At 68.6% G+C, this 54,885-nt stretch carries 57 protein-coding genes (2 of these 57 cut by a window edge); 22 read left to right on the top strand and 35 right to left on the bottom strand.

Going from position 1 to position 54,885, the window contains the following annotated elements:
- The 4 genes from dtd to DQG15_RS04565 all read right to left on the bottom strand — a co-directional run.
- Positions 1-318 carry the 5' portion of a D-aminoacyl-tRNA deacylase gene (gene dtd / locus DQG15_RS04580; protein ID WP_116083096.1) on the bottom strand. Its footprint begins 129 nt before the window's first position, so 318 of the gene's 447 nt are visible here — the first part of the coding sequence; it begins with the start codon at positions 316-318; its stop codon lies beyond the left edge, outside the window.
- Positions 315-1,244 carry a carbohydrate kinase gene (locus tag DQG15_RS04575; protein ID WP_116083095.1) on the bottom strand — a complete coding sequence of 310 codons (930 nt, stop codon included), beginning with the start codon at positions 1,242-1,244 and terminating at the stop codon, positions 315-317. The genes dtd and DQG15_RS04575 overlap by 4 nt, the downstream gene beginning before the upstream one ends.
- 51 nt (positions 1,245-1,295) lie before the next feature.
- A complete protein-coding gene (locus tag DQG15_RS04570; RefSeq protein WP_116083093.1) occupies positions 1,296-1,973 on the bottom strand; it encodes a hypothetical protein in 678 nt (225 codons plus the stop codon).
- 137 nt (positions 1,974-2,110) lie between these two features.
- Positions 2,111-3,241, bottom strand: a complete 1,131-nt coding sequence (locus DQG15_RS04565; RefSeq protein WP_370454168.1) for a primosomal protein N' (replication factor Y) - superfamily II helicase — start codon at positions 3,239-3,241, stop codon at positions 2,111-2,113.
- Between the two features lie 240 nt (positions 3,242-3,481).
- Here DQG15_RS04565 and DQG15_RS04560 point away from each other — a divergent pair, with 240 nt between their 5' ends.
- Complete coding sequence (locus tag DQG15_RS04560; RefSeq protein WP_116083091.1) at positions 3,482-4,030, top strand: hypothetical protein; 549 nt, start codon at positions 3,482-3,484, stop codon at positions 4,028-4,030.
- 24 nt (positions 4,031-4,054) lie between these two features.
- Here DQG15_RS04560 and DQG15_RS04555 read toward each other — a convergent pair whose 3' ends face one another.
- The 7 genes from DQG15_RS04555 to DQG15_RS04525 form a co-directional block, all read right to left on the bottom strand.
- Positions 4,055-5,260: an SPFH domain-containing protein gene (locus tag DQG15_RS04555; RefSeq protein WP_116083090.1), complete on the bottom strand. Its 1,206-nt coding sequence runs from the start codon at positions 5,258-5,260 to the stop codon at positions 4,055-4,057.
- 164 nt (positions 5,261-5,424) lie between these two features.
- Positions 5,425-6,399, bottom strand: coding sequence for a DUF2927 domain-containing protein (locus tag DQG15_RS04550; RefSeq protein ID WP_116083088.1), 975 nt, complete (start codon positions 6,397-6,399; stop codon positions 5,425-5,427).
- A 7-nt stretch (positions 6,400-6,406) separates the two neighbouring features.
- Positions 6,407-7,603, bottom strand: coding sequence for a toxic anion resistance protein (locus DQG15_RS04545; RefSeq protein ID WP_116083087.1), 1,197 nt, complete (start codon positions 7,601-7,603; stop codon positions 6,407-6,409).
- A 50-nt stretch (positions 7,604-7,653) separates the two neighbouring features.
- The gene (locus DQG15_RS04540) at positions 7,654-8,487 is read right to left on the bottom strand and encodes a 5-bromo-4-chloroindolyl phosphate hydrolysis family protein (protein ID WP_370454159.1); all 834 of its coding nucleotides are present in this window, start codon (positions 8,485-8,487) and stop codon (positions 7,654-7,656) included.
- 77 nt (positions 8,488-8,564) lie between these two features.
- Positions 8,565-8,774 carry a hypothetical protein gene (locus DQG15_RS04535; protein WP_116083083.1) on the bottom strand — a complete coding sequence of 70 codons (210 nt, stop codon included), beginning with the start codon at positions 8,772-8,774 and terminating at the stop codon, positions 8,565-8,567.
- 137 nt (positions 8,775-8,911) lie between these two features.
- On the bottom strand, positions 8,912-9,769 hold the full coding sequence (locus DQG15_RS04530) for a TerC family protein (RefSeq protein ID WP_116083743.1): 858 nt from the start codon (positions 9,767-9,769) through the stop codon (positions 8,912-8,914).
- A gap of 165 nt (positions 9,770-9,934) precedes the next feature.
- Entirely contained in the window at positions 9,935-10,876 is a 942-nt protein-coding gene (locus DQG15_RS04525) for a pseudouridine synthase (protein WP_116083082.1), read from the bottom strand.
- Positions 10,877-10,964: 88 nt separating this feature from the next.
- Between DQG15_RS04525 and DQG15_RS04520 the strand changes: the two genes are divergently transcribed.
- Positions 10,965-11,420: a nucleoside deaminase gene (locus tag DQG15_RS04520; RefSeq protein ID WP_116083080.1), complete on the top strand. Its 456-nt coding sequence runs from the start codon at positions 10,965-10,967 to the stop codon at positions 11,418-11,420.
- On the opposite strand, the gene DQG15_RS04515 is transcribed toward DQG15_RS04520, so the two are convergent.
- Positions 11,417-13,807: an FtsX-like permease family protein gene (locus tag DQG15_RS04515; RefSeq protein WP_116083742.1), complete on the bottom strand. Its 2,391-nt coding sequence runs from the start codon at positions 13,805-13,807 to the stop codon at positions 11,417-11,419. The genes DQG15_RS04520 and DQG15_RS04515 overlap by 4 nt on opposite strands.
- Positions 13,807-14,463: an ABC transporter ATP-binding protein gene (locus DQG15_RS04510; protein ID WP_116083078.1), complete on the bottom strand. Its 657-nt coding sequence runs from the start codon at positions 14,461-14,463 to the stop codon at positions 13,807-13,809. Before DQG15_RS04510 ends, DQG15_RS04515 begins: the two co-directional genes overlap by 1 nt.
- 142 nt (positions 14,464-14,605) lie before the next feature.
- Between DQG15_RS04510 and hrpB the strand changes: the two genes are divergently transcribed.
- The gene (hrpB, locus tag DQG15_RS04505) at positions 14,606-17,029 is read left to right on the top strand and encodes an ATP-dependent helicase HrpB (RefSeq protein ID WP_116083077.1); all 2,424 of its coding nucleotides are present in this window, start codon (positions 14,606-14,608) and stop codon (positions 17,027-17,029) included.
- 4 nt (positions 17,030-17,033) lie between these two features.
- On the opposite strand, the gene DQG15_RS04500 is transcribed toward hrpB, so the two are convergent.
- From DQG15_RS04500 to DQG15_RS04470, 7 genes are all read right to left on the bottom strand, one after another.
- Positions 17,034-17,747: a gamma-glutamyl-gamma-aminobutyrate hydrolase family protein gene (locus DQG15_RS04500; protein ID WP_116083075.1), complete on the bottom strand. Its 714-nt coding sequence runs from the start codon at positions 17,745-17,747 to the stop codon at positions 17,034-17,036.
- Positions 17,744-18,733: an amidoligase family protein gene (locus DQG15_RS04495; RefSeq protein ID WP_116083074.1), complete on the bottom strand. Its 990-nt coding sequence runs from the start codon at positions 18,731-18,733 to the stop codon at positions 17,744-17,746. The genes DQG15_RS04500 and DQG15_RS04495 overlap by 4 nt, the downstream gene beginning before the upstream one ends.
- A 67-nt stretch (positions 18,734-18,800) precedes the next feature.
- Positions 18,801-19,004, bottom strand: coding sequence for a CsbD family protein (locus tag DQG15_RS04490; protein ID WP_116083072.1), 204 nt, complete (start codon positions 19,002-19,004; stop codon positions 18,801-18,803).
- Between the two features lie 125 nt (positions 19,005-19,129).
- Positions 19,130-20,716 (bottom strand): phospholipase D-like domain-containing protein, encoded by a 1,587-nt coding sequence (locus DQG15_RS04485; protein WP_116083071.1) that lies wholly within the window; start codon positions 20,714-20,716, stop codon positions 19,130-19,132.
- A gap of 1 nt (position 20,717) precedes the next feature.
- On the bottom strand, positions 20,718-22,448 hold the full coding sequence (locus tag DQG15_RS04480; protein WP_116083069.1) for a sensor histidine kinase: 1,731 nt from the start codon (positions 22,446-22,448) through the stop codon (positions 20,718-20,720).
- Complete coding sequence (locus tag DQG15_RS04475) at positions 22,448-23,020, bottom strand: RNA polymerase sigma factor (protein ID WP_116083068.1); 573 nt, start codon at positions 23,018-23,020, stop codon at positions 22,448-22,450. The genes DQG15_RS04480 and DQG15_RS04475 overlap by 1 nt, the downstream gene beginning before the upstream one ends.
- Entirely contained in the window at positions 23,017-23,214 is a 198-nt protein-coding gene (locus DQG15_RS04470; protein ID WP_116083066.1) for a NepR family anti-sigma factor, read from the bottom strand. The genes DQG15_RS04475 and DQG15_RS04470 overlap by 4 nt, the downstream gene beginning before the upstream one ends.
- Positions 23,215-23,343: 129 nt before the next feature.
- On the opposite strand from DQG15_RS04470, the gene DQG15_RS04465 reads away from it, so the two are divergent.
- The 5 genes from DQG15_RS04465 (at position 23,344) to DQG15_RS04445 (ending at position 27,608) form a co-directional block, all read left to right on the top strand.
- On the top strand, positions 23,344-24,156 hold the full coding sequence (locus DQG15_RS04465) for a response regulator (protein WP_116083064.1): 813 nt from the start codon (positions 23,344-23,346) through the stop codon (positions 24,154-24,156).
- 154 nt (positions 24,157-24,310) lie between these two features.
- Positions 24,311-25,297, top strand: coding sequence for a methylmalonyl Co-A mutase-associated GTPase MeaB (gene meaB / locus DQG15_RS04460; protein ID WP_116083062.1), 987 nt, complete (start codon positions 24,311-24,313; stop codon positions 25,295-25,297).
- A gap of 114 nt (positions 25,298-25,411) precedes the next feature.
- On the top strand, positions 25,412-25,702 hold the full coding sequence (gene rpmB, locus DQG15_RS04455) for a 50S ribosomal protein L28 (RefSeq protein ID WP_116083060.1): 291 nt from the start codon (positions 25,412-25,414) through the stop codon (positions 25,700-25,702).
- A 10-nt stretch (positions 25,703-25,712) separates the two neighbouring features.
- A complete protein-coding gene (locus tag DQG15_RS04450; protein ID WP_116083058.1) occupies positions 25,713-26,669 on the top strand; it encodes a PfkB family carbohydrate kinase in 957 nt (318 codons plus the stop codon).
- Positions 26,670-26,696: 27 nt separating this feature from the next.
- Entirely contained in the window at positions 26,697-27,608 is a 912-nt protein-coding gene (locus tag DQG15_RS04445; RefSeq protein ID WP_116083056.1) for a pseudouridine-5'-phosphate glycosidase, read from the top strand.
- Positions 27,609-27,616: 8 nt separating this feature from the next.
- Here DQG15_RS04445 and DQG15_RS04440 read toward each other — a convergent pair whose 3' ends face one another.
- Positions 27,617-28,633, bottom strand: coding sequence for a hypothetical protein (locus tag DQG15_RS04440; protein WP_116083054.1), 1,017 nt, complete (start codon positions 28,631-28,633; stop codon positions 27,617-27,619).
- Positions 28,634-28,819: 186 nt separating this feature from the next.
- On the opposite strand from DQG15_RS04440, the gene DQG15_RS04435 reads away from it, so the two are divergent.
- A complete protein-coding gene (locus DQG15_RS04435; RefSeq protein ID WP_116083053.1) occupies positions 28,820-29,320 on the top strand; it encodes a thermonuclease family protein in 501 nt (166 codons plus the stop codon).
- Between the two features lie 176 nt (positions 29,321-29,496).
- Here the strand turns inward: DQG15_RS04435 and DQG15_RS04430 are convergent, their stop codons facing one another.
- The 7 genes from DQG15_RS04430 to DQG15_RS04400 form a co-directional block, all read right to left on the bottom strand.
- Complete coding sequence (locus tag DQG15_RS04430; RefSeq protein ID WP_116083051.1) at positions 29,497-31,695, bottom strand: 3-hydroxyacyl-CoA dehydrogenase NAD-binding domain-containing protein; 2,199 nt, start codon at positions 31,693-31,695, stop codon at positions 29,497-29,499.
- A gap of 14 nt (positions 31,696-31,709) precedes the next feature.
- Positions 31,710-32,921, bottom strand: coding sequence for an acetyl-CoA C-acetyltransferase (locus DQG15_RS04425; RefSeq protein WP_116083049.1), 1,212 nt, complete (start codon positions 32,919-32,921; stop codon positions 31,710-31,712).
- Between the two features lie 20 nt (positions 32,922-32,941).
- Positions 32,942-33,568: a glutathione S-transferase family protein gene (locus DQG15_RS04420; RefSeq protein WP_116083048.1), complete on the bottom strand. Its 627-nt coding sequence runs from the start codon at positions 33,566-33,568 to the stop codon at positions 32,942-32,944.
- A 162-nt stretch (positions 33,569-33,730) separates the two neighbouring features.
- Complete coding sequence (locus DQG15_RS04415; RefSeq protein ID WP_116083046.1) at positions 33,731-33,943, bottom strand: hypothetical protein; 213 nt, start codon at positions 33,941-33,943, stop codon at positions 33,731-33,733.
- 64 nt (positions 33,944-34,007) lie between these two features.
- A complete protein-coding gene (locus DQG15_RS04410; protein ID WP_116083044.1) occupies positions 34,008-35,786 on the bottom strand; it encodes an acyl-CoA dehydrogenase C-terminal domain-containing protein in 1,779 nt (592 codons plus the stop codon).
- 91 nt (positions 35,787-35,877) lie between these two features.
- The gene (locus tag DQG15_RS04405; protein ID WP_116083042.1) at positions 35,878-36,276 is read right to left on the bottom strand and encodes a MerR family DNA-binding transcriptional regulator; all 399 of its coding nucleotides are present in this window, start codon (positions 36,274-36,276) and stop codon (positions 35,878-35,880) included.
- 321 nt (positions 36,277-36,597) lie between these two features.
- Positions 36,598-36,984: a MerR family DNA-binding transcriptional regulator gene (locus tag DQG15_RS04400; RefSeq protein ID WP_116083041.1), complete on the bottom strand. Its 387-nt coding sequence runs from the start codon at positions 36,982-36,984 to the stop codon at positions 36,598-36,600.
- 128 nt (positions 36,985-37,112) lie between these two features.
- On the opposite strand from DQG15_RS04400, the gene DQG15_RS04395 reads away from it, so the two are divergent.
- Genes DQG15_RS04395 through DQG15_RS04385 form a run of 3 tightly spaced genes read left to right on the top strand, consistent with a single transcriptional unit; the run spans position 37,113 to position 39,428 of the window.
- Entirely contained in the window at positions 37,113-37,571 is a 459-nt protein-coding gene (locus DQG15_RS04395) for a PaaI family thioesterase (protein ID WP_116083039.1), read from the top strand.
- Complete coding sequence (locus tag DQG15_RS04390; RefSeq protein ID WP_116083038.1) at positions 37,568-38,080, top strand: PaaI family thioesterase; 513 nt, start codon at positions 37,568-37,570, stop codon at positions 38,078-38,080. The genes DQG15_RS04395 and DQG15_RS04390 overlap by 4 nt, the downstream gene beginning before the upstream one ends.
- Positions 38,073-39,428: an MATE family efflux transporter gene (locus DQG15_RS04385; protein WP_116083036.1), complete on the top strand. Its 1,356-nt coding sequence runs from the start codon at positions 38,073-38,075 to the stop codon at positions 39,426-39,428. The genes DQG15_RS04390 and DQG15_RS04385 overlap by 8 nt, the downstream gene beginning before the upstream one ends.
- Here DQG15_RS04385 and DQG15_RS04380 read toward each other — a convergent pair.
- From DQG15_RS04380 to DQG15_RS04370, 3 genes are read right to left on the bottom strand one after another with little or no spacing between them, the layout of a single operon-like run.
- Positions 39,395-40,246 (bottom strand): alpha/beta hydrolase, encoded by an 852-nt coding sequence (locus DQG15_RS04380; protein ID WP_157968888.1) that lies wholly within the window; start codon positions 40,244-40,246, stop codon positions 39,395-39,397. The genes DQG15_RS04385 and DQG15_RS04380 overlap by 34 nt on opposite strands.
- A gap of 41 nt (positions 40,247-40,287) precedes the next feature.
- Entirely contained in the window at positions 40,288-41,337 is a 1,050-nt protein-coding gene (locus DQG15_RS04375) for a quinone-dependent dihydroorotate dehydrogenase (protein ID WP_116083033.1), read from the bottom strand.
- Positions 41,334-41,672 (bottom strand): DUF952 domain-containing protein, encoded by a 339-nt coding sequence (locus DQG15_RS04370; RefSeq protein WP_116083031.1) that lies wholly within the window; start codon positions 41,670-41,672, stop codon positions 41,334-41,336. Before DQG15_RS04370 ends, DQG15_RS04375 begins: the two co-directional genes overlap by 4 nt.
- Before the next feature lie 183 nt (positions 41,673-41,855).
- On the opposite strand from DQG15_RS04370, the gene DQG15_RS04365 reads away from it, so the two are divergent.
- The gene (locus tag DQG15_RS04365; protein WP_116083029.1) at positions 41,856-43,436 is read left to right on the top strand and encodes a bifunctional UDP-sugar hydrolase/5'-nucleotidase; all 1,581 of its coding nucleotides are present in this window, start codon (positions 41,856-41,858) and stop codon (positions 43,434-43,436) included.
- 128 nt (positions 43,437-43,564) lie between these two features.
- Here DQG15_RS04365 and DQG15_RS04360 read toward each other — a convergent pair whose 3' ends face one another.
- Together DQG15_RS04360 and DQG15_RS04355 are read right to left on the bottom strand one after the other, a co-directional pair.
- Positions 43,565-44,134, bottom strand: a complete 570-nt coding sequence (locus DQG15_RS04360; RefSeq protein WP_116083028.1) for a nucleotidyltransferase family protein — start codon at positions 44,132-44,134, stop codon at positions 43,565-43,567.
- Positions 44,135-44,280: 146 nt separating this feature from the next.
- A complete protein-coding gene (locus tag DQG15_RS04355) occupies positions 44,281-45,180 on the bottom strand; it encodes a hypothetical protein (protein ID WP_116083026.1) in 900 nt (299 codons plus the stop codon).
- 99 nt (positions 45,181-45,279) lie between these two features.
- On the opposite strand from DQG15_RS04355, the gene DQG15_RS04350 reads away from it, so the two are divergent.
- The 3 genes from DQG15_RS04350 to rpsD all read left to right on the top strand — a co-directional run bounded on the left by DQG15_RS04350 (position 45,280) and on the right by rpsD (position 48,002).
- The gene (locus tag DQG15_RS04350) at positions 45,280-45,942 is read left to right on the top strand and encodes an SOS response-associated peptidase (RefSeq protein ID WP_116083740.1); all 663 of its coding nucleotides are present in this window, start codon (positions 45,280-45,282) and stop codon (positions 45,940-45,942) included.
- 122 nt (positions 45,943-46,064) lie between these two features.
- Positions 46,065-47,168, top strand: a complete 1,104-nt coding sequence (locus tag DQG15_RS04345; RefSeq protein ID WP_116083024.1) for a Hint domain-containing protein — start codon at positions 46,065-46,067, stop codon at positions 47,166-47,168.
- A 213-nt stretch (positions 47,169-47,381) separates the two neighbouring features.
- A complete protein-coding gene (rpsD, locus tag DQG15_RS04340; protein ID WP_116083022.1) occupies positions 47,382-48,002 on the top strand; it encodes a 30S ribosomal protein S4 in 621 nt (206 codons plus the stop codon).
- 81 nt (positions 48,003-48,083) lie between these two features.
- Here the strand turns inward: rpsD and DQG15_RS04335 are convergent, their stop codons facing one another.
- Entirely contained in the window at positions 48,084-48,434 is a 351-nt protein-coding gene (locus DQG15_RS04335; RefSeq protein WP_116083021.1) for a hypothetical protein, read from the bottom strand.
- A gap of 218 nt (positions 48,435-48,652) precedes the next feature.
- On the opposite strand from DQG15_RS04335, the gene DQG15_RS04330 reads away from it, so the two are divergent.
- From DQG15_RS04330 to DQG15_RS04315, 4 genes are all read left to right on the top strand, one after another.
- On the top strand, positions 48,653-50,071 hold the full coding sequence (locus DQG15_RS04330) for a homospermidine synthase (RefSeq protein WP_116083019.1): 1,419 nt from the start codon (positions 48,653-48,655) through the stop codon (positions 50,069-50,071).
- Between the two features lie 94 nt (positions 50,072-50,165).
- Positions 50,166-51,269, top strand: coding sequence for a histidinol-phosphate transaminase (hisC, locus tag DQG15_RS04325; RefSeq protein WP_116083017.1), 1,104 nt, complete (start codon positions 50,166-50,168; stop codon positions 51,267-51,269).
- Between the two features lie 10 nt (positions 51,270-51,279).
- Positions 51,280-52,215 (top strand): prephenate/arogenate dehydrogenase family protein, encoded by a 936-nt coding sequence (locus tag DQG15_RS04320; protein ID WP_116083016.1) that lies wholly within the window; start codon positions 51,280-51,282, stop codon positions 52,213-52,215.
- Complete coding sequence (locus tag DQG15_RS04315; RefSeq protein WP_232830705.1) at positions 52,212-53,030, top strand: extensin family protein; 819 nt, start codon at positions 52,212-52,214, stop codon at positions 53,028-53,030. Before DQG15_RS04320 ends, DQG15_RS04315 begins: the two co-directional genes overlap by 4 nt.
- An 8-nt stretch (positions 53,031-53,038) precedes the next feature.
- Here the strand turns inward: DQG15_RS04315 and DQG15_RS04310 are convergent, their stop codons facing one another.
- The gene (locus DQG15_RS04310; protein WP_116083014.1) at positions 53,039-54,010 is read right to left on the bottom strand and encodes a DUF2125 domain-containing protein; all 972 of its coding nucleotides are present in this window, start codon (positions 54,008-54,010) and stop codon (positions 53,039-53,041) included.
- A 114-nt stretch (positions 54,011-54,124) separates the two neighbouring features.
- Between DQG15_RS04310 and DQG15_RS04305 the strand changes: the two genes are divergently transcribed.
- Complete coding sequence (locus tag DQG15_RS04305; protein WP_116083012.1) at positions 54,125-54,712, top strand: gamma-glutamylcyclotransferase; 588 nt, start codon at positions 54,125-54,127, stop codon at positions 54,710-54,712.
- A 75-nt stretch (positions 54,713-54,787) separates the two neighbouring features.
- A protein-coding gene (locus tag DQG15_RS04300) for a biopolymer transporter ExbB (protein ID WP_116083011.1) crosses the window boundary here: on the top strand, positions 54,788-54,885 show its start. Its footprint extends 1,111 nt past the window's final position; 98 of the gene's 1,209 nt are visible here — the first part of the coding sequence; it begins with the start codon at positions 54,788-54,790; its stop codon lies beyond the right edge, outside the window.

Below are 54,885 nucleotides of genomic sequence, written 5' to 3'. Positions count from 1 at the left end.
GTAGAGCGCCTCGCCCTCCTCCGGCGGCGCGGCCGCGGAGAACCCCGGCCGATTTCCGCGACTGGTATCGGCGGCGAGCGTGAACTGCGACACGACCAACGCAGCGCCGCCTGTATCGAGGAGGGAGCGGTTCATCCGCCCGTCCTCGTCGCGGAAGATGCGCAGTTTCGCGATCTTTGCGGCGAGCGCCCGGCCGGTCTCCTCGGTATCCCCCCGCATGGCACAGATCAGGATGACGACGCCCGGCCCGATCTGTCCGATCGTCTCGCCGTCCACGGTAACCGAGCCTTCGGTGGCGCGCTGGATCAGGGCCCTCATGCCAGCTCGTCCGCCCACGGGGGATTGGCGCCTGCGCGGGAGACGGTGACGGCGGCCGCCCGCGCGCCGAGGCGCAGGGCGGACAGAAGATCGTCCGTCGGGATCCGCTTGAGCGCGCCGGGCGACAGACGCCCCGCCTTGTGAAGCCCCGCCAGCAGCCCTGCGTTGAACGTGTCACCCGCGCCCACCGTATCCACCACCTCGACCCGGTCCGCGAGGACGAGGTGTTCCTGTCCCGGAAGGTACGCCGTAACCCCTTTCGAGCCCTGGGTGACGCAGACGAGATCGGGGCCGAGCGCCAGCATCTGCTCCGCCCGCGTCGCGATGTCGCCGGGCCCGAGGATCCATTCGAGGTCCTCGTCCGAGACCTTCACCGCATCCGCCGAGGCGATCATGCGAAAGACGCGGTCCCGGAACGGGCGGTCCTCCTTGATGAAACTCTGCCGGATATTCGGATCCAGCATCACCAGTCGCTTGCCCGATTCCCGCTTCGCGAGGGCCTCGTACGCCCCGCCGCACGGCTCCGGCACGAGGGAGATGCCGCCGACGAAGACCGCATCCACGCCCTCCATCTTCCTCGCTCCCGGCAGATCCCGCTGGCGGATCTGCCGCGCGGCGGAGGCCTCGTCGTAGAAGGCGTAGCGCGCCTGTCCGTCCACGAGCTCGACGAAGGCGAGCGTCGTCGGCCGGTCCGAGCGGATGGCCGGGGCGGCGTCCACCCCGCTCGCCTCGAGGGCCGCCATGAGCCGGGTGCCGAACAGATCGCGGGAGATGCCGCAGAAGAAGCGTACCGGGATGCCGAGCCGGCCGAGCGCGATGGCGGTGTTGAAGACGGCCCCGCCCGGAACCGGCGCGAAGGCGTCCTCGCCTGCGGTGCTCGTCCGCGGCAGCATGTCGATCAGGGCCTCGCCCGCGCAGAGGATCATCGCATCACCTTTTTTGGTACCGGCGCAGTCGCGATTAGCGAAGGCGGGCCGCTACGGCAAGGCGCGCGTCTTCGGCGGAACGCGCGGGATTGCGAACGCCACCATCAGAGAGGCCACGAGAAGCTCGCCCCCGTCCTCGACGGCGGCGAGGATGATGGCCGCCGCGCTGTCGTCCATTCCCCCGCGCGCGGCCATCACATGGGCCATGTCGCCGAGGATGCCGAAGACGGCGAGAAGTCCGATAAGGCCCGTCAGGATCAGACCGAACCGGCGCCCCTCCGGCCCGTCGCGGCGCCAGCCGCGGAAGAGCAGAAGCGCCGCGATCACGCCCCAGAGCGCCCAGATCATCAACTCGCCGCTATCTTCCACCCGCAGACCCGGGAGCGCCGGAACGCCGAGGCCGGTCGCCAGCCATTCGCCGACCCGCTCGTGCAGCTCCAGCGAATCGTCGAACAGGATGATCAGGAAGATGTAGCCGAAGGATCTCGTCATCTCGCCGGCCCCGCGCTTCGCCGCGATCAGGAGCGCGACGGCCGCGGCCAGCCACTTGGCGTAGATGTAGGACGACGCGATGCTGTCCTGCTTCTCGATATCGAGGAGGTTCGGAAGGTCCCCGCCGGTGCGGAAGGCGACGATCAGGAAGACCGCGACAAGAACGATATCCCCCGCGAGGAGCAGCGCGGCCCACCTTGCGGAGAAGCGGGAACGAAAGGGGGCGGCAGGCGCCATGAAGCTCTCCGGGCGGGGCGTGTCATGAAACTGTTACACGCCTTACCTGTGCGCCTGCGGCGGGCCGGGCAAGCCCCGGCGCGGCATCCGCGGCACGGGGCGTGACCGATCCGCCCCACCTTCGTCCCTGTCCCGGCTCAGCCGTACATCCCGTAGAAATAAGCGAAGACGCCGGCGAGGATCGCGGCCACGAGGACGGCGAATGCGATCTTCCACTTCGACCACGGCCGTTCGCCTTTCACCTCTCCCGTGCGGCCGTTGACCACGAAACGGAAGGACTCCCCGCGGAACTTGTAGGCGGCGAGCCAGACGGGCAGCAGGATGTGCTTGAACGTGACCTGCCGATGCTCGGTGGACAGGCCGGAGATCCGCTGGTGGTCTCCGCCGATGTCGCGCCGGATATCGCCCCGGATCACAGTCTCCATCTTGCCCTTCGCGACACCGAACCCCTCTTCGACCGGGACCGAGTATCCCTCGGCCCGGAACCCGGCGAGATAGGCCGGAAGATAGGTCCTGAGAGCCCCCAGATCCCACGGCTCGAGCGCGTCCGTATGCTCCACCGGAAGGGACCGCGAGGCGACCACGAGCACGTCGTCGAACGCGCGGGAGACATGGCCCGAGACCGACCGCCAGCGCGTCTTGCGCACCCGAACGGTCTCCGTCTTGCCGTTGCGGACGCGCCTTTCGGTGGTCCAGTAATCGTCCCCGCGCTGGCCGGAATACCGGGTCGCGGTGGCTGCGTCGAACGTCCAGTAGGGCACGTAGATCCCCTGCATCCGGCGCCCCTTGCGGGCGTAGTCCCGCAGACCGTTCGGCGCGAACCACAGGCCGCCGAGCCAGTCGGTCATGTGCTGCCGCGCCGCCTCTTCGGTGATCTTGAAGGGCAGGACGGCGGATGGCCGGACATGTCGGTGCGCCGCGGCGCCCGCCACGAGGGGGGAGCCGCAGAACGGACATTCCCGCGCCGTCCCGGCCTCACCCAGTTCGACATTCGCCCCGCAGCTGTCGCAATGGACGGTGCGGGTCGTCTCCATCTGCGCCTCCGGCAGGCCGCCGCGCGCGGCCTCGGCGAAGTCGAGCTCGCGCAGCGCCTCGGCCAGCTGCGCCCCGCCAGGCGCCTCGATCGCTTCCTCGTGGCCGCAATGGTCACACAGAAGCTCCATCCCGCCGGGACGGAAGCGCATGTCCGAGCCGCAGGCGGGGCAGGGGAAGCGATGCTTCTCGATCTCTCCGGGGGCCGCCTGGTCTTTGGCGGTCACGGGCGGCAGGGGAGGCGGCACTTGGATTCTCCGGCGGTTCGGGTCTGCGGCATACGAGCGCGGCCCACGGGCGCGCAAGTCCGATCAGGGGCGCGGTGTGCGGCGCGGAGGAGTGTTCCCGCCAGCCGCGCGGCGCGTCAAGCCGCCCGGCGCGCATCGGCGGCAATCATCCGGCGCCGCGGGGCAATCGCTTGACGGCGCGCCTCCCTCCGGCCCATCTGACCGCCGATCCCAGACCAGGCCCTCGTCATGCTCCGTCTCTGCCTTGCGCTTCTCCTCCTGCCGATCCCAGCCGCGGCGGACATGGCTTACTGGACATTCGCCTGGGAGGGGGCCGGCGACTGGCGGCTCGAGGGCGCGATGTCCTACCCCGAGCAGGAGAGCGGGCTCGTTACGGGCGCTGACGTGTCCTGCTTCGCCATCCAGGGGTTCGCCGGGGAGGAGGAGGTCGGCCGCTGGGGCCTCGGCGATCTGACGCTGGACACGACCTGGCGCCTCACCTTTGCCCCGGGCGCCGGGGCCTTCGTCGTCGAGGGCGAGGGCATCCGGATGCCGCAGGCCTGGAACATGGACGGATACGGCACCGATTGCGGGCCGGGCGGTTTCGGCTTCAACATCGGCAATGCGGCGCAGGATCTCTGCCTCGACGGCCGTCTGGTCACCGAAAGCCAGCGTCCGCCACAGACGCCGTTTCCAGCGCTGCGCGCCGATGCTCCGATCGACTTCCCCGAGGGCGCGTGCCGCGCCGCGCCGCTTCTGTCGCTGCTGGCTCCCGCGCCCCGGTCCGCTTTGCGCTAAACATCAAGGCGCCGGCCCGACGCTTCAGCCCGCGGCGGGCGGCGGAGGCGGAGGTGGCATGACGGTGAAGAGCTGCGCCAGTTCGGCCACGTCCTCCGCCGGCATCCAGCCGTCCTGCCCGGCGGTCCAGACCAGCGTGGCACGGGTGAGGCCGCCGTCCTGCGCCATCCGCCCGAGCCGGGCCTTGCTGTAGGGGCCGTGGGTCTGCCCGTTCTCGGCGATATGCCAGACTTTCTCCACCGGGGGAGGCGGCGGCGGCGCGGCCTGCGCGGGGGGCTGATGCGCATCCGGGTGGCCATGCGCGCCGGCAGGACCGCCGGCCTGACCTTGCGACGATTGCGGTATGGCGCCCCAGGGACCGCGGGCCATGCCGCCCGGCTGCCCCATGATCATGTTCCCCATGGACATCCCCATGCCCATGCCGAGACCGGCGCCCATGCCGCCACCGCCGCCGGGATTGCGCGCGGCCTGCTCCATCGCCTCGGCGGCCTGGTACTGGGTGTAGCGACCGAGATCGCCGACGACGCCCATGGACGTCCGCTTGTCGAGCGCCTTCTCGACGGCGGGCGGAAGCGAGATGTTCTCGATGTAGAACTCGGGCAGGATCAGGCCGTATTCGGCCAGCACCTTGGACACCTCGGTGGCGATGATCTTGCCCATGTCCGAGGTGTTCGCGGCCATGTCGAGGACCGGGATGCCGGAGGCCGCCATCACCTGGCTCGCCTGCTGGACAATGATGTTGCGGATCTGGAAGCTGATCTCGTCCATGGTGAACTCGCCGTCGGTGCCGACGATCTCGCTCATGAAAAGGCCGGGGTCCGTGACCTTGATGGCGTAGGTCCCGAAGGCCCGGATCCGCGTCGGTCCGAATTCGGGATCGCGCAGCATGACCGGGTTCTTGGTGCCCCACTTCAGATCGGTGAAGCGGTTCGTCGAGACGAAGTAGACCTCCGCCTTGAACGGCGACTTGAAGCCGTGGGACCAGTGCTGAAGCGTGGTCATGATCGGCATGTTGTTGGTCTCGAGCATGTAGAGACCGGGGCTGAAGACGTCCGCAAGCTGGCCTTCGTGCACGAAGACCGCCGACTGGCCTTCGCGCACGGTGAGCTTGGCGCCGTACTTGATCTCGTGCCCCTCGCGCTCGAACCGCCAGACCAGCGTGTCGCGGGTGTCGCTGGTCCAGTGGATGACGTCGATGAACTGGCCGGACAGGAAGTCGAGAATGCCCATGGGATGCGATCCGTCTTGTGACGTGGTTGTCAGGTGCGCCCGCATTCAGGCGCGCTGCGGGAAGTATATCCTCAAAAGGAGGCCCTGCGCCACTCGCGAAGGGCACCGCCAGCGGGCCGCGGTCTTCCGGGAGGTAGGTGGTTCGGAGCGGCCAACGCGGCGGCTCAGCTGCCGGCGCCGAACAAGCCCTCGGCGATCCGCTTTACGATGGGGCGTGCCTCCGGCTCCGCCATGCCGATCCGCAGACGCGGGTCGTACAGGATCCTCAGCATGTCCTCGTCATGCCGGGTCAGCAGCGCGAATTCCTCGTCGTCGTTGAAGATCGAGGGCCGGGCGGTGGGACTGTCATTGGCAAGGCCGAGCCCCTGGGTGACCTCTTCGTGAATGCAGGACGTCCGCAGAAGATCAGGATGCTCCGCCCGGATCACGGCAACGGCGCGATTGTAGGGAGCCGACGGGCCGTCCGCGAAGGCGAACACGACGCAGTAGGTCTCCCGCGCCAGGTTCTCGATCTCCCGCGTGGTGCTGCTGGACAGGCCGGGCACGAGGCTGCGCAGGAGCGCGGCCGAGGAGCGGCGCTCGGTTTCCGTCAGGATCAGCACGTCGAAATTCGCGTCGGACCCTGTCGTGACGGAGACCGGGTGGCCGGTGGCGGCGGCCAGCCGCGGAACGAGGTCCGAGAGGGACTTGCGGTCCTGGGCCCGTTTCCGCGCCGGCACGCCGTCCCCCACCGTCAGGCGGATGCGCACGGGCGCGTCCCAGCGGTGCAGGCGGGAGGCGGTCTCCTCCGGCACGAGGCCGGTGCTGAGGAAGCGATACTCGGAATAGAGCGCGACGCGGACGAAGTCCTCCGTCAGGCGAAAGGCGCTGCGCGGCGTGTCCGGTCCGCCGCCATCGGTGCGCAGAAGCCCCTGCGACTTGAGGTTGGTCTGAACGCGATTGTAGTAGGCGACGAGGCGAAGGTCCTCCGTCGAGACGGGAAGGTCGGGCTTCGCCTCCGCCCGCGCCTCGGGACGCGGGGATGTTGCCGCGGGCGCCGTCCGCACCGCATCCTCCGGCGGCTGCGCGCAGGCGCAGAGGAGCGCCAGCGCCGCGAGGGCGCCGATCCGCTGAAGCGGAAGGAGGGTGCGCCCCGTCACGATCCTCTCAGCGGGGCGGGAGCGATGTTGCGGCGCTGTCGCCGAGACCGGTCTGGCGGGAGCGGGCGGAGGCGAGGGTCTGCCGCAGCTCGCCCTCCATCTCCACGAGATCCTTCTCCGCCGCGGCGCGCCTCGCCTTGCCCTCGTCGGCGATGGCAAGGCTTTCGTTGATCGTCGCGATGAGATCGGCATTCGCCGCCTTCACCGCCTCGATGTCGAACACGCCTCGCTCCATCTCGGTGCGTATCGCGGAATTGGCCTGCCGAAGGTTCTGCGCGTTGGAGCGCAAGAGCTCGTTCGTCAGATCGTTAGCGCCCTTCACCGCCTCGGCGGCCTCGCTGGAGCGCTGGATCGTCACCGCTTGCGCCAGCTGCGTTTCCCAAAGCGGGACTGTGTTGACCAATGTCGAGTTGATCTTGGTGACGAGGCTCTTGTCGTTCTCCTGCACGAGCCGGATCGAGGGCAGGGACTGCATCGTCACCTGCCGCGTCAGCTTCAGGTCGTGCACCCGGCGCTCGAGGTCGTCCCGCGCGGCGCGCAGGTCCCTCAGCTCCTGCGCCAGCATGACCTGGCGGTCTTCGGGAGCGGCATTCACCTCCGCTTCCTTGGCCGGGATGTCCTCGGCGTCGATGCGGGCGATCTTCTCCTCGCCGGCGGCGATGTAGAGAGCCAACTCGTCGTAGAAGGCGAGGGTCTTCTCGTAGAGCAGGTCGAGCGCCTTGATGTCCTTCAGAAGGCGGTGCTCGTGGGACAGAAGCTCATCGGTGATCCGGTCGATCTGGTCCTGCACGTCCTCGAAGCGTCCCATGAACCGGGCAAACGGCGCGGCGCGGCCCATGATGCGCTCAAGGAAGGTGCGCTTGCGGCGGGTGTCGAGCTCGGTGACGGAGAAGCCCTTGATGGCCGCGACCATGCTGCGGAGGCTGTCGCCCGCGGGGCCGACATCCTTGCTCTTCACGTCGGCGAGCATGGACTGGCTGATGCTCTGCAACTCGCCCTGCGCGCCCGCGCCGAAGGAGACGATGGAGCCGGTATCGGTCAGGTCAATCTCCGCCATCCGTCGCGAGATCTCGGCGGACACGGCGGGGTCCGCCTGCGCCATGGGAGTGACGGCGTTGGCGGGCGAGGGCTCCGGCAGCGCAACGTTAGTCACGTCGCTGGCCGCGGTCTCGGCGCCCTGGCCCTTTTCCTTGATCCTCGACATTTCCGGTCTCCTTGACTTGGCCCGCACCGCTTCAGCGCCGGACCTGCGGATCAGTTCCGCTCGGGGTCCACGCCCTCGCGGGCAAGCCTGTCCCTCAGGACGTCGATCTCGATATCGAGGCTCTGCCGGTCGCTGTCGAGAAGCTTTGTCGTTCGGGCAGCGAAATTCGCCTCGAGATCGTCGAGAAGCGAGAGGAAGTCGGCCCGCGCCCCGGGATCGGGCCGGCGGCGGGCCAGTTCTTCGTATTTCACCGCCGCATCCCGCGCGCCGACGAGGTAGACGGAGAGGTAGCGCCGCGCGGCGGCAAGGTCCCTCGGATCCTCCTCGACGGTGCGGAACATGCGCCGGGCGGCGGCGGCGAAGCTGGCCACGCGGACGACGACCTTGCGCTCGCCGATGCGGCGGGCGGCGGCTTCCATGTCCGACAGGACCGCTTCGCCTTCCTCGACGGCGCGCTGCGCCCGGTCGGCCTGAGCGCCGACCGCACCGCCCATGCCCTTGTCCCGCAGGGGGTCGAGGCCGAAGGCGGTGACGTGCAGGATCGTCGCGATGATGCCGAGGATGGCCGGGCCCAGAAGCGCCGGCGCCTCGGCGGGGAAGGCGGCAAGCGCCACGCCGGCGCCGGTGAGGACCGAGGCGAGGATCTTGCGGGGCAGGGCCGGGCGGCGGGCGATCTTGCGCGCCTGAAACGCGCGCTCCGCCTCAAGCCCCTCGGACAGCATCCAGGCCGCGAAGACGAGCACGGCGCAGGCCGCGAAATCGGCTGCCATCCCGAGAGGAGAGGACGCTAGCCCGGTCCAGAGGAGCGGCAATGGCGCGAGATAGAGAAGGTTGACCCGACCGCGCCCGCGCCGCGGGGCCATGCGCGCGGGGGTGTCCGCCATCCGGCGACCGGCGCCGCGCGGCGGCCTGTCCGTCCCGCCAGCACCCGGTGAATAGCGTCCGCCGAACCGTTCGGCCATCACTCCGCCCCGATCAGCCCGGTGGAGACGCCGGCCACGAGAAGCCACAGGATGCCGAAGGCCACCTTCTGAACGGTTCCGCTCCTGATCGGACCCTCGGCCGGCTGCGGTTCGCGCGCGCTCAGAAGGAGACGCCCCGCCGCGACGATACCGAGCAGGAGCGCCGCCCCTACGAGGGCGATGAAGCCGAGAAATATCACGAAGCGCACGCCGCACCCCTCTCGCTTGGGTTATTCATGGCCTTCAAGATGGGGCTGCCGATCCGCGCGGCCAAGGCCCCCTTCGCCTTTCCCGGAAATACCCCGGGGGAGGCCGCCCGTTTTCGGGCGGCCGGGGGCGGAGCCCCTCAGAGACGCGTTCCGCCCTGCATGCGGGCCTGCTGCTTGTGGCCGCGGACACGGGAGCGGCTCTCCGTCTCCAGCTTGCGCTTGTAGCCGGACTGCACCACCTCGACGATCACGAGGACCACCACCGAGAAGTAGAATGTCGTCTTGGACATCGGCAGCAGCTCGTATCCGAAGATCCGCAGCTGAAGGGCCTCGTCATGCGCGGCATGGGCCGCGGCGGGCCCCGCCTCGCCGATCAGCACGACGCCGACGATCAGCAGGATGAAGAGACCGAGCACCTCGTACATGCGGTTCTTCTCGAGGAACGCCGTCACCGTATCGGCCAGCAGAAGCATGGCCAGACCGGACAGCAGGATCGCGGCGGCGAGGACCGGGAAGACGGTGGTGATGGCGATCGCCGACAGCACCGAATCGAAGCTGAAGACGAGGTTCATGACCACGATCAGCATGATGACGCGCGTGGCGGACTTGCCGGACTTGTTGTCGAGATCGACATCGAGATGCTCGATCCGAAGCATGTGCCCGATCTCCTTCACAGCGGTGTACATGATGAAGATGCCGCCGATCAGGAAGACGCAGGTCGCGAAGTTCACGCCCCCGGTCAGGATCCCGTCCCAGTTGAAGACGTAGAACGGAGCGGTCAGCATGCCCAGAAGCTGGAGCATCACGAACAGCAGGACGATCCGCAGCGTCACGGCGATGATGATGCCCCAGAATCGCACCGAGCGCTGCTGCGCAAGCGGTGCGCGCTGGCTCTCGATGGAGATGTAGAGAAGGTTGTCGAAGCCAAGCACGGCCTGGAGGAAGAGCAGCATCAGAAGATTGCCGCCGTTTTGGAGCGTGAAGAGATCTGTCATCGGAAAAAGGGTCATCGCCTGATTGGGTGTGTCGGGTCCAGAAAGGCACGGCAGGCCGTCGAGGGCAACATTGCCGTGATCTCTGCGTGAGCCGGACGCCGGATCAGACGGGCGCCGAAGCGGACTCGCCGGCCCCCTCGAGGCTCACGCGGGTGATGGCGTATCTCAGCGCGAACGTGGGGGGCGACCGGGCTTGGAGCCTCCACCGGAGATCCGACGCGGCCCGCGGCCCGGCTTTTCGGGTGCATCCCGGCCCGCCGGACGGGTCTTCTTCGCGGACGCACCGGCGCTCGCCGGGCGAGTGTCCCTTGCGGAAGACGAGGCGGCGGGACGGCGTCCCTTCTTCGCAGGGGCGCCCTCAGGCACATCCTCGGGATCCATGCCAAGCTGATCGCGCAGGATCCTGCCCTTCACCTCGGACACCTCGCCGCGCTTGAGCTGGCCCAGCTGGAACGGACCGTAGCTGACCCGGATGAGGCGGTTGACGACGAGGCCGACCGCCTCGGCGGCGCGCCGGATTTCCCGGTTTCGCCCCTCGCGGAGGCCCACGGTCAGCCACGCATTGGCGCCCTGCTGCCGGTCGAGCGTCACGCTCATCGGCTGGAAGCGCTCGCCGTCCACCTCGATACCGGCGCGGAGTTCGGCCATCGCCGCCTCGCCCGGCGCGCCGTTCACCCGCACCCGGTAGCGCCTGAGCCAGCCGGTGGAGGGGAGTTCGAGCCGCCGCTTGATCGCGCCGTCATTGGTCAGAAGAAGCAGCCCCTCGGAGTTGAGATCGAGCCGGCCGATGCTCATCACCCGGGGCATGGTCTCGGGCAACGCGTCGAACACCGTCTCGCGGCCCTTTTCGTCCCGCTCCGTCGTCACGAGGCCGGCGGGCTTGTGATAGAGCCAGACACGGGGCGGCTCGGCCGCCTCGAGCGCCTTGCCCTCCACGACGATCCGGTCGGCGGAGGTCACGTTCAGCGCGGGACTGTCGATGCGTTTGCCGTTGACGGTCACGAGCCCGGCCTCGATCAGCCGTTCGGCTTCGCGGCGGCTGGCACGGCCTGAACGGGCGATCACCTTGGCGATGCGCTCGCCGGCGGGGGTGGGGCTGTCGGTCATGGCTCCGGCCATAGGGGAGGGCGCGGGACTTCGCAATCGCCATGACGCTTGCGGAGGCTGCCGCACCTCGGCTACCGCGCTTTGCGAGATGAGCCGCTTCGCTCCGCATATGGATATCGCCCTCCGGGAGGCCGAAGCCGCCGCCTCGCGCGGCGAGGTGCCCGTTGGAGCCGTGCTGCTCGATCCCGCGGGCCGCGTGGTGGCGCAGGACGGCAACCGCACCCGGGAGCGCTCCGACCCCACCGCTCATGCCGAGATCCTCGTTCTGCGCGCCGCCTGCGCCGCCGCCGGATCCGACAGGCTCCCGGGCCATGTCCTCTACGTTACGCTGGAGCCGTGCCCGATCTGCGCCGCGGCGATCTCGGCCGCGCGCATTTCCCGCCTGATCTACGGCGCCTCCGACCCCAAGTCCGGCGGCATCGCGCAAGGCCCCCGCATCTTCTCCCACCCGCAGGCGCATCACGTTCCTGAGGTGATCGACGGCGTGGGAGAGCGGGAGGCGGCCCGGCTCCTCAAGGACTTCTTCGCCGCCCGGCGGGGCTAGCGCTCGGCCGAGAATGTCGCGAGGAGCCGCGCGGGCGGCGCGGTCCAGAGCTTCCGGGCAGGGATCGCCGCGGCGATCAGCGCGGCGGCGAGCGTCGAGGCGAGAAGCCAGAGCCATTGCCCGGGGAAGATGTCCATCGGCAGCCGCCAGCCGAACGCCGCCACGTTGACCACCGCAAGCAGCGCCCAGGCGAGGGCAAGTCCGAGCGGCAGGGCGAGGACGAAGGTGATCCCGGCGAGGAGCGCCGCGCGCAACAGCTCCAGTATCGCCAGCCGCCGCCGGCCGAGGCCGAGCGCCCAGACAGGCGCGAGCTGCGGCAGGCGCATGGTCGCGAGCGTCAGGAGCCCCGTCAAAATCGCAAAGCCGGCCACGCCGAGGGTGAGGACGCCAAGCGCACCGGTCACAGCGAAGGTCCGCTCGAAGATGCGAAGTGACGCGGCCTTGATCTCCTCCTGCCGGGTGATCCGGGACGGGGGCAGGCCGAACTCCCGAAGCGCCGCCGCCAGCGCCTCCGGCTCGGCGGTGCGTACCCCGAAGCGCAGGCCGGTCACCGCTCCGGGGCGACGGGCCTCCAGCAGCGCCAGCGACACCATCGCCTCGCCGGAGGGATTGCCGTAATCGGAGTAGATCCCCGCGATCGGCAGGCTCCAGTCGGACCCGAGCGCCACGGGATCGCCGACGGAGAGACCGGTGCGCCGCGCGAGCTGCTCGTTGACCAGCGCGGCCTCGCCCGCCGCCAGCCTGTCCCACGCCCCCGGCGTATCGGCGAGGAGCGGCCAGTTCTCTCGGTAGGTAGGATCGTCCACCACGCCGCTGATCGCGCCCGGTGCGCCGCCGAGCACCGCCTCGGCCGAGCGGATCGGCAGGACGGCGTCGGCGCGCCCCTCCAGCCACGCCGCGAGCCGTGTCGCCTCCGCGCCCGTCTCGGCCTCGACGTAGAGCTCCGCCGCGAGGCGCTGATCGAGCCAGCCGGTGAAGGTCTGCCGGAAGGAGCCGACCATGGTCGACACCCCGACATTCGCCGCCACCGCAAGAAGGAGCGCCATCATCGCAAGCGACAGCCCCCGCGCCTGAAGTCCCGTATCGGCCCAGAACCATTCGGCCACCGGTCCCCGTGCAAGCCGCCGCGCGCCGGCGAGGATCAGCGCGAGGGCCGCCGGCAGGATCAGCGCCGCGCCGAGAAGCAGTCCTCCCAGAAAGACGAACCCCGCCATCAGGCTCTGTCCCCATTGCACCGCGACGAACCCGCAGAGCATGAGAAGACCGCCCGCCGCCGCCTGCACGGCGAGCGCGCCGGTGCCGCCCCTGACCCAGGCGCGCGGGACGGCGCCCTGCAGAAGCGGCATCCGGGCAAGGCCCGCGAGGCCGGACGCCGCGGCGAGGGACGTGCCCAGCCCCGCGAGCGCCAGCCCGCCGAGGGCCCAGCCGGGACGGAAGGCGAGGGTGCCAGGAACCTCGGCGCCGTAGAGCCCGCCTAGTGTCGCCGCGACATCCGGCAGGAGGACGCCCGCGACGAGGTAGCCGGCCGCAACGCCCGACGCACCCGCGACGAGGGCGAGAGCCAGCGTCTCGGCGAGCATCAGCGTTAGCGCGGTCCGAAGCGGCAGCCCGAGCGCGCGCAGCGTCCGCAGCATCGCCCGCCGCTGCTCGAAAGCGAGAGAGAGCGTGCCGTGGACGATGAAGAGCCCGACCGCGAAGGCCAGCAGGCCGAAGGCGGTGAGGTTGAGGTGAAAGCTGTCGGTCAGCCGTGCGAGATCGTCGCCGGTCGTGGGGCGGCTGAGGATGAGACCGGGTGCGGCCTCGCCGAGCGGGCCCGGCGCCGGGCCGGTCAGAAGGAGACGGCTGACGGAGGTGCCGGCATCAAGGAGCCGCGCGGCGACGGAGATGTCCGCGACGATCTCGCCGGGAGGAAGGGAGCCCAGCTCGCGCACCTCGTCGATCCCGGAGAGGGACCGTGCCGCGTCAGCGACATCCGGCGCGGCCAGAACGAGGGAGGCGCCGGAGATGAGATCCAGCCCGTCACTTTCGGTCGCGCCCGCAGGCAGCATGTCCCCCGGTGCGGTCAGTGGCTCGATGCCGAGAAGCCGGACACGCTCATCCCCCGCCTGCAGGGCGCCTTCGATGACCGGGGTGACCGGCCAGCCGGCCCGGCGGAGGGCGGCGTAGGTCTCTACCGGCACAGGTCCGCCGCCGGGGCCGGAGATGGAGGGCAGGGCCCCTGCGCCGAGGCGGGCGGAGGCGCTGGCGTAGCTTGCCCGCGCTTCGGCGTTGATCGCCTGCACGGCTGAGAAGAGCGCGGTCGCCATGACGAGCCCGAGAAGGAGCGCGGCGAGTTGCCCCGGGTGGCGGCGCCAATGCGACAGGAGGGTGAGAAGCGCGGCCCGGATCACCTGAGCTGTCCGAGCGTGAGATGCGCGCGCCGGGCGAGACGGGCGGCGTGGCGCTCCGAATGTGTCGCCATGACGAGGCCAGAACCGCTCTCGGCGGCGAGGTCCGTGAGCAGGGTCATGACCCTGTCCGCGGTCTCCTCGTCGAGGTTTCCGGTCGGTTCGTCCGCGAGGACGAGGGCCGGGCGGGAGGCGAGCGCCCGCCCGATGGCGACCCGCTGCTGCTGCCCGCCGGAGAGCTGGTCGGGATAGCGCGTCAGGTGATCCGTCAGCCCGAGCCGGCCTGCGAGGTGCCGCTCCCATTCCGTGTCCTGACGCCCCGCGAGACGCGCCTGAAGCGACAGGTTGCCCGCGACGGTCAGGGAGGGGACGAGGTTGAACTGCTGGAAGACGAGGCCGATCCGGTCCCGCCTCAGGCGCGCGCGGGCGGTATCCCCGAGGCCGGCGAGGTCCGTGCCCGCGATGCGAAGATCGCCCCCGTCCGCGGGCTCTAGGGCCCCCAATATGTTGAGAAGGGTGCTCTTGCCGCTGCCGGACTCGCCGGTGAGGGCGAGCGTTTCCCCGGGAGCGAGAGACAGGGACACGCCGGACAGGACCGTCCGCCGCGCCTCCCCCGTGCCGAAGGACTTCTCGATCTGATTGGCTTCGATGAGCATTGCGGCGTCTGAGATAGCACGAGGGAGCGGCCCGCCTAGGCGACGGGAGGCCGCGGCGCGCGCCGGGCCGGGCAGGGCGTGCGCCATCCCGCGCCGCGCCTCCCCCCTCGACCCGGTCGCCCGCCTCGGGCAGGTAGGCGTCATGACCCTGCCCATCGATGCCGTCCTTCCCGATTTGCTCGACGCCCTTCGCCGGGAGGGACAGGCCGTGCTTCAGGCGCCTCCGGGGGCGGGCAAGACAACACGGGTTCCCTTGGCGATCATGCAGGCGGAGCTGGTGCAGGGACGGATCGTCATGCTGGAGCCGCGCCGCCTCGCCGCCCGCGCGGCGGCGGAGCGCATGGCGGACGCGCTCGGCGAGGCGGTCGGCGAGCGGGTCGGCTACCGGATCCGGGGCGAGGCGAAGGTGTCGGATGCGACGCGGATCGAGGTCGTGACCGAGGGGGTCCTGACCCGCCGGCTGCAATCGGATCCCGGGCTGGACGGCGTCGGCGCGGTGATCTTCGACGAGTTCCACGAGCGGTCCCTCAATGCCGATCTCGGCCTCGCCCTCTGCCTCGAGGTGCGCGGAGCCTTGCGGGAGGACCTCGTGATCCTGCCGATGTCCGCCACACTGGAAGCGGGGCCGGTGGCCGGGCTGATGGGCGGCGCGCCCGTGATCACAGCCGAGGGGCGGGCCTTTCCGGTAGACGTGCGGCACCTGGACACTCCGGTTCCCAAGGGCAAGCGCTTCGAAGAGGCGATGGCGGAGCTGATCGCGCATGCGCTGACGCAGACGGACGGCTCCATCCTTGCCTTCCTGCCGGGCGAGGGGGAGATCCGCGGCGTCGCCCGGCGCCTGTCCGTCCCCACGGATACGGAGATCCGGCCGCTCTTCGGGGCGCTTCCCTTCGCGGACCAGCGCGCGGCCATCGCGCCGTGCCGGGCGGGGGCAAGGAAGGTCGTTCTGGCCACGTCCATCGCCGAGACCTCGCTCACGATCGAGGGGATCGCCTGCGTCGTCGACGGCGGGAAGTCGAGGCGGGCCCGGTTCGATCCGGCCTCCGGCATGTCCCGCCTCGTCACCGAGCGGGTGACACGGGCCGAGGCGACGCAGCGCACCGGACGGGCGGGGCGGCTCGGGCCGGGGATCTGCTACAGGCTCTGGACGAAGGGGCAGGAGGGCTCGCTGGCGTCCCATCCCCCGGCCGAGATCGAGGCGGCGGACCTTGCCGGCCTCGCACTCGACCTCGCGCTATGGGGCGCACGGGACGCGGCGGACCTGCCGTTCCTCACCGCCCCGCCGGCGCCGGCGCTAGCCGAGGCGCGCGCGCTGCTCGCAGACCTTGGCGCGCTGGGTGCGGAGGGCGGGCTGACGGAGCACGGGCGGGCCATGGCGCGCCTGCCGCTCCATCCGCGCCTGGCGCACATGCTGCTCGTTGCCGGCCGGTCGGCCGCGCCGCTCGCCGCGCTCCTCTCCGAACGCGATCCGCTGAAGGGCGCCGGGGTGGATCTCAAGGCGCGGCTTCGGGCCGTCCGGGGGGAGCGCGTGGCGGCGGAGGTTTTGACCGGGCCACTCAGGCGCATCCGGGAGGAGACGAAACGACTGTCGAAGCTGACCCCGAAGGGCGACGACCTGCCACCGGAGGAGGCCGCCGCGCTCGCCTATCCCGACCGGATCGGCCTCAGACGGCCCGGCGATGCGCCGCGTTGGCTGCTTTCGGGCGGCAAGGGCGCGGCGATGGAGGCGGGCGACCCGCTCGCCGGAACCCGGCTTCTCGTCGCGACCGATCTGGGCGGTGACACGCGGGAGGCGAGGATCCGGCAGGCGGTACCAATTGCCGAGGCGTCCCTCAGGCGGCTGTTCGCGGACCGTATCGAGGCGGTGGACCGGACCTATTGGTCGGTGCGGGAGGGCAGGGTCGTGGCCGTCACGCAGGAGCGGCTCTGGGCGCTGGTGCTGGCCGAGACGAAGCTGGATGCGGACCCCGCGGACGTGGCGCGCGCGGCGCTGGACGGGGTCCGGACCATCGGGCTTCCCTGGCGGCCGCGTGCGGCGCGTCTGCGGGATCGGGCGGAGCTGTTCCGGGCGGAGGGCGGTGATCTGCCGGACATGTCGGAGGAGACGCTGATGGCGGAGGCGGAGGAATGGCTGCTGCCCTACCTCACCGGCGTCAGGACCGCTGCCGATATCCGCAAGCTCGACACCTTCGACGCGCTTCAGGCGCGGCTCGGATGGGATGCCATGAAGCGGATGGAGGACCAGATGCCGCCCGTCTGGGAGACCCCGCTCGGCCGCCTCGTCCCGATCGACTGGGAGGGCGATCACCCCGAGATCGAGGTCCGGGTGCAGGAACTCTTCGGCGTCACGGAGCATCCGGTGATCGGTCCCCGGCGACGCCCGCTGCGCGTCACCCTCCTGTCTCCCGCCGGTCGCGCGGTGCAGACGACGATGGACCTGCCGGGTTTCTGGACGTCGAGCTACGCCGATGTGCGCAAGGACATGCGCGCGCGCTACCCGCGGCACCCGTGGCCCGAGGATCCGCGCCAGTCGGATCCGACGCTCCGGGCGAAGCGCCGAACCTGACCCGTTACGGGGAAATGCCCTCGGCATCGACATGGGCGAGCTGTGCGCGGCTCTCGCGATAGGCGCGCGCGGCGGTCACGAGGGCGCGGAAGATGCTGCGCTGGCGCCGGGCGTAAAAGAGGTGTTCGGGATGCCACTGGACGCCGATGGCGAAGGGATCGCGCACCCGCTCGATGGCCTGGATCATCCCGCCCTCGTCCCGGGCGGCGACGGCGAGCCCCTCTCCAAGCGTGTCCACGGCCTGCGAATGGAGCGCGTTCACACGCATCTCCTGCGGTCCGCAGATCGTGGAGAGGCGCCGCTCGGGCTCCAGTCTGACCCGTTTGCGAGGCAGGATCGTGCGATACTTCCGCGACTCGTATGTGCTGTAGGCGTCCTGATTGAGCGTGCCGCCGAGCGTGATGTTGAGCATCTGGCTGCCACGGCAGATCCCGAGGATGGGGGTGCCGTCCTCGAAGGCGATGCGGGCGATGTTCTGCTCCAGAGCGTCCCGCTCGGGGTCCAGCCGGGCCGATGTGACGAGTTCGCCGCCGTAGAGATCGGGAGAGATGTCGTCCCCTCCGCCGATGATGACGCCGTGCACCGCGTCGATATCGACGTCACCTGCCGTGACCCATTTGACTGCCTTCCCGCCGGCAAGCCAGATGTTGAAGGCGACGAGCGGGAAGATACGCCAGCCCGACCGGCTGGAGGCGGTGACGCCGATCCTCGGTTTCATGCGCGCGTCTCCACCAGTCCCGCGGCGGCGAGGCGCTTCGCGACCATGCGCGGCCAGTCGAAGCGGGACGTGATCCATGAGGCGCGATAGGCCTTCCAGTCCTCCGCCAGCGTGCCCAGGAGCGTCGGATGGCTCGCGACGTTCTCCACGAGCACCCAGCGGTTCCATTCGTAGGCCAGCGTCCATCCCTCTTCGTCGATCCGGCAATCCGGCAGGCGATAGTGAAAGGTCGGACGGGCCGAAATGCCGCCGCCCATCCTGCCGCGCACCTTGCCCGGCATCAGCTCCTTGTACGCCGGGAGCATGTCCAGAGCGCGGTTCCGGGTCGGTGTCAGGGAGAGATAGAGATCGATCAGCGCCTCGATCGAGCCGGGGGGATCAGCGGCCAGTGCATCGAGGAGGCGCCGGGGATAGGGATCGACGAAGGGAAGGACGCGCCGCGCGGGGTCGATCTGGTCCGTATCGCGCAGGTAATCCTCAAGGAAGGCGAAGGCGCGAAGGACAGGCAGGATCGAGCCCAGGTCCGGCGCGCGCCACTCGGCGTTGAAGTGAACGCCGAAGCCGAGGAAGAGGCCGTTCCGGCTACCGGACGCGCCGGCGCGGCGAAGGACGTCCCGGATGTCATCGAGAGGCGCGAGGGACGAGGCCGGGAGGGGCGGGAAGACCAGTTCGACCGGAACCACGGCGCGCGCCATGGACATGCCCACATCTGCAAGTTCGGAGGTCACGCGGTCGCGGTAGGCGGTGTCGAGGTAGACCTTGATCGTGCCGAGGGTACTGTCCCTCAGGCGGAGTTCGTAGGCACCCGTGCGGTCGATGGTGCCTCCGCAGATATCGCGCAGGATCCGGGCGACACGGACCTCGTTCAGCCCGCTCAGCTCGATCTCTACACCGACCTTTCGCTCCGTGCCCCGGTCCGTCAATGGATAGGGAAGCGGCAGGAAACGGGTCTGCGGATCAGGATCGCCCATCCGTTTCGATGCCATGCCGACCTGCACATCCTCGTTAAAACCACGCGGGGGCCGAACCGGCCCCCGCGCGCATCATCTGATGTTAATGGTTGTAGTCAGCCGCGAAGCGATCGAGTTCCGCCTTCGCTTCTTCCTTGGACTTGCCGTACCGCTCCTGGAGGAGACCCTCCATCCGCTCGCGGTCGCCGGCGGCCTGCTCGACTTCATCGTCGGTGAGATCGCCCCACTGCTGGCGTACGGCGCCCTTGGCCTGTTTCCAGTTACCTTTGACTTGATCCCAGTTCATGATGACCTCCTAGATCAGAGTTATGCACGTAAAACGCGGCCCGGCCGGCCGGCGTTCCAGAGATGACCCGACTGAAGCGAAGAATGGTCAGGTGGATCGGCTGACACCCGCCGGCCGCCCGCGCCTCAGACCATCTCATCGGGAACGCCCGGCAGGTGGCGGCCGAATTCGCGAGCGGGGGTGCGGGTGTAGGGCAGGATGAACGAGCGCCGGTCTTCCGGCTTCGCGGCACGGTTCGCCTCGGCCAGCTCCCGCCAGCGCTTCGGGGCGTCCATGCCGGAGAGATAGGGCGTGTGGTCGTCTCCGGGCGGAAGCCAGTGGCCCATGCAGCGCGCCTTGACCGCGTTCGCCGCATCGTTCCCCTCGAGCGCGACGCCGGCCTCCGTGTCCCACCGCATCGAGCGGCCGTTCAGGTTCGCGGAGGAGACGATGGCGGTGCGGTCGTCGAAGATGGAGACCTTCGCGTGGATGTAGATCAGGGGCGCGCCGAAGATCGTGTCCCGCCCGCCATGTTCATCGCTCCGGAGCTGCGCCGGGCAGCCGAAGAAGACGCGGTCCCCGAAGGCATCCTGAAGGATTTCGACGCAATCGGCCTGAAGAGCTTCACCGAACCGCGCATCGAGATCGTTCGCGCCTTCGAAGGCAACATCCTCAGGGGCGGCGGGCAGCGTCATCACGAGGGACAGATCCGGCCGGTCCGTTCCCGCCTTGGCGAGCGCATAGGCAAGGCGACGATCCCGGAAGAACTGGCTTTCGAGGTAAATCAGGTCGTGGCTGGCGTCGATCTCGTCGAAATGCCGGTCTGCGATTTCCTTGCACCGGGTTCGCGGCGACAGGCGCGGCCATTCCACGCGGCGCTTGGCCGACAGCGTGCGCAGAAGATGCTTCGTGGCCTTCGGTCGCGCCCCGGCCGTCTCCGCCTGGAAGCGGCCGATATGGTCGTGGACCTCCTCCGCGACGGGGCCCTCGATGCGGACTTGCACGTCGTGCCAGGTCGCCTCGGCGGCGCGGTTGTGGCTCAGCGTGTCGTAGCGGCGTTCGTTCAGGTCGAGCCCGCCGATATAGGCGACCTTGCGATCGAAGGCGGCGATCTTCTGGTGATGCGTGGCCGGCGTGATCGAGGGCGGCCAGGCCTTCGGCCTCAGGTTGCCTGTCCTGTCCAGCGTCGTCCGGGCGCGGATGCCGGGCATGTCGGTCAGCCGGCGTTCCCGGTCCTCGGGTTCCATCTCGTTGAGCTCGCGGCAGATTTCCTTCAACGCGCCGAGTACTTTCGGTGCGAAGATCGTGCGGGGGAGAAGGCCGACCTGCGCGGCATGAAGCGCAGCGGTGGCGGTCAGCAGGTCCGGCCGGTCGGAGCGGGCGCCGATCTCGTGGAGATGCCGTATCGAACGCCATGTCAGGCGGTGCAGGTTCGGCCGCGCGACGCAGTCGAAATCGCTGATCACGAACGTGATCCGGACGCCGCGATTGAGGGTATGGACGATCAGGTCCCGCCACGTCTCGCCGATCTGGATGCATTCGGGCGCCCGCAGGAACGTCGTCGTGTCGAAGATGCGGAAGCCGGCGCGGATCTCCTCCTTCGCCTCGAGAAAGCACCTCTCGAGGACGGGATACGCTTCCTCAGCGGTGATCAGCAGATCGAACGGACGCCGGGGATCGCCGGGCGCGCCCTCGCTGGCGGTGGCGCGCGTGTGGAGCGCGGTTTCCGTCACGTCAGTAATCCTGCGTATCGGGCTTGAAGTGGACCACGTCGAATTCGGCTGTCACGGTGTAAAGTCCATTCGAGATGTCGATGTCGATATCCGCGCCGAGTTGGCTGGCGAAGGCCTGCATCAGCTGGCTGCCGAGCCCCACGCCTTCGTCCCCGTAATCGGCCTCCGTTCGGGCGGCCATGGAGTTGCGCACCACAAGGCGGGCGGAGTTGCCCTCCAGCCGGTTGAGGCGGACCTCGAAGACGGGATGCGTGCCGCCTTCGCCGTGCGTCCCCATGTACTTGGTCGCGTTCGTGGTTGCCTCGGCGACCAGAAGGGAGAGGGGAACGGCCTGATCGGGGAACATCTCGATATGCTCCACCTCCAGCTCCAGCGGGCGGCGCTTTTCGTCCGACGACGTCAGCTGCTCGACGATGGACTTGACGAGCCGTCCGGCATCCGTGCGCCCGAGGTCCTGCGTCTCGTACAGATTGCGATGGATGGTCGCGAGGCCGAGGATCCGCTCCTGCAGACGCTTCAGGATGGCCTTGGTCTCGCGGGACCGGGCCCTCCGGATCTGCATGTTCATGATCGAGGAGATGAGCTGGAGGTTGTTCTTGACCCGATGGTGCACCTCCTTGAGGAGAATGTTCTTCTCGTGGACAGCATTCTCGAGGGCGGCCTCGTCCTGTATCAGCGCGTCGGCCATCTGCAGGAAATCGTCCTCCATCTCGGACAGCTCCAGCGCCATCTCCGATTCGCCTGCGCCGGGGACGAGCCGGCGGTTGCGGGCGAACTGACGCATCTGCTGGCCGAGGGACCGGACATGCCGGATCACGAGGCGGTGGACGGCGAAGAAGGCGACGACGAGGCTGGCGATCCACATCATGATCGGGAAGAGCCACGGCGGGAAGGCGAGGGCGGGGCGTTCGAGCTGGAACTGCGACGGGCTCCATGCCCCGATGGCGAAGGCGACGTCGGGAACGACCGGGGTGATGGCAAAGCTGCGCTGCTGCCCGAGCCCGTCCTCGCCCGAGAACACGAGGGGCCCGAGGCCCACGAAATCGGTCAGCGCAAAGTTCGCCGGCAGACGCTGCTCGGCGGTGGCCACGTCACCGCGCGCCGCGATCACCTGGCCGTCCTGATTGAACAGGATCATGCTGAGCGGCACCTCCGTCAGCGTGCCGTCGTCGGATTCTGGAAGTGCCCGGTCGGGGATCGAGACGTTGATGAACCCGATCAGCTCGTCACCCCGGCGCACCGGGACGCTGACGGTCACGACGTCCTCCCGGCTGATGATGGCGTTGCGGAGGGGAGCGATCCGCAGGCGGGGATCTTCGCTCTGGGCGATGTAGAGAGGAGACTCGGTGACGTCGCGGGCTTCCCCGAGGGAGGAACATGTGACCTGGCCGTCGAGCGGCAGGAAGCCGACATAGGTGTAGAGCTGCGACTGCTCGACAAAGTTGCCGAGATAGCTTTCGCACCTCTCCGCATCGTCCGACATCTCCGGCAGGACGGAGCCAAGCGCGCTGGCCGCGCCGATGGCGGTGTAGAGCAGGCGTCGCTCCCCGAGGGCAGCCTGTTCGGTCAGCGCCAGAACGGAGACTTCGGCGACCTCCCGGATAGAGCGCGTCACTTCGCGCGTCTGCCATACGGCGATCAGGCCGAGCGGCAGCAGCGCGATCGACAGCAGCATCACCAGACGTGTGCCGAGGCCGCTGAAGAGGCGTGACGGAAGGCTCGGTCTGGGCATCAGAGCGGCTTCGACGAGGATCGGGACAGGACCGCCATCGTGGCGCTATCGGTCATTCCGATCTCGTCCGAACCGAGACCGAGAAGCTCGGCGAGGCGGGCGCGGCCGCGATTGGTGCGGCTCTTGATCGTGCCGATGGCGACGCCGCACATCTCGGCGGCCTCCTCGTAGGAGAACCCCGAGGCGCCGACGAGGATCAGCGCCTCGCGCTGTTCGTCCGGCAGCTTGGCGAAGACGCGCTGGAAATCCGCCATCTGGAGGCGGCCGTCATGGGCGGGCTTCTCGGCGAGGCCCTCCGCGAAGGTGCCCTCCGAATCGGCAACCTCGCGCCGCATCTTCCGACGGTTCGAATAAAACGTGTTGCGCAGGATCGTGAACAGCCACGCCCGCATGTTCGTGCCGACCTCGAACTTGTCGATGTTCGACCAGCCCTTGACCACGGTGTCTTGCACGAGATCGTCCGCAGCCGCGGAGTTGCGCGTCAGGGAGAACGCGAAGGCACGGAGCGCTGGCAGGTGCTCAACGATCTCTTCGCGCGGGTCGGCCGCTGGCGTTCCGGATGCTTTTGTCACTCGGACCCGTCCTCGCTCGAGGGGGCTCCCTGTCCGCCGTCAGTGGAGGAGCCGGACGCCGCGGCCTCGTCCTGTGCCCTCAGGGATTGGAGCAGGGCGGTGAACCGATCGGGGAGGTCCTCGTCCACCTTCTGCTGGAAAACCCGCCGAAGGTTCGTGTCCAGGTCCGCGGCGGATCTCTTCTTCTCAGACATTTCAATCCCAATTACTGTTGATCGCGGGCGCCGAGGCCTATCTACCCGGGCAGACACGGAACCGAAACCGGCGCGATGCTGTTCGGTTCCGACGATAAACAGGCAATTTTTCGAGGGATCCATCCGAGAATGACAGACAGTCAGGACGCTTCGCAAATCACATCGGCGATCGGCGTCGAGCTTCCGTATCTCCGCCGCTACGCCCGGGCGCTGACCGGCAACCAATCCTCGGGCGATGCTTACGCGGCGGCAACCCTCGAGGCCGTGCTGATCGACCGGTCCAACTTCAACTCCGGAATGTCCGCCAAGGTCGCCTTGTTCCGCACGTTCCACTCGATCTGGTCCAGCTCCGGCTCGCCGGTCGCGGATAGCGAGACGACCCTCGAGACCGCGGCGCAGCGGCACCTCGGCAAGCTGACCGAGAACACCCGCGAGGCGCTGCTACTGCACACGATCGAGGAGTTCAGCTTCGACGAAGTGGCGCAGATCATGCAGGCCGATCGTTCCGAGGCGGAGGCGCTGGTCGAGCGTGCCCGTCAGGAGATGGCCGACAGCGTGTCCGGCCGGGTCCTCGTCATCGAGGACGAGGCAATCATCGCCATGGATCTCGAGAGCATGGTCAGCGATCTCGGCCACAAGGTCACCGGCGTCGCCCGCACGCGTCAGGGTGCGGTGGAGCTCGGCAAGAGCGACCAGCCGGACCTGATCCTCGCGGACATCCAGCTGGCGGACAACTCGTCCGGCATCGATGCCGTGAACGATCTTCTGGGGCACTTCGGCGAGATCCCGGTGATCTTCATCACCGCGTTCCCCGAGCGCCTGCTGACCGGCGAGCGCCCGGAGCCGGCCTTCCTGATCTCGAAGCCCTACAACGAGGAACAGGTTCGCTCGGCCATCAGCCAGGCGATGTTCTTCTCCTCGACGGAGACCCTGCGCGCCTGAGGCGACGTGCGGACCCCGAGAGGGGGCGTTCAGAAATGACGAGCGGGCCGCGGGCGCAAGCCTCGCGGCCCTTTTTTTGCGGACGCCGACTGGACAAGATGACGGGTGGCGGGCGATGCAGGCTGGGCAGGGGCGCGCCGAGGAGCCAACAGCCATGGAGATCGCCGACTTGGCAGCGCGGATCGTGGCGGGGGAAAGACGGGCGCTGGCGCGCGGGATCACCCTTGTCGAGAGCGCGCGGGCCGATCATCGCGCGGCGGCCCTGACCCTCGGTGAAAAGCTGTCCGGGCGGGGCGAGGCTCTCCGGATCGGGCTCTCGGGCACGCCCGGCGTCGGCAAGTCCACATTCATCGAATCGCTCGGGATGCAGCTTCTCGGGGAGGGGCTGCGGGTCGCCGTGCTGGCGGTCGATCCCACGTCGGCGCGGTCCGGCGGATCGATCCTCGGCGACAAGTCCCGCATGGAGAAACTGTCGCGTCAGGACGGAGCCTTCATCCGCCCGTCTCCGGCGGGCCGGGAGCTTGGAGGCGTCGCGCGCCGCACGCGGGAGAGCGTGGCGCTCTGCGAGGCGGCGGGTTTCGATATCATACTGATCGAGACGGTGGGCGTGGGCCAGTCCGAGACCGCCGTCGCCGGCATGTCGGATATCTTCGTGCTGTTGCTGGCGCCGGGCGGCGGGGACGAATTGCAGGGCGTGAAACGCGGCATCATGGAGATCGCGGACCTCGTCGTGATCAACAAGGCGGACGGGGACCTTGCGCCCGCCGCGCGCCGGACCTGCGCCGATTATGCCGGTGCGCTGCGGCTTCTGCGGCGAAGGGCAGGGGATCCGGAGGGGATTCCCAAGGCGATGACGGTGTCGGCCCTCGAAGATGTCGGGCTGGCGGCACTCTGGGCCGAAATCCGGGCGCTGGAGCGCTTCCGCCGCGAGAGCGGCCACTGGGCCCGTACCCGTGCGGCCCAGGCGAGGGGCTGGTTCGAGGAGGAGGTCCGCCGGGGGCTTCTCGACCAATTGTCCCGCGATGCGGGGCCGGCCTTCGAGGATGCCGCGGACCGGGTCGCGGCGGGGCGCGAGACGCCGGGCGCGGCGGCGCGGCGTCTTCTGAACCGCCTCGCGCGCGAAGGGGGCAATGGGGCTTGACACCGTCGCCGCCGTCCTGTTGAAGGCGCGGACTGAATTCTTCAGGGCGCCCCCGCCGATCCCGTCCGGGCGGCGCCCGATTTACTTGAACTGACGATCTGCGAGGACGCCCTTATGTCGCGCGTGTGCGAACTGACCGGAAAAGGCCCCATGGTTGGCAACAACGTCAGCCACGCCAACAATAAGACGAAGCGGCGCTTCCTGCCGAACCTGCAGGATGTCTCGCTGATCTCCGACACGCTGGGCCGGTCCTTCCGCCTGCGGGTCTCCAATGCCGCGCTGCGGACCGTGGACCACCGCGGTGGGCTCGATGCGTTCCTCGCCCGCGCGAAGGACCCCGAACTGTCGGCGAAGGCGCTGAAGATCAAGCGCGATATCGCCAAGGCAAGCACCGAAGCCGCCTGAGGCGCTTTGGATGCCTGACCAGAACGGCCCGGCGGAGACGCCGGGCTTTTTCCGTTTGAGCCACGCGGGGACGCGGATCCTCTGCATCGGCGGGGCCGCTCAGGACCGCACGTTGCAGCTCGGCGTGCCGCTGGAGCTCCACACCTCCAACATCGCGACCGGTCGAACCGGCTGGGGCGGCGTCGCGCGCAATGTGGCCGAAGGGCTGGCGCGGCTGGGGCAGGGCGTGGATCTGGTGTCCCTGACCGGCGATGATTCGTCCGGATCGGAGATGCGCACGCGGCTTGCGGAGGCGGGCGTCGGCCTTCGATTCCTGGGCACGGAGGCAGGAGCGGCCACGGCAATCTACACGGCGGTGCTGAACCCGGACGGCGAGATGGCGGTGGCCTTCGCCGAGATGGGCGTCCTCGACAGAATGACGCCGGATCGCCTGCCGCCCGAACCCGGTGACACGGCGCTCCTCTTCGCCGATTGCAATCTGCCGGCCGAAAGCCTCCGGGCTCTGATGGTGCGGCGGCTCGCTGGCGGAGCGCCGCTCGCAGTCGATGTCGTCTCTGTTGCGAAGTCCGGGCGCGTTCCGGCGGACCTGTCCGGTATCTCCCTGCTCTTCGCCAACGCGCAGGAGGCGGGGGCGCTCCTCGAAACCGTCATGCCGAAGACGCCCGGCGAGGCACTGGAGGCCGCGGCGGCGCTCTGCGCGCGGGGCACCGATGCCGCGGCGATCTTCCTCGGGGCCGGCGGAATCGCCGCCGCAGGCCCCGGCGGAGCGTTCCACGTGCCCCCCGTTCCGGCCGAGATGCGCGATGCGACCGGCGCTGGCGATGCGACGATCGCGGCGACGCTCTGGCGACTTGCGGCCGGCGCGCCCCTCCGCGATGCACTGTCCTGCGGGGCGCGGGCCGGCGCCCTGACCATTGCGCGAGACGGCGCCGTCGCCGGGCTCGACCCCGCTTTGCTCCTTTCCTGATACCCTGACCTTCAAGCGAGACCTGCCATGACACCCGACCTGATCGACATTTCCCCCGACGTGGCAGACGCGCTCTCCTCCGGGCGGCCCGTCGTCGCGCTCGAATCGACGATCATCACTCACGGCATGCCCGCGCCGCAGAACGTCGAGACGGCCCGCGCGGTCGAGGACGAGGTGCGCGCGGCAGGAGCCGTGCCCGCGACCATCGCCATCCTGGACGGCCGCGCGAAGGTCGGCCTCGACGCGGCGGCGCTGGACCGGCTCGGCGCTGCCGAGGACGTGGTCAAGGCCTCCGGGCGGGACCTGGGCGCGGTGATCGCGAAAGGTCTCTCCGCCGGCACCACCGTCTCCGCCACGATGCGGCTGGCTCACCTCGCCGGGATCGGCATCTTCGCGACCGGCGGCGTCGGCGGTGTGCACCGCGGCGCCGAGACCACGATGGACATCTCCGCGGACCTGATGGAGCTTGCGACCACGCCCGTCGCGGTTGTCTGCGCCGGCGTGAAGTCCATCCTCGACATTCCGCGCACCCTCGAAGTGCTCGAGACGAACCGGGTTCCCGTCATCGCGAACGGCACCGAAGAGTTTCCCGCCTTTTTCTCGCGCCAGAGCGGCATCGCCGCCGATCACCGGCTGGACGGGGCGGAGGAGATCGCAAGAGCCATCGCCGCGCACCACGCCTTCGGCTCCGGCACTGGCGTTCTGATCGCGAATCCGATCCCGGCCGCTGACGAGATCCCTGCCGCCGAGATCGCGGCGACCATCGACGAGGCGCTCAAGGCGGCCGAATCGAGGGGCATCACCCGCAAGGAGGTCACGCCGTTCCTCCTCGCGGCGATCAACGAGGCAACGGGCGGGCGCTCCCTGACGGCGAATATCGCGCTCGTTCGGAACAACGCCCGGCTCGCGGCCGAGATCGCTGTGGCCGCCGCCCGCTGACGCGGGCTTCAGGTCCCGCAGATGTTCTGCAGGGCCACCCATGAGCTGTCCGTGAGGACCGGCTCGGCATCGCCGCCGCGCATCGGGTCGGACTCGATGAGCGGCAGCGTGGCCTCCCCGCTGATGTCTTCCGCGTAGGCGTAGGGAGTGGACGAGACGCGGGCGGCCTGGAACTTGGGCAGGAGCGCCGTCGGGGCGACTTGCGGACGCTCCGTGCCGACGAGGTACTCGGCATAGGCGTTCAGCGTCTTGTCCGAAATCTCGCCGCTCGTGAGCAGCTTCAGGGTCGCGAAGGGGCCGGAGGCGCGGAGCAGGCGTTCCATCGGAGATTCGGCTTCGGTCCGGACCACCTCGGCCAGGATGTAGCCCGCGGCGACGTCGGGCGTTTCGTGGTCCTCCACGAGGCGCCGATCGAGCAGGATCAGGCCGCCAGGCAGGGTCACGGTGCCGGTGAGACCGTCCCTCAGGACGAGGATTGCGCCTTCGCGGGGGGCAACGAGCCGATTGTGGAGCTGCGCCAGAGCACGGTCGCCCCGCGGCGTGCGGCAGGGCGCACCGGAAACGCGGCCGATGGCGCGGAAGAGCTCCGTCCCGATATCTGCGCGGGCGGATGGCGGCAGGGCGCCGACGGCCTGCTGCAACAGCGCCTCCGGCAGCCAGAAGACGCCGAGGCCGATGACTGCGGCGGCAATGCCGGCGGTCACGAGCCAGCGCACGCGGCCCTGCCGCGGCCGCGCCCGGTCAAGGCCGGCACGGACCTTCTCGATGGCCTCGATCATCGTGGAATCTTCGATTTCCAGTGTTTCCGAGGCTTCGGCGGAAGGCGTGTAGAGGGCTGGCTCCTCGCCGGGATTCATCCGGGCGACTGCGGCGAGGGACCAGTGGTCCAGGGCGCGGTTCGCCGTATCCGAGATGACGAGGGACGCATTCCCGAAGGACACGATCACCTCCCGCCGCTGCGCATCCTGTCCGGGACGCCAGATCCCGTCGCATTCAAGCCGCGAATATTGTTTCAACGCCGTCATGTGGGGGGCACTTGGCCTTTCCTCGCCGGTCCAGTGGCTCCGCCGGCCGGGGTCTCGGGCCGTGGCGGGTCCGGCCAGCTTAACTCGCGCGTTCGGGGTTTTCCATCGGCTGAAAAGGAGTTGCGAGGTTTCGATGTTGCGGTCACCCGCCTGCGCGGGGAGTATGCCGCTCCGTCCCCTGAAGCGATGACCGCCATGAGATCGAAGTCCCCGTTCCACACGCGCCGCCGCCGCGGCAGGTCGAGCCACGACGCCCCGATCGGGGTGAAGGGTGCCGTCCTGGTGGTCCTTCTGGTCCTCGGCGTTCTGACGAGTCTTTTTGGGCAGGGCCCGGACGAGCGGGCGCGGACGGCCGGGCCGGGTCCCTCGAGCGGGCGCGATGTGGAGTCTGGCAAGGCGGCGGACCTCACCGGCCGCGTCACCCATATCCGCGACGGGGACACGATCGAGGTGGCCGGTGTGCCTGTCCGCATCGCCAATCTCGACTGCGCCGAAACGGGAACCGCGGCTGGGGAGCGCGCCACGGCCAAGGTGCGGGACCTCGTCCGTGATCAGACAATGTCCTGCATGCTGGAGGGGCGGAAGTCCTGGGACAGGGAGGTCGGTGTCTGCGCCCTCGCCACGGGGGACGACCTCGGGGAGATGATGATTTCCGGCGGCTATTGCGGGCGCTGGCCCGGATATTGACGCAGCGGCCATGATCCTGTCCCGCGGCCGGGGGAAGGCCTGCGCCGAGGGCGTGGCCCGGTTCGACGGCTAAGCGCCGGTGCGCCGCGCGGGCAGGGGGCGGAACGGACGAGGCCCCGGACTGCGTGCAGCCCGGGGCCTCTGTTTCTTGTGGTTCTGGCGGCCGACGCGAGCCCTTACGCGGCCTTCACCGACTGGCCGTCGCCGTAGCGGCCGTAGAAACTCTCGCCCTTGGCGGCCATGTCGCGCAGGAGTTTCGGCGCCTTGAACCGCGGCCCGTGATCCGCTTCCAGCACATCGCAAATGGCGACCGCGCGGGTGGCGCCGATGATGTCGAGCCAGGAGAACGGCCCGCCCGACCAGGGCGCGAAGCCCCAGCCAAGGATGGCGCCGACGTCACCCTCGCGGATATCCGTGAGGACGCCTTCCTCGAAGGCCCGGACCGCTTCCAACACCTGCGCCATCATCAGTCGATGCTGGACCTCGCTGACCTCGGGCTGCTCCTCGGAAACCGGGTAGGCGGCATCGAGGCCCTCCCAGAGGCCCTTGCGCTTGCCGCTCTCCTCGTAGGCGTAGAAGCCCGAGCCGGACTTGCGGCCCATCCGCCCCTGATCCGCCATCGCGAAGAGCACCTCGTCGACCGCAGCGTCGGGATAGGCGTCTCCCATCGCGGCGCGGGTGGCCTTGGCGATCTTCACCCCGAGATCGATGGAGATCTCGTCGACGAGCTGAAGGGGGCCGAGCGGCATTCCGACGAGCTTCGCGCCGTTCTCGATGAGCGGCGGCGCCACGCCCTCCGCCACCATCCGGATCCCCTCGTTGATGTAGGGAATGATGCAGCGGTTCGCGTAGAAGAAGCGCGCGTCGTTCACCACGATCGGCGTCTTGCGGATCTGCCGCACGAAATCGAGCGCCTTGGCGACCGCCCGGTCGCCGGTCTTCGCGCCCTTGATGATCTCGACGAGGTTCATCTTCTCGACGGGGGAGAAGAAGTGGATGCCGATATACTGCTCGGGCCGCTGGCTGGCCTCGGCAAGATCGGTGATCGGCAGCGTCGAGGTGTTGGTGGCGAAGATGCAGTCGGGGCCGATCACGGCCTCCACCTTCTTCGTTGCCTCGGCCTTCACCGACGGATCCTCAAACACCGCTTCGACGATCAGATCGCAGCCCGAAAGCGCGGCATAGTCATCCGTCGCCTCGATCCGGCCGAGCATCTGCTCCTTCTTCTCGGGCGTGGCCTTCTTCCGCTTGATGCCCTCGTCCATGTAGGTCGCGCTGTGGGCCTTGCCCCGCTCGGCGGCCTCGCGGCTCTGATCCACCAGCACCACCTCGATGCCGGCTTGGGCGGAGACGAGCGCGATGCCCGCGCCCATCATACCGGCGCCGAGGATACCAACCTTGCGGACCGTCTGATCCGGCGCCTCGGGCCGGTTCGCGCCCTTCTCGAGCGCGCCCTTGTTGATGAAGAGCGACCGGATCATGGCCGAGGAGGACGGGTTCATGAGGACGGAGGTGAAGTACCGTGCCTCGATCCTGAGCGCCGTGTCGAAGGGCACGAGGGCGCCTTCGTAGACCGAAGACAGGAGCGCCTTCGCGGCGGGGAAGACGCCCTTGGTCTTTCCGTTCACCATGGCGGACGCGCCGACGAAGGTCATGAAGCCGGCAGGGTGATAGGGGGCGCCGCCGGGCATCTTGTAGCCCTTCTCGTCCCACGGCTTGACGATGTCCTTGTCGGATGCGGAGAGCACCCAGTCCTTCGCGGCCGCGACGGGATCGGCCACGACCTCGTCGATCAGTCCGGCGCTCTTGGCCTTGGACGGATCGGACAGCTTGCCCTCGAGCAGGAACGGGGAGGCCGCCATCGCCCCCAGCTTCCGGGCGAGGCGCGTGGTGCCGCCGGCGCCGGGGAAGATGCCGATCATGATCTCGGGCAGGCCGATCTTCGCCTTCGGATTGTCGGCGGCGAAGATGCGGTGACAGGCCAGCGGGATCTCCAGCCCGATGCCGAGCGCGCTGCCCGGAAGGGCGGCGGCAATCGGCTTGCCGCCCTTGTTCTTGTCGTCCATCCCGGCGCGCTCGATCTTTCGCAGGGCGCCATGCATCTGCATGATCCCGTCGAAGAGCCCCTTCGCGGGGTTGGCGCCCGCATCGTCGCGCAGCTTGGCTAGGACGTTGAGGTCCATGCCGGCGGCGAAGTCGGGCTTGCCGGAGGTGATGACGATGCCCTTGACCGCATCGTCGCCGAGCGCGTCCTCCACCAGTCCGTCCAGGGTCTTGAGCGCGTCGAAGGACAGGACGTTCATCGACTTGTTCGGAACGTCCCAGGTGATCACGGCGACGCCGTCGGCGCCTTTGTCCATCTTGAAATCGGTCATGTCGCGGTCTCCCCTCACACGCGTTCGATGATGGTCGCGGCGCCCATGCCGGAGGCGACGCAGAGCGTCGCGAGGCCGAGCTCCTTGTCCGACCGTTCCAGCTCGTCGAGCAGGGTGCCGATGATGATCGCGCCGGTGGCGCCGAGCGGGTGGCCCATGGCGATGGCACCGCCGTTGACGTTGACGCGCCCGGGATCGACGTCGAAGGCCTGCATGAAGCGCAGGGCCACGGCGGAGAACGCCTCGTTCACCTCGAAGAGATCGATGTCCGAGATCTTCATGCCGTGATCCTCGAGGATCTTGTGCGTGACCGGGACCGGCCCCGTCAGCATGATCGTGGGATCGGTGCCGATCTTCGCGGTGGCGCGGATTCGGGCGCGCGGCTTCAGCCCGTGCGCCTTGCCGAAGGCCTTGGAGCCGACGAGCACCGCCGCCGCGCCGTCCACGATCCCCGAGGAGTTGCCTGCGTGGTGCACGTGGTTGATCCGCTCAAGATGCGGGTACTTCATCATCGCGACCTTGTCGAAGCCCGGCATGACCTCGCCCATCTGCTGGAAGGACGGGTTCAGGGCGCCGAGCTTCTGCATGTCCGTATCGGGGCGCATGTACTCGTCCCGGTCGAGGATCGGCAGGCCGTTCGTGTCCCTGATGGTGATGACGGACTTGTCGAAATGGCCCGCATCCCAGGCCGCCGCGGCCCGTTTCTGGCTCTCCACGGCGAAGGCGTCGCACTGCTCCCGGCTGAAGCCGTACTCGGTGGCGATGATGTCGGCGGCGATGCCCTGGGGCACGAAGTAGCTGTCCATGGCGACCGAGGGGTCCACCGCGATCGCGGCGCCGTCGGAGCCCATCGCCACGCGGGACATCATCTCGACCCCGCCGGCGACATAGGCCTCGCCCGCGCCGGCGCGGACCTGGTTGGCGGCGAGGTTCACCGCTTCCATGCCGCTCGCGCAGAAGCGGTTGATGGACAGGCCCGGGACGCGCTCGTCGAAGTCGGAGGCGAGAACCGCCGTGCGCGCAAGGCATCCACCCTGCTCCATGACCTGCGTGGCGTTGCCCCAGATCACGTCCTCGACGCCGCGGGTCTCGAGATCGCTGCGCTCCTTGATGGCGTTCAGGACCTGCTTGGAGAGGGACACGGCGGTCACCTCGTGCAGCGAGCCGTCCTTGCGGCCGCGCCCCCGCGGGCTGCGTACGGCGTCGTAGATATAGGCGTCTGTCATCAAATCCTCCCGAAGATGCGTCAGGCCCGGTCCGAAGGGTGTCCGGGCATCATGTCATAGGGGTGTTTCCAGCCGGGCAGGGCGGCTATCCGCGCCAGCCAGGCGGCGATGGCGGGAAAGCGGTCCGCGTCGTAGCCGAAGGGTTCGGGGTAGTAGAGGTAGCCGCAGGCGGCGGTGTCGGCGATCGTGGGCGAGTCGCCCGCGATCCAGTCCCGCCCGTCCAGGTGCCGATCGAGCACCTTGAGCGACGACGCAACGCGCCCCGAAAGCCACTCGATTGCGCCTGCGGAGCGTTTTTCCTCCGGCAGAAAGTTCGTCATGAAGCGCAGCGCGCCTTGCTGGCCGCTGCCCTTCTGCGCGTCCCAGAAGAGCCAGCGCAGGATCTCGGCCCGGTCCCCGTCCAGGAGCTTGCCGGTCCGCTCGGCGGCGTGGAGCTGGATCACGCAGGACTGCGTGAGAACCAGATCCCCGTCGACCATCACCGGCACCTCGCCCATCTCGTTGAGCGCGAGGAACTCCGGATCCTTCGATCCGCCGCCGAAGAAATCGACCCAGACCGGGTCCCAGTCGAGACCGCAAAAGGTGAGGGTCAGGGCCGCCTTGTAGGCATTCCCGCTTTCACCGAAGCAATGAAGCTGGATCGTCACCGGGCTGTCTCCTCTGCTACCCGCCCGCGCCTGAGAAAAGCGCACGGGCGGCAAATGTCATCCCCGGTCCCGCCGTGACGTTGCGACGAAGCTCATCTCCCCGGAAGGGCTCGGATCGCACCACGTTCACCCTTTCTGCCGAATGCCCGCGCCGGAAAGGCGTCACCGCTTGCGCGCGTCGAGTGTCGAATTGAAGGTCCGCAGCCGGTGCAGGAACTTCTCCTCGTCGAGGATGCCGTCGAAATGCTCGAACACGAAGGACAGGGCCTCCCCCTCGTCGAGCCCGGCATCTCGGGAGAACTTCTTGAGCCGGCGATAGGCATCTTCCGTCATGGCGACGGGCAGGCGACGGGTCAGGCGGAAGCGTTTGGGCATGGGGCTCGCGGGCAAGGGGCAGGGGAGGGGCCGTGCATCGGCCCTTCCCCCTCGATACTCGCCCTCAGAAGGCGGCTTCGTCCAGCGTCATCACTGGATCGGCGCCGCTTTCGATGCGCGCAAGGTGCATCTTCGTCGCCGGAAGCTGGCGCGCCATGTAGTAGCGGCCGGTCTGGATCTTGGCCTTCAGGAACTCCGCATCGCCCTCGCCGTCCGACAGCATCTTCGTCGCGGCGACGGCCATCCGGGACCACATCAGTCCCAGAGCCACATGGCCGAAGAGATGCATGAAGTCGTAGCTTCCCGACAGCGCGGCGTTGGGGTTCTTCGCGCCGTTCTGCATGAAGTACATCCCGGCGGCCTGAAGGTCCTTGGAGGCGGCTTTCAGCGGATCGAGATAGCCCACCTTCAGTGTCTCGTCGCCCTCGTTCTCCTTGATGAAGGATTTCACCATCTCGAAGAACGCCATCACCGTCTTGCCGCCGTTCTGGCCGAGCTTGCGGCCGACGAGGTCGAGGGACTGGATGCCGTTCGTGCCCTCGTAGATCATCGTGATCCGGGCATCGCGAACGAACTGTTCGAGGCCCCATTCGCGGGTGAAGCCGGAGCCGCCGAGGGTCTGCTGCGCGAGGACTGCCGTCTCGAAGCCCTTGTCCGTGAGGAAGCCCTTGATGACGGGGGTGAGGAGGGACACCATCGCCTCCGCCTCGGCATCCCCGGAGCGGTGGGAGCGGTCGATCAGCGACGCGCCCCAGAAGGCCAGCGCCCGCGCACCCTCGGTGAAGCTCTTCTGGTGGAGGAGGTTCCGGCGCACATCGGGATGCACGATGATCGGATCGGCCGGCCCGTCCGGGTTCTGCGCACCCGTCACGTCACGCCCCTGAAGCCGGTCCTTCGCGAAGGCGAGCGCATTCTGATAGGCGACCTCGCCCTGCGCGTAGCCTTGGAGGCCGACGCCGATCCGGGCTTCGTTCATCATCGTGAACATCGCGCGCATGCCCTTGTGCTCCTCGCCGACGAGGTAGCCGATCGCGCCGTCATAGTGCATCACGCAGGTCGCGTTGCCGTGGATGCCCATCTTCTCCTCGAGACCGCCGCAGACCACCTGGTTGCGGTCGCCGAGGGAGCCGTCCTCGTTCACCATGAACTTCGGCACGATGAAGAGGGAGATGCCCTTGGTGCCCTCCGGTCCGCCGGGGATCTTGGCGAGGACGAGGTGGACGATGTTGTCCGTCAGGTCATGCTCGCCGGCTGAGATCCAGATCTTCTGACCGGAGATGCGGTAGGTTCCGTCGTCTTGCGGCTCCGCCTTGGTGCGGATGAGGCCCAGATCCGTGCCGCATTGCGGCTCGGTGAGGTTCATCGTGCCCGACCACGAGCCTTCGATCATCTTGGGCAGGAAGGTCCGCTTCTGCTGTTCGGAGCCGTGGGCGTGAATCGCGGAGGCGGCGCCGTGGCTCAGGCCCTGGTACATGTTGAAGGCCATGTTGGCGGAGACGAACATCTCGCCGACGGCCGAGCCCAGGAGGTACGGCATGCCCTGGCCGCCGTATTCGGGATCGGAATCAAGGGCGAGCCAGCCGCCCTCCCGCATCTGGTCGTAGGCGGCCTTGAACCCGGTGGGCGTCCGGACGACGCCGTTCTCGAGGGTGCAGCCCTCCCGGTCCCCGACCGGGTTGAGGGGCGCGAGCACTTCCGAGGAGATCTTCCCGGCTTCTTCGAGAACGGCGGTGGTGAAGTCCCGGTCCATCTCGTCGTAGCCCGGCACGTCCTGCTCATGGGCCCGAAGCACGTCGTGCAGCACAAACTGGATGTCTTGCACGGGTGCGGTGTAACTCGGCATGTCTGGTCCTCCCGACTAGGTTGAACCCATAATAGAAAACGGCGCGCAAGAATGTCCCGCGCGCCGTTCCGTCACTTCAAATGCAAATCGTCTACTCGGCGGCCTGCTTGGCTTGCAGGGAGGACAGTACGCTCTCCCCCCATTCCATGTGGCCCTTGAGCTCGGAAATCGCCTCGTTCAGCTCGTCCCGCCGGCGTTCCATGTCGGCGAGGTGAACCTTGGCGGCCTCGTAGGTCGCGCTGATCTGCGTGACCTGCTGATCGCCCAGATCGTAGAGATCGAGCAGCTGGCGGATCTCCTCGAGGGAGAAGCCGAAGCGCTTGCCGCGCAGAATCAGCTTGAGACGTGCGCGGTCCCGGCGGGTGAAGAGCCGTCGCGTGCCTTCCCGGATCGGGAAGAGCAGTTCCTTGGATTCGTAGAATCGCAGGGTGCGCGGCGTCACCTCGAAGGAGTCGCACATCTCGCGGATGGTGAGGGTGTCGGTGGTCATTTTTCGTTGGCCTCCCAGTCAGGAGATTGCTTCTTTGTGGGAGCGCAAATGTTTCGATTTCGCTCAAGTCACAAGCCCCGCATGACGTTAGCGTAACCGTAACGTGACGTCATGAACGAGGTTGGGAAATATCAATGCGCCAGAAGCAGTTGATGCGCAATTTTGACCGGTTGGTCAATGCACTTGAGGCGCCATGCCGAACTTTGATCGGGCTATAAAGCGAAGGCATGCCGTTGGCCCGCGATGAGCCCTTCGGGCGCACCTACAGGAGCCGTCCGGCGCTGCCCGTGGACGGGCAAGGGGCCGCCCGCAGGAGCGGTGTCAGTCCTTGCTGTCGCTTTCTTCGAGAGAGCGGGAGGTGTCGGCGCGCAGGCCCTCGAGTTCGGCGATCGTCTGCGCGAGCTCCTCCTGCCGCTTGCGCAGATCGGAGAGCTGGCTGTCGGCCATGACGACCCACGCTTCCATCTGTGCGCGGGTGCCCTGCTGATCATAGATCTCCAGCCATTGCCGAATTTCCTCGAGGGAGAATCCGAACCGGCGACCCCGCATGATCAGCGTCATCCGGGCCACCTCGCGTGCGCTGTAGAACCGGGACCGGCCCTCGCGCTCGGGGGAGAGCAGCTCGATGTACTCGTAGTAGCGCAGCGTGCGGGGCGTTACGCCGAAGCGCTCGCACATATCCTTGAAGCTGATACGAATTTCTACCATCCCGTCCGCACGTTGTCGCCTGGCCCCCGGATCATCGCGTCCGCGCTTCCGCTTTGCAACCCGGGCGTGCCTTGTACGTCGTGCCCCCCGGACCGATAGTCCACCGGTCGAAAACAACAGGTTCCGCCATGAGCGATGCACAGTTGCAGATACAGATAGCCCGCCAGTTCATCGAGGCGATTCCCTTCGCCCGCGCAGTCGGCATGACGATCGAGAGCGTCGGCGGCGGACATGCGGTGATCACGATGCCCTTCGACGAGCGGCTCGTGGGCGATCCGCGGCGGGGCGTTCTCCATGGCGGCGTGATCAGCGCGCTGATGGACACCTGCGGCGGCGCCGCGGTGATGAGCCATCCCGTCGGCCCCTCCACGGCAGCCACGCTCGATCTCAGGATCGACTACATGCGCGCCGCGAAGGCCGGTGCGGCGATCCGGGCGGAGGCGGAGTGCTACCACGTCACCCGCTCGGTGGCCTTCATTCGGGCGACCGCGACGGACGGCGAGGACGGACCGCCCGTTGCCGCCGCCACCGGGGCCTTCACCATGACCGTTCGCCCCTCTGCGGAGAAAAAGGAGGGCGCGGCATGAGCCCCCGCACGTCTCCCGAGCCTGTCCATGCCCTGAAGGAGCGGCGCGATGGCCACCTCTCCCGTCTCGTCGGCTCGATGCCCTACGCTGCCTTTCTCGGCATCGAATTCGATCGCCGCGGGGACGAGCTGACCGCCGTTCTGCCCTTCAAGGACATGCTCATCGGCGACCCGATGGTTCCGGCGCTGCATGGCGGCGTGACGGCCTCGTTTCTCGAAACCGCAGCCATCGTGGAGCTGAGCTGGTCCATCCTCTGGCCCGAGATGGAGAGCGGGACGGGCGGCGATGTCGGGCCGCGCCTGCCCAAGACGATCGACTTCACCATCGACTACCTGCGCTCCGGCCTGCCGCGCGACGCCTATGCACGGGCGCGGGTGGTGCGCTCGGGGCGGCGCTTCGCCTCCGTTCATGTCGAGGCGTGGCAGGACAACCGGGCTCGCCTCTTCGCGCAGGCCACGGGGCACTTCCTGATGCCGGCGGACCCCCGGGACGATCCCGGTCATGTCTGAACCGGGCATCGCGCCCGAGCCGTCCGCCACTTCCGCGCATCTTCATCCGGTCACGCATCGCCGCGTCCTCGCGATCGCGCTGCCCATCGTCCTGTCGAACGCGACGATCCCCATCCTCGGGGCCGTCGATACCGGCGTCGTGGGGCAGCTCGGCGCCGCCGCGCCGATCGGGGCCGTGGGGATTGGCGCGGTCATCATCTCCTCGATCTACTGGATCTTCGGCTTCCTCCGGATGGGCACCTCCGGCCTCGTGGCGCAGGCGCATGGCGCACGGGACGCGGCGGAGACGGGCGCGATCCTCGTGCGGGCGCTGATGATCGCGGGCGCGGCCGGGTTGGCCGGAATCGTACTGCAATGGCCGATCTTCGCCGCCGCCTTCGCGCTCGCACCGGCCTCGGACGAGGTCGAGGAGCTGTCTCGGATCTACCTGTCCATCCGCATCTGGGGCGCGCCGGCGGCGATTGCGATCTATGCGCTGACGGGCTGGCTCATCGCGCTGGAGCGAACGCGCTCCGTGCTGCTCCTCCAGCTCTGGATGAACGGGCTGAACATCGTGCTCGATTTGTGGTTCGTCCTCGGCCTCGGATGGGGCGTCGGCGGGGTCGCGTGCGCGACGATCATCGCGGAGCTGACCGGGCTGGGGCTTGGCCTCTGGCTCTGCCGCGCGGCGTTCGCCGGGGACCAGTGGAGGGACTGGGCGCGGGTCCTCGATCCGGTCCGGATCAGGCGGATGGTGGCCGTGAACGGAGACATCATGCTCCGCTCCATCCTCCTGCAAGCCAGCTTCACCGCCTTCCTCTTCGTCGGCTCGGATTTCGGTGACGTGACGCTGGCGGCCAACCAGGTGCTGCTGCAGTTCCTCCAGATCACCGCCTACGCGCTCGACGGCGTTGCCTTCGCCGCCGAATCCCTCGTGGGCCAGGCCTTCGGAGCGCGCAGCAGACCTCACCTGCGCCGCGCCGCCATCGTGGCGAGCCAGTGGGGCGCGGGCGGCGCGGTCCTGCTCGCGGCGGTGTACGCGGTGTTCGGGCCGCTCATCATCGATGCGATGGCGACGGATCCGGCCGTGAGGCAGGCGGCGCGGGACTACCTCCCGTGGGTCGTCGCGGCGCCGCTCGTCGGGATCGGAAGCTGGATGCTGGACGGCATCTTCATCGGGGCCACGCGGACGCGGGACATGCGCAACGCGATGCTGCTCCCGGTGGCGGCCTATGTCGCCGGCGTCGTCCTTCTCGTGCCGGTGATGGGGAACGCCGGGCTCTGGCTCTCGCTGATGCTGCTGAACGGATTGCGCGCCGTGACGCTCTTCGCCCGCTATCCCGCGCTGGAGCGCGCGGCCTCGGCCTGAACGAAGGCCGCGATCCGGTCGAGCGCTTCGGCGCCTTCGGGAATCGCGTTCGGCCAGAGCGGCCACATGTGGAACATCCCGTCCCACAGCGTGAAGTCGCAGCCGCCGCCAACCTCGTGGATGCCGTCCGCCAGCAGCCGTGCATCCTCCGACAGGACCTCGTCCGGGCAGGCGGCGAGGAACGTGGGCGGCAGATGATCGAGCGGACCGAGACGGGGGGAGACTTCGGGGTCCCATCCGTCCCGGTCCTCGAAGGCGAGGCGGGCGAGCGCGGCGTCCTGTTCGTCGTCGTTCATCGCATCGTGTTCGGACTGGGCCGCGCGCACCTCCGCCGTCGCGCCGGTCCGGTCCGTGTTGGGGGAGAGAAGGGCGAGGGCGAAGGCTCGGCCGGGGCGCCGCTGCGCGGCCTCGAGGGCGAGCAGACCGCCAGCGCTGTCTCCGCCGATCGCCACAGGGCCTGAAAGCGCATCGAGGGCGGCCATCGTGTCCTCGATCTGGGCCGGCCAGACGTGATCCGGCGCAAGCCGGTACGCGGGCAGCACCACCCGTAGACCCCGGCCGGCCAGATGCGCGGCAAGGGCGAGGTGCGTTTCCGGACCGCCGAAGACCAGTCCGCCGCCATGGAGCCAGAGCAGCGTCGGACCTTCCCCAACTGAGAGCGCATCGATACTGCCGAGAACGAGGGGCGTTGCGCCGACATTCTCCGCGGCGGGCGCCGCCGCGAGGCGGGCAAAGGCTGCGCGCATCTCCGCCGGCGTGCCGGAGACCGGGTTGGCCGCGATCAGAGCGCGGACGTCATCAATGGTCTTGAGTGTCATCGGCCCGAACGCCATGCGCGCCCGGCGGTTCCGGGATCGCGTCAGACGCCGGTGCCGACGGCATCGCTGAGCGACGCCAACCCCTCGCGCTCGGCGATCCGGTCCAGCCCCTCGGCGATCCGCGCGGCGAGGCCGATCCCGTCATAGACAAGCGCCGAATAGAGCTGCACCGCCGTCGCACCGGCGCGGATCTTGGCAAAGGCATCTTCCGCCGAGGAAATTCCGCCGACGCCCACGAGCGGGATGCGCCCGCCGGTTGCGCGGTAGAGCTTCGCCAGAACCTCGGTCGAGCGGGCCATGAGCGGGCGCCCTGACAGACCGCCGGGGCGGTCCCTGTCCGCGCTCGTCAGCCCGTCGCGCTTGAGCGTCGTGTTGGTCGCGACGATCCCGTCGATCCCGGAGGCCTCGGCGACGCCGGCGATTTCCTCTATCTCCCGGTCCGACAGGTCCGGCGCGATCTTGACGAAGACGGCGGGCCGTCCCTCCAGCGCATCCCGCGCGGCGACGACGCCGGCCAGAAGCTTCGCCAGAGCCGCGGAGCCCTGAAGATCCCGCAGGCTTTCGGTGTTGGGGGAGCTCACGTTCACCGTCGCGAAATCGACATGCGGGCCGCAGGCGGTGAGAACGGCGGCAAAATCCTGCGCGCGGTCCGCGCTGTCCTTGTTGGCCCCGAGGTTGAGGCCCACCGGAACGCCACTCTTGCGGCGCGCGGCGAGGCGGCCGGCGATGGTGGGGGCGCCGTCATTGTTGAAGCCGAACCGGTTGATGACGGCGCGATCCTCGGCGAGCCGCCAGAGCCGCGGCGCCTCGTTGCCGTCCTGCGGGCGGGGTGTCGCCGCGCCGCACTCGATCCAGCCGAAGCCCGCGCGGGCGAGCGGGCCGATGGCGACCGCGTTCTTGTCGAAGCCGGCGGCAAGGCCGACGGGATTGGGGAGCGAAAGGCCGGCGAGCCGCGTCGCCAGCCGCGCGGAGGTGACCGGGCCGGGCAGGGGCACGACCCCCGCCCCGAGCGCGGAGAGCGCGATCCGGTGAGCGCGCTCGGGATCCATCCGGTGCAAGAGGGCGAGGCCCGCCCGTTCGATCACGCTCACAGGATGCCCTCCGGGAAGATGTGACCGGCCGAGCCGAGGGGGAGGGACTTGTCCCAGACGACATCCTCCAGCGTCAACGTCCGGTAGAGATGGGGAAAGAGCGCCCCGCCTCGGGAGGGCTCCCACTTGAGCGCGGGGCCGAGCTGCGTGTCGTCGAGCGCCAGAAGCACGAGGTCGCTCTCTTCCGCGAAATGCTTCGCCGCGGTCTCGGCGACCTGCCCGGAGGTGGAGAGGTGGATGTAACCGTCCGCGAGGTCGACGGGCGCTCCCCGCGTGTGGCCCGTCTGGCTGAGGGCGTTCCATTCGGGGCGGCGGAGGATCTTGAAGACGAGCATGGGCCGGATGTGCCGCGCCGGGCGTGCGGGGTCAATCCGTCTTGCGCCCTGTCGCGGGGTCTTCGGACAGTGCCCCGACCGTCATGCGGATGACACCTAATTGCGGCAAGGGACGCGAGGCCTCTTTGACTCCGGAAGAGGCCGGCGCCATCGTGTCCTCCATAACCACCAGGGAGCTTCAAAATGAAACACCGTTTCCTTCTCAGCGCCGGCGCCATGGCGCTCGCGGCCGGAACGGCGCAGGCCGATCTGAGCATGACGATCCTGCACACGAACGATTTTCACGACCGGTTCGAGCCGATCAACGCCTACGATTCGAGCTGCTCGGCCGAGGATAACGAGGCCGGCGACTGCTTCGGCGGGATCGCACGGATGGTCACGGCCGTTGCCGAGGGCCGGGAGCGCGCCGGAGAGAACGTCATCCTGCTGGACGCCGGCGACCAGTTCCAGGGTTCGCTCTTCTTCAACCAGTACGGCGGCGAACTCGCGGCCGAGTTCATGACCAAGCTCGGCTACGATGCGATGGCCGTGGGTAACCATGAATTCGACAATGGCCCGGAAGGGCTGTCCGAGTTCCTCGACCAGGTCGAGTTCCCGGTCCTGTCGGCCAATATCGACGTGTCCCAGAACAACCTCCTCGCGGACCGGGTGGACGATTCCGTGACCCTCGATGTGGGCGGCGAGCAGGTCGGCATCGTGTCTGTCCTCGCCGAGGATACGCCCGAGACGTCCTCGCCCGGCAACACGGTCATCTTCTCCGCGACCGTCGATGCGGCGCAGGACGAGATCGACCGGCTGACCGAGGCGGGCGTGAACAAGATCGTCCTTCTCACCCATGTGGGCCTGCCGGAGGACCGCCGTCTCGCCGAGGCGCTGACCGGTGTCGACATCATCATCGGCGGGCACAGCCATACGCTGCTGTCCAACACGGACGAGGACGCCGAAGGCCCCTATCCGGTCATGGTGAACGACGTTCCGATCTTCACCGCCTATGCCTACGGCAAGTATCTCGGCGAGATCGACGTGACGTTCGACGATGCGGGCGAGATCACCGAGATTTCCGGCGATCCCATCGTGCTCGACGCATCCGTGGCGGAGGATGAGGAGACCCTTGCGCGGATGGGCGAGCTGTCGGGCCCCCTCGAGGAGCTTCGCAGCCGCGTCGTGGCCGAGAGCACCGACGTGATCGACGGCTCCCGCGAGACCTGCCGCGCCATGGAATGCCAGATGGGCAACCTCGTTGCGGACGCGATGCTTGCGCGCACCGCCGATCAGGGCATTCAGATCGCGATCACCAATGGCGGGGGCCTGCGCGCCACCATCGATGCCGGTGAGGTCACCCAAGGCGAGGTCCTGACGGTGCTTCCGTTCCAGAACACCCTCGCCACGTTCCAGACCGACGGGGCCACCATCCTCGCCGCGCTGGAAAACGGCGCGAGCGAAATGGCCGACGGAGCCGGCCGGTTCTCGCAGGTCTCGGGCCTGAAATACACCGTCGATCCATCCGCCGAACCGGGCAGCCGGATCTCCGACGTGATGGTGGACATGGACGGAAGCTGGGAGCCCCTGGACGAAAGCGCCACCTACGGCGTTGCGACCAACAACTACGTCCGCAACGGCGGCGACGGGTATTCGATGTTTGCCGAAAATGCCGAAAACGTGTATGACTTCGGCCCGGATCTCGCAGATGTGACTGCCGAGTATCTCGCGGAACAGGGACCCTACACGCCCTATACCGACGGCCGCATCACCGTGGTCGAATAATTCCCGCGCAAACGGGCTCGTAACCAGTTCTTTCGTAACGAGTTAGTAAAGGGTGGCTTGAGGGCCACCCTTTATTTTTGGCGGTGTCCGCAAACCGTGCCGGCCAAGACCGCAAGATGGCCGACACGTCACGCCATCGGTTCAAATCGGTCAACGGAGAGCAACGGCCAGCGGTTCAGCCAGTTCTTCGAGGTGATCCGTTGCTCGAAGGCGGCTACCTTGTGATCTGCGCTGCTGGTCGGCCGCAGAACCATACGCCATAAATCTTGCAGGCCGAATGGCGCGGAGATGTGGCACTTCTCACCGGCGCGAGACACAGCGACGGCAGTTGCCGTTTCCGGCCAGAACCGCATGGCATCTTCGACTGAAGAATATGGCTGATCGCAATTGCGATGGTGCATGCGCGCTTGGTTCCGCACGCTCCAAGAAAGCTGTGGGGCGGCTTCCGTAAGCTGCTCTTCGAGCTCAGCCTCGTAATCGCGGTCGAGGCGCCCTCGATGAAAGAACAGGACATCCACGTCTTCATTTCGACAGTCGCTTGTTCGTCCGTGCAAATGGTCCCAGACGAGATTTCTTACGAACCCGGCGCCTATGCTGCCTTCCGGGAGCTCCAGCTCCTCTACGGCGCCAAGAGCCTTCCAGCGCAGCTTGTCGGCCCGTATCAGGTCAGCCGTTTCGTCATCGTGTAGCTTTTTCATTGTTTTGAACCGGGCACCGGTAGCGGCGACAACAACTCCAGCGCAGTTTCATAATGTCCGCATGCCGCTCCCCTGCCAGACGTGCCTCCAGCCACCGAGTCTCCGCTCAGGTTCTACAGGCGGTTATTCGATCCGTACGGCGCTTCTCAGCAGCGGGACAGGGCCCAGCTCCCATAGCCGTCCTCGTAGATCAGCGTACCGTCCCGCATCTCGAAGAAGCGCGTCCGGTCGTCGGCGCCGAGACCGTCGGCCGTGCACTGGCCGAGGGAGGCGACGATCCCGCTGCCCGATCTCGACAGATCCGCAACATCGCAGAGCGTCTCGGCGACGCGCACCGTTTCGGGGGAGATCGACACGACGAAGCCCGACGTCTCGCAGGCGCCGCCGACGGCATAGGAGCCAAGGAAATCATCGGCCCATTCGCGCGCCAGCGTCGGTCCCTGCGGCTGGGGCGCGGGGGGTGCGAGCTCGTCACTTCCGCCGCTCGGTGCGGCGCCGCACCGCAGGAGACGCTCCGACTGACCTTCATCGGTGATCGACAGTCCGTCCCGGCCGGACAGGCGCAGATCGAAGCTGCGCGTCTGCTCGACTTCGACGGCGCTTGCCGGCGGACATGTCCCCGTGGCGGAGACCGAGGTCACCCGGTCCGATACACTGTCGATGCTGCAGGCGGTGCCGCCGGACTCGATGCTGCTCGCCGTGATGCTGCGCACATCCCCCGGCTGGTCGCAGCGCCCGCCTTCGATGCGCCAGTCCCCGGTATATTCCGGCGGCAGGCGATCGACGCTTGTCGAACTGCTGATGGCCGCGTTGTCGATGGTGCCCAAGGGACGCGACGTGATCGTGCCGGATGGCGGCGTGATGACGTCCGATCCGCGGATCGGGGCGCTCGATCCTCCTTGGGCCGGCGCGTCGTTTCCGGCTCCGTTGCCTTCGAGGGCCCGCTCGATCTGTCCGACCAGCGCTTCGTCCGAAAGCGAGTTCTGCGCGAGGGCAGGGGCGGCGGGCAGCGCGGCGACGAGAACGAGAAGGGCGGTGCGTCTCACGGAGAGGACCTCGCGGGCAAGGGGGGCATGGTGTGGCGGGCAAACACGACATGGCTCCCCGGGGTTCCCCGCGGCGGGGGTGCGGGCTACATCACCTTCATGTGCGGACGCTTCATCATCACCCCGCCCGGACCGGCCATCGCCGAGATCTTCGACGCAGCTCCGTCGAACGACCTGCCGCCCACGCCGAATTACAACGTCTGCCCCACGGACAGCATCCATACCGTCACCTCTGAGGCGGGCGCGCGGCGGCTCAGACCGATGCGCTGGGGCTTCGTCCCGCACTGGTACAAGGCCCCGGATGGCGGCCCGCTCCTGATCAACGCGCGATCGGAAACCATGGCGGAGAAGCCCGCCTTCCGCTCCGCCTGCCGGGAGCGCCGCTGCCTCGTCCCTGCGAGCGGGTTCTATGAATGGACGAAGGAGGGGGAGGCGCGCCTGCCGTGGTTCATCCGCCGGGCGGACGACGCGCCGCTGGTCTTCGCCGCGATATGGCAAGGCTGGGAAGGGGAAGCCGGGGCGTTCGACACCGTTGCGATCGTCACGACCGCCGCCGCCGGGGAGATGACCGAGCTGCATTCCCGTGCGCCGCTGGTCCTCGGACCCGAGGACTGGGCGCTGTGGCTCGGGGAGGCGGGGCACGGGGCCGCCCGGTTGATGCGGCCGGCGCCGGAGGGGACGTTCATCTTTCACCGCGTGGACCCGGCGGTGAACTCCAACCGTGCCGAAGGACCCTCCCTGATCGAGCCCATCGCCGCCTGAGGGAAGCCACCCGACCCGTGGCCCAAACGCCACGGCGGCCGGCAGACCGGGCGGGAAAGGGGTTTGCCGCATGAGCTTCACCGGGCAAGCTGCCGCGCATAAACAAAAGAAGAGCAGAGCAGATGGAACGGGCACGCGCCGGGCAAGGCGCTTATGTCGTTCCCTGGGCACGGACAGAGACAGCAGGACTTCCCGGCGGACCGGTGACGGATCTCGTTCCCGGCGAGACGTGGCGCTGGGACGGGATCCCTTCGCGGATCGATGCGCGGGGCGGCCCCCTGCTGCTTACCGGTGCCCGGGGAGACGAGGATATCAATGCACGCGCCGGTCGGGCTGCGGGCCGAATGGCGCGCCGGCTCGGTCTTGAGGCGAAGGATCCCGTGACGGCGCCCGAGCCGAAGGGTGCGGAGCCCGGAGCGCTCGGCCTGACCTTCGTCGTCACGGACGGGCGGAGCGCGTGGCAGGGAAGCTGGGTGCCCGGCGGGCCGCGCGGGCAGGGGCTGATCCTTTTCGATGACGGCGTGCCGCCCTCAGGCATGGACCTCCACGTTGTGCGCAGCGACGTCTGCCCGCGCCGCCGCGCGCGGGACCGCGCCGCGCCTTCCGCAGAGGGCCTGATCTGCTTTGTCCCCGGCACCTCCATCGCGACGCCGGGGGGCTCGCGCCCGGTCGAGACGCTGCGGCCCGGCGATCTCGTCCTGACCAAGGATGACGGCCCCCGGCCCGTGCTCTGGACCGGCGCGCGGCACCTGAGCGGGGCGCGCCTCCGTGTCATGCCGCATCTGCGCCCGATCCGCGTGCGCTCGGGCGCGCTCGGGGTCCGGCGGCCCGAGGGGGACCTTCTCGTTTCGCCTCGCCACAGGCTCCTTCTGTCCGGGCCGGCGGCAAGGGCGCTCTTCAACCAGTCCGAGGTCCTCGTCCACGCCGAGGACCTGCTGGGCCATGCCGGGATCTCCCCCGATATCGCGGCGCGGGACGTGAGCTATGTCCATGTCCTCATGGAGCGGCATCAGGTGCTGTTTGCAAACGGCGTGGAGAGCGAGAGCTTTCACCCGGACGAGGCGGCGATCGGAGCGCTGGGCGACGCGGATCGCGCCCGGATCAGGCACGTTCTCGCAGGCGAAGACCTTGATGCCTACGGGCCGCCGGCGCGCCGCGTGCTCGGCCGGGCCGAGGCCGCGATCCTCATGGCTGACACCGCCCGGCCCGCCCGGCTTCACGCTTGACACCTCACCGGGCCGGGGATAGACGGCGCGCTCCGGATCACGGGGGACCTTTGGATCTCGCGTACCGGTATTCATTGGTGTTGGGGGCCCTCGCAAGAGGATGCCTGTCGGCCGATCCCGCCTTTCTTCGTGAAGAGGCGCTTGAGGCAAAGGACAACGCCCTTCGAAATCGACCCCGCTAATTTTGCGGGGCGCCATGAAGGAGATCAGACGGTGACCAAACGCACCTCTGCCAAGTACAAGCTCGACCGCCGCATGGGCGAAAACATCTGGGGCCGTCCGAAGTCCCCGGTCAACCGCCGCGAGTACGGCCCGGGCCAGCACGGCCAGCGCCGCAAGGGCAAGCTGTCCGATTTCGGCCTGCAGCTCCGCGCCAAGCAGAAGCTCAAGGGTCACTACGGCGACCTGACCGAGAAGCAGTTCCGCCGCATCTTCGCCGAGGCCGAGCGGGTCCGCGGTGACACCGGCGAGCTTCTGATCGGCCTTCTCGAGCGCCGCCTCGATGCCGTTGTCTATCGCGCCAAGTTCGTGCCCACCGTCTTCGCGGCGCGTCAGTTCGTGAACCACGGCCACGTCCTGGTGAACGGCAAGAAGGTCAACATCCCGTCCTACCGTGTGCAGGAAGGTGACGTGATCGAGGTGCGCCAGAAGTCCAAGCAGATGGCGCTGGTCCTCGAATCCGTGGGCCTCGCCGAGCGCGACGTGCCGGATTACATCGAGGCCGACCACTCCAAGATGACCGCGACCTTCGTGCGCACGCCGTCCCTCGGCGACGTGCCCTTCGCGGTTCAGATGGAACCGAACCTCGTCATCGAATTCTACGCGCAGAACTGATCCCTCTTCGGGACCTTTCTGCAGAAATGGCCGGCCCTTCGGGGCCGGCCATTTTCGTTTGCGCCGTCATATCCGCGCCGATCAGAGCAGGATGAAGACCACGACGAGCAGAATGATCACGGCGGCAACGCCCCAGATCATGCCGCTTTTCATCGGGCTGTCCGATTTGGGCGCGGTCTTGTGCTTTGGATCCGTCACCGCGTCGAGCGGCCTCTGGCTAGCGCGGCTCGCGGTCGTGTCCGCTTTCCCTGTCGGCGGGGGCGTACCTGCGCCCGGTCGGGGGGTCTGCGGGGTATCGTGAACGTCCTCGGGGTCGAGATTGGGTGACATGGTGCCTGCCGCCGCTTCCGATTCCGTCGGATGGCCGGTCTGACGCGGCGGTGTGGACGTATCGCGGGGCGGTGTCGCGGTGGTGCGTTTTTCGTCTGCCATGAAGGGGTCCTCCTTGATCTGTTCAACGCGAAGAGGGGGGGAGGGCGTTCCTCTGCCGGGCGGTCGAAAGCGTTCCGGGGCGGCGATTGCGGTGCCGCTCGGGGTCACGTCTTCGTCATACGGCGCCCCGCGGGACGGGACATGCCGGCTTTCCGACGGTTTCCTTTTCGGCGGGCACTGCTAGAAGGCCCCCCGACGTCAGACCAACGGAGTGAGAGATGGCCGAGACCCACCCCATCCATGGCCGCATCGACGGGCCCGTCGTGATGATCGGCTACGGCTCGATCGGCCGCGGTACCCTTCCGCTCATCGAGCGCCATTTCGATTTCGATCGCGAGAAGCTCCTCGTCATCGAGCCGGGCAGCGAGGCCTGCGCCCTTCTGAAAGAGCGCGGCATCCCCTATCGCCAGGTCGCGCTGACCCGCGAGAACTACCGCGAGATCCTGGGCGAGGTGATCGCGCCGGGCGGCTTCGTGGTGAACCTCTCGGTCGATACCTCCTCTCTCGAGTTGATGCGGTTCTGCCGGGAGCAGGGCTGTCTTTACATCGATACGGTGGTGGAGCCCTGGGGCGGCTACTACTTCGACACGACAGACAATGCCGCTCGCACGAACTACGCCCTGCGCCAGACGGTGCGGACGGAGAAGGCCGAGAACCCCGGCGGGACGACCGCCGTCTCCTGCTGCGGGGCAAATCCGGGCATGGTGTCCTGGTTCGTCAAGGAGGCGCTCCTCAAGCTTGCCGAGGATACCGGGCGTGATGTCGAAACGCCCGCCAGCCGCGAGGAGTGGGCTTCGCTGATGCAATCCCTCGGGGTCAAGGGCGTGCATATCGCGGAGCGGGACACGCAGGCCCGCGCCAAGCCCCGGCCGCGCGACGTCTTCGTCAACACCTGGTCCGTCGAGGGCTTCATCGCCGAAGGCTTCCAGCCTGCCGAACTCGGCTGGGGCACGCACGAGACCTGGTTCCCCGAGAACGGCAATCGCCACGAGACGGGCTGCCAGGCAGGGATCTGGCTCGGCCGGCCGGGCGCGATCACCCGTGTCCATACCTGGTGCCCGACGCCCGGTCCTCAATTCGGCTTTCTCGTGACCCACAATGAGGCGATCTCGATCTCGGATTACTACACCGTCGGCGAGGGGCGGGACCCTGAGTACCGGCCGACCTGCCACTACGCCTATCATCCTTGCGACGACGCGGTCCTGTCGCTGCACGAGATGTTCGGCTCCGGCCGGCAGCAGAAGGTCCACGAGATCCTCGAGCCCGACGAGATCGTCACCGGCATCGACGAGCTCGGCGTCCTCCTCTTCGGCCACGAGAAGAACGCGCTCTGGTACGGCTCGCGCCTGTCCAACGAGGAGACGATGCAGATCGCTCCCGACCAGAACGCCACGGGTCTCCAGGTGACGAGCGCGGTGATCGCCGGCATGGCGTGGGCGCTGGCGAATCCGCAGGCGGGCATCGTCGAGACGGACGAGATGGACCATGCCTTCTGCCTCGGCGTCCAGCGTCCCTACCTCGGCCCCGTGGAGGGGCATTACACGGACTGGACCCCGCTCCAGGACCGGTGGGAGCATTTCGAAGAGGACATCGACGAAAGCGATCCCTGGCTCTTCCGGAACGTCCTCGCCTCCTGACAGGCGGCGAGGCGTGTGCCCCGCGCGCGGGCGGGACTGGTCAGTAGGGCCGGTGCGGGGTAAGGCCGGGGGCGGTGACTTCAGGACGGACGACATGACCCAAGGCGAGACCCGCAAGGGACCGACCCCCAAGCCCGGCATCCTCGACATCGCCCTCTATGTGGGCGGTGCGGCGAGTGCGCCCGGTGCCGAGAACCCGATCAAGCTGTCTTCCAACGAGAACCCCTTCGGCGCGCCCGAAAGCGCCAAGGCGGCGATCCGCGAAAGCCTGTCCGAGGGGGTGCATCGCTACCCGTCCACCGACCACGCCTCCCTGCGCGGCGCCATCGGCGAGGTGCACGGGCTGGAGGCGGACCGGATCATCTGCGGCGTCGGCTCGGACGAGATCTTCGGCATGGTCTGCATGGCGTATCTGGAGCCGGGGGACGAGGCGATCCACACCCGCCACGGCTTCGCGATGTACCGCATCTGCACGCTCTGGGCCGGCGGTGTGCCGGTCGAGGTGCCGGAGCGGGAGCGCGTGGTCGACGTGGACGCGATCCTCTCGGCCGTCACCGAGCGCACGCGGCTCGTCTTCATCGCCAACCCGGCCAACCCCTCCGGCACGATGATGGACGAGGCGGAGGTCCTGCGACTGGCGGACGGCCTGCCGGAGCATGTCCTTCTCATCCTCGACGGCGCGTATGCCGAGTTCGTCGAGGGGTTCGACGGTGGCGCCGATCTGGCGGCGACGCGGCCGAACGTGCTGATGACGCGCACCTTCTCCAAGCTCTACGGGCTGGGCGGCCTTCGGATCGGCTGGGCCTACGGGCCGCGGGACGTCATCGACGTGCTCAACCGCGTCCGTCAGCCCTTCAACCTGTCCAACACCCAGCTCATGGCCGCCGAGGCCGCGGTGCGGGATCGGGACTGGGCCGAGTGGTGCCGGACGGAGAATGACCGTCTGAGGAGCCGGCTCACCGACGATCTTCGGGCGCTGGGGATCGCGATGGACACGTCCTATGCAAACTTCGTCCTCGCCCGGTTCAGGGATGCGGTGGAGGCGGATGCGGCCCATGCCCACCTGATGCGGGCCGGGCTCATCACGCGAAAGGTGGCGGGCTATCACATTCCGGAGGGCCTTCGGATCACGGTGGGGGACGAGGCGGCCTGCACGCGACTCGCCGAGGCGCTCGCGGACTTCCGGGCGATGGCGTGAGGGCGAGACCATGAGCGTGATCTACGACCGCGTGGCCCTTATCGGCCTCGGTCTCATTGCGGGCTCGATGTCGCTTGCCATGCGGCGAGAGGGCCTCGCGGGGGAGATCGTCGGCACGGCCCGCTCCGCAGAGACCCGCCGCGTCGCGGCCGAGATCGGGCTGGTCGACCGCGTGGTCGAGACCGCCGAGGAGGCCGTGGCGGGCGCGGATCTCGTTGTCCTCGCCGTGCCTGTCGGGGCCATGTCCGCCGTCGCTGAGGCCATCGGTCCGCACCTGAAGCCCGGCGCGACCGTCACCGATGTCGGCTCCGTCAAGAAGGCGGTGATCGAGGCGGTCGGCCCGCATGTACCGGACGGCGTCCACTTCGTTCCGGCGCACCCGCTGGCGGGCACCGAGCACAGCGGCCCGCATTCCGGCTTCGCCGAGCTTTTCGCGAACCGCTGGTGTCTGATCGTGCCGGACGGCAGCCGGGCAGAGGAGGCGGCGATCGCCCGCCTCGAGGCGCTCTGGCAGGGCATGGGCGCTCTGACCGACCGGATGGAGGCGGATCATCACGACCTCGTCCTCTCCGTCACCTCCCACGTGCCGCACCTCATCGCCTACACGATGGTCGGCGTCGCCGACGATCTCGGCCGGGTCACGGACAGCGAGGTGATCAAGTATTCCGCCGCTGGCTTCCGGGACTTCACGCGCATCGCCGCGTCCGATCCGACCATGTGGCGCGACGTGTTCCTGACCAACCGGGAGGCGGTGCTCGACATCCTCGGCCGCTTCACCGAGGAGCTCTTCGCCCTGCAGCGCGCGATCCGGACGGGGGAGGGGCAGGAGCTGCACGACTACTTCACCCGCACCCGCGCGATCCGCCGCGGCATCGTCGAGGCGGGCCAGGATACGGACGCCCCCGATTTCGGTCGCGCCGCCGGCCGCAGGGGCGCCGCCGAGTGAGGCGGGCCCTGCGCCTCGTCGCCGCCTTGGCGATGATCGGCGCTCCGGCATCGGCAGACTTCGCCCCGGACACCTCGCCCCGCCCGCAGCATAGGCGCGCCGCCGCGCCTGAGCCCGTCGCGATTCCGGACGTCACCGTCACCGATCAGGGTGTGATCGTCCGCCGCTCGCTCAAGCCCCGCCCGCGCCCGGCCACCCCGACGGCGCCCGAGAAACAGGTCGGGGCCGCCGGTCCCGCCGCCCGCGTTGGCCGTCCCTCCGGCACCGCCCGGCAGGCGGCCCTGCCGGCGCGCGGCTCCGTCTGCGGTGACGTCTCGATCCGCGGCGAGACCCTTCCGCCGATCAGGAGCCGCGTCGAGGGCTGCGGCGTCGAGGCGCCGGTCAGGATCACCGAGGTTGCAGGCGTGCGCCTCTCCACGGCCGCGACGATGGACTGTCCGACGGCGTCGGCGCTGCGAAACTGGGTGGTGCAGGGGGCGAGCCCCGCCATCGGACGCCGCGGAGGCGGTATCTCATCGCTCCGGATCGCGGCGCATTACATCTGCCGCGGGAGATACAACAATCCCAATGCGCGGATCAGCGAGCACGGCAAGGGCCGCGCGGTGGACATCTCCGCCCTCACGCTGAAGGACGGAACCTCCGTCACGGTCCTGAACGGATGGAACAGCAAACGGGACGGGCCTGCGCTTCGGCAGATGCACCGCGCCGCCTGCGGCACGTTCGGCACCGTTCTCGGCCCCGAAGCCAATGCCGCGCACCGCGATCATTTCCACTTCGACACTGCCCGCTACCGCTCCGGCAGCTATTGCCGCTGACCTGTGGCTCAGTCGCCGGAGCCGAGGCGCGGCGCCGGCCCGAGGGAGACCGGGCCGAGCCGGGTCCGGCCGTCCGCGAAGGTCAGTGTCAGGTCCACATCCTCGCCCGAGGACAGAAGACCCATCGCGCCGCGGATCTGCTCCGCCGTGCGCTGCGGCACGAGGCCGCTTGCGACGGCCGCGTCGAGCATGGCCCGCCAATCCTCGACCACGAGGCGCAGATCGCCCTCGGCATAGGCGTCTCTCCCCGCCACCAGATCGCCCGTGACACGAAGGCGCGACTGGCCGAGTTCCACCGTCGCGCTGCGGATCTCCACACGCTCCACCCGGGGCGCACGGGACAGCGCCGAGCGGTCGAGCGGGCCACCCAGTGTCACGGCAAGGTCCGCCCGCACGTTCCGCGCCGCGACGTCCGGCGCGCCGGGATAGGGGGTGACGCGCGGCTCGAGTGCGGTGATGCCGATATCGCGCGCATTCTCGCGCCCCGGCGTGGGACGGATCGCCAGCCGCAGCTCCCGCGCGCGGGCCGAGGCGGTGTCCCCCTGAAGCCGTGGGGCCTCGACCACGAGGGCGGCATGGTCCAGCTCCAGCGCGAGGCCGGGCACGAAGACGACGCTGGCGCGCATCCGATCGGAGCGGAGTTGCGCGCTCTCGCCGCCGAGCTCGATCGTCTGCAGGTTCGGCCAGACCGCGATCAGGTGGTGCGGCTTGTAGCTCAGCGAAAGCACCTGGAAGAACGGCGCGGTCCAGCGCCAGTCCCCACCCGGCGGGGCGAGGGCGGGTTCGTCGAGTGTGACGTCAAAGCGATTCGGGAAGCCACGGAGGGCGACGTCCGACCAGTCCGCCTCCCATCCCGACGCCTGCATGTTCTCCTGCAGCCGGCCAATGGCCACCTTCGCGCCCTGCGCCCCCGCAAGCCAGTACCCCGACCAGAGCGCGGCGAGAACGAGGACGATCAGGAACAGACGTTTGGGGGTCATCGCGCGCTTCGGGGCCTTTCATATCGCCGGGAGGGCCGGCCGGTTCTGCAACGGGGAAGGGGGCTTTATCCTGCTGCCGTCGCCCTTTACACTCTGTGCGTCCCGGAGTCTTCCATGACCAGCCATCCCAAGAGAGATCATCCCCGGAATGTGTTGCCCGATCCCTTGTGGGTCTTCGGCTACGGCTCCCTTGTGTGGAATCCCGGCTTCGAGGTCGCGGAGCGGGAACTGGCGACACTGCCGGGATATTCCCGCAGCTTCTGCATGCGCTCCATCCACCATCGCGGGTCCGTCGAGGCGCCGGGGCTGGTGCTCGCGCTCGACGAGGGCGAGGGAGAGAGCTGCTCCGGCGTCGCCTTCCGCGTCGAGCCCGGCACGGAGGCACAGGCGATCGAGGACCTGCGGGACCGGGAGCTGATATCCTCGGCCTATCTGGAGCGGATCGTGACGCTCTCGCTCCGGGACGGCCGGAGCGTGGAGGCGGTCGCCTATGTCATCGACCGCGACCACGAGCAGTATTGCGGCGGGCTGGACCTGGGTGAGCAGGCCCGCATCATCGCCACCGCGACAGGCGGGCGCGGGACGAACGCGGAATACCTGCACAACACCGCCTCCCACCTTGCCGAGCTCGGCCTTGCCGACCCCGATCTCGACCATCTTGCGGCCCACGTTCGCGATCTCACCGGTCAGGATCCGGCCTGAACGGATTTGTTGATTGGCTCTTGATCGGGGCGCGCCTATGGTCCGCACCGCAAAACGCAGGATGACGCCCGCATCATGGACGTGACCGCGCACGGCGCGCAAAAGCAATTCTCGAGGCCGATCCGGCAGGTCACGCTCATGCTGGGCGTGCTCGTTCTCGTCGTCGCGGGGGC

This window comes from Tropicimonas sp. IMCC34011, from assembly GCF_003390865.1.
Taxonomy (GTDB): Bacteria; Pseudomonadota; Alphaproteobacteria; order Rhodobacterales; family Rhodobacteraceae; genus Tropicimonas_B.
The sequence above is the reverse complement of the archived record's forward strand: the minus strand, read 5'-3'. Positions and strand labels throughout refer to the sequence as shown.

Excerpts from the sequence above, each read along its gene's own strand:
- DQG15_RS04575 (WP_116083095.1), bottom strand. The coding sequence starts at position 1,244 with ATGATCCTCTGCGCGGGCGAGGCCCTGATCGACATGCTGCCGCGGACG.
- DQG15_RS04570 (WP_116083093.1), bottom strand. The coding sequence starts at position 1,973 with ATGGCGCCTGCCGCCCCCTTTCGTTCCCGCTTCTCCGCAAGGTGGGCC.
- DQG15_RS04560 (WP_116083091.1), top strand. The coding sequence starts at position 3,482 with ATGCTCCGTCTCTGCCTTGCGCTTCTCCTCCTGCCGATCCCAGCCGCG.
- DQG15_RS04555 (WP_116083090.1), bottom strand. The coding sequence starts at position 5,260 with ATGGGCATTCTCGACTTCCTGTCCGGCCAGTTCATCGACGTCATCCAC.
- DQG15_RS04545 (WP_116083087.1), bottom strand. The coding sequence starts at position 7,603 with ATGTCGAGGATCAAGGAAAAGGGCCAGGGCGCCGAGACCGCGGCCAGC.
- DQG15_RS04540 (WP_370454159.1), bottom strand. The coding sequence starts at position 8,487 with ATGGCGGACACCCCCGCGCGCATGGCCCCGCGGCGCGGGCGCGGTCGG.
- DQG15_RS04530 (WP_116083743.1), bottom strand. The coding sequence starts at position 9,769 with ATGACAGATCTCTTCACGCTCCAAAACGGCGGCAATCTTCTGATGCTG.
- DQG15_RS04525 (WP_116083082.1), bottom strand. The coding sequence starts at position 10,876 with ATGACCGACAGCCCCACCCCCGCCGGCGAGCGCATCGCCAAGGTGATC.
- DQG15_RS04520 (WP_116083080.1), top strand. The coding sequence starts at position 10,965 with ATGAGCCGCTTCGCTCCGCATATGGATATCGCCCTCCGGGAGGCCGAA.
- DQG15_RS04510 (WP_116083078.1), bottom strand. The coding sequence starts at position 14,463 with ATGCTCATCGAAGCCAATCAGATCGAGAAGTCCTTCGGCACGGGGGAG.
- hrpB (WP_116083077.1), top strand. The coding sequence starts at position 14,606 with ATGACCCTGCCCATCGATGCCGTCCTTCCCGATTTGCTCGACGCCCTT.
- DQG15_RS04500 (WP_116083075.1), bottom strand. The coding sequence starts at position 17,747 with ATGAAACCGAGGATCGGCGTCACCGCCTCCAGCCGGTCGGGCTGGCGT.
- DQG15_RS04495 (WP_116083074.1), bottom strand. The coding sequence starts at position 18,733 with ATGGCATCGAAACGGATGGGCGATCCTGATCCGCAGACCCGTTTCCTG.
- DQG15_RS04490 (WP_116083072.1), bottom strand. The coding sequence starts at position 19,004 with ATGAACTGGGATCAAGTCAAAGGTAACTGGAAACAGGCCAAGGGCGCC.
- DQG15_RS04480 (WP_116083069.1), bottom strand. The coding sequence starts at position 22,448 with ATGCCCAGACCGAGCCTTCCGTCACGCCTCTTCAGCGGCCTCGGCACA.
- DQG15_RS04470 (WP_116083066.1), bottom strand. The coding sequence starts at position 23,214 with ATGTCTGAGAAGAAGAGATCCGCCGCGGACCTGGACACGAACCTTCGG.
- DQG15_RS04465 (WP_116083064.1), top strand. The coding sequence starts at position 23,344 with ATGACAGACAGTCAGGACGCTTCGCAAATCACATCGGCGATCGGCGTC.
- meaB (WP_116083062.1), top strand. The coding sequence starts at position 24,311 with ATGGAGATCGCCGACTTGGCAGCGCGGATCGTGGCGGGGGAAAGACGG.
- rpmB (WP_116083060.1), top strand. The coding sequence starts at position 25,412 with ATGTCGCGCGTGTGCGAACTGACCGGAAAAGGCCCCATGGTTGGCAAC.
- DQG15_RS04450 (WP_116083058.1), top strand. The coding sequence starts at position 25,713 with ATGCCTGACCAGAACGGCCCGGCGGAGACGCCGGGCTTTTTCCGTTTG.
- DQG15_RS04445 (WP_116083056.1), top strand. The coding sequence starts at position 26,697 with ATGACACCCGACCTGATCGACATTTCCCCCGACGTGGCAGACGCGCTC.
- DQG15_RS04440 (WP_116083054.1), bottom strand. The coding sequence starts at position 28,633 with ATGACGGCGTTGAAACAATATTCGCGGCTTGAATGCGACGGGATCTGG.
- DQG15_RS04435 (WP_116083053.1), top strand. The coding sequence starts at position 28,820 with ATGACCGCCATGAGATCGAAGTCCCCGTTCCACACGCGCCGCCGCCGC.
- DQG15_RS04430 (WP_116083051.1), bottom strand. The coding sequence starts at position 31,695 with ATGACCGATTTCAAGATGGACAAAGGCGCCGACGGCGTCGCCGTGATC.
- DQG15_RS04425 (WP_116083049.1), bottom strand. The coding sequence starts at position 32,921 with ATGACAGACGCCTATATCTACGACGCCGTACGCAGCCCGCGGGGGCGC.
- DQG15_RS04415 (WP_116083046.1), bottom strand. The coding sequence starts at position 33,943 with ATGCCCAAACGCTTCCGCCTGACCCGTCGCCTGCCCGTCGCCATGACG.
- DQG15_RS04410 (WP_116083044.1), bottom strand. The coding sequence starts at position 35,786 with ATGCCGAGTTACACCGCACCCGTGCAAGACATCCAGTTTGTGCTGCAC.
- DQG15_RS04405 (WP_116083042.1), bottom strand. The coding sequence starts at position 36,276 with ATGACCACCGACACCCTCACCATCCGCGAGATGTGCGACTCCTTCGAG.
- DQG15_RS04400 (WP_116083041.1), bottom strand. The coding sequence starts at position 36,984 with ATGGTAGAAATTCGTATCAGCTTCAAGGATATGTGCGAGCGCTTCGGC.
- DQG15_RS04395 (WP_116083039.1), top strand. The coding sequence starts at position 37,113 with ATGAGCGATGCACAGTTGCAGATACAGATAGCCCGCCAGTTCATCGAG.
- DQG15_RS04390 (WP_116083038.1), top strand. The coding sequence starts at position 37,568 with ATGAGCCCCCGCACGTCTCCCGAGCCTGTCCATGCCCTGAAGGAGCGG.
- DQG15_RS04385 (WP_116083036.1), top strand. The coding sequence starts at position 38,073 with ATGTCTGAACCGGGCATCGCGCCCGAGCCGTCCGCCACTTCCGCGCAT.
- DQG15_RS04380 (WP_157968888.1), bottom strand. The coding sequence starts at position 40,246 with ATGACACTCAAGACCATTGATGACGTCCGCGCTCTGATCGCGGCCAAC.
- DQG15_RS04370 (WP_116083031.1), bottom strand. The coding sequence starts at position 41,672 with ATGCTCGTCTTCAAGATCCTCCGCCGCCCCGAATGGAACGCCCTCAGC.
- DQG15_RS04365 (WP_116083029.1), top strand. The coding sequence starts at position 41,856 with ATGAAACACCGTTTCCTTCTCAGCGCCGGCGCCATGGCGCTCGCGGCC.
- DQG15_RS04360 (WP_116083028.1), bottom strand. The coding sequence starts at position 44,134 with ATGAAAAAGCTACACGATGACGAAACGGCTGACCTGATACGGGCCGAC.
- DQG15_RS04350 (WP_116083740.1), top strand. The coding sequence starts at position 45,280 with ATGTGCGGACGCTTCATCATCACCCCGCCCGGACCGGCCATCGCCGAG.
- DQG15_RS04345 (WP_116083024.1), top strand. The coding sequence starts at position 46,065 with ATGGAACGGGCACGCGCCGGGCAAGGCGCTTATGTCGTTCCCTGGGCA.
- DQG15_RS04335 (WP_116083021.1), bottom strand. The coding sequence starts at position 48,434 with ATGGCAGACGAAAAACGCACCACCGCGACACCGCCCCGCGATACGTCC.
- DQG15_RS04330 (WP_116083019.1), top strand. The coding sequence starts at position 48,653 with ATGGCCGAGACCCACCCCATCCATGGCCGCATCGACGGGCCCGTCGTG.
- hisC (WP_116083017.1), top strand. The coding sequence starts at position 50,166 with ATGACCCAAGGCGAGACCCGCAAGGGACCGACCCCCAAGCCCGGCATC.
- DQG15_RS04320 (WP_116083016.1), top strand. The coding sequence starts at position 51,280 with ATGAGCGTGATCTACGACCGCGTGGCCCTTATCGGCCTCGGTCTCATT.
- DQG15_RS04310 (WP_116083014.1), bottom strand. The coding sequence starts at position 54,010 with ATGACCCCCAAACGTCTGTTCCTGATCGTCCTCGTTCTCGCCGCGCTC.
- DQG15_RS04305 (WP_116083012.1), top strand. The coding sequence starts at position 54,125 with ATGACCAGCCATCCCAAGAGAGATCATCCCCGGAATGTGTTGCCCGAT.